The following is a 56,204-nucleotide window of genomic DNA, read 5'->3' as shown; positions in this document are numbered from 1 at the left end:
CATAGTCGTGCACGGCGGCGAGATCCGACATGTCGTTGACGCCGGTGATCCCGAGGCTATTGGCAAACTTCATCGTCTCAAGCAGCGCTGCGCGCCGTTCCGTGTCGGTCGCCACCGGGCGATGCTTCTCGACGAGATCGCCGGCCTTTTCGAGCAGGATGCCACTCGGCTCGCCCTTCTCGTTCAAGAGCACCTGCCCGCCCTCTTCGACTTCCGACTTCGCGGTAACGCCGCCCACTTCCAACGCCTTGGAATTGACCCAGACGGAATGGAAATCGATATCGCGCAGGACCACCACCCGGTCCGGCACCACGGCGTCGAGGTCTTCCTTCGTCGGCAGCTTGCCCTCGCCGAGCGTGTAGTCCCAGCCGCCGCCCATCAGCCAGACGCCCTTCGGCAAGCGCTGATCGGCTTCCTTGATCTTTTCGAGCCAGGTCTTCTTGTCCGGGATGTAGGAGAGGTCGACGCCGGTCACCATGTCCATGCCGGACGTAAGATGTGTATGGCCGTCGATGAAGCCCGGGGTCACGGTCTTGCCGCCGGCGTCGATCATCTTGGTCTCGGCGTCGGCCAGCGCCTTGATCTCGTCGTTGCTGCCGATTGCGGTGAACTTGCCGTTCTCGATCGCGAAGGCCTGTGCCTTCGGCTTGCCCTGGTCGACCGTGCGCACGTCGCCGTTGAGCACGATCAGATCGGGTGCGGCCCAAACCGGCTGCGCCGTGCCGACCAGGATCGCCAGAGCGGACGTTGCACCCAAGGCGCGGGTTACTGCTGCCAATGTCATGAAATCCTCCTCCCGCGGCTGCATCCCTCCACCCCCGGCGAGCCGCGCGGCACCGGCGTTGAAGGGATGATGCTGCAAGTGGGGAGGATAACGATATACTCCCTCGGGCTAGGTTCGAGCGATGCCGCGCTACAACGGCGCGGGTCTGAGGTGAAAACGCGCGCCGATACAGCCAGGCGGACAACGTTCACGATCCGGCAGCGCACAGTACCATTTCCCGGCGCGAAGGCGAGGCCCGCGCCGCTCATAAAAAACAAGAGGTTAGGGAAGCTTCCGGCTGGCGCCCTGGCTTCCCCGGAGACTGGCCGATCGGCGCAGCCTCAGCTGAAGAGCGCCTTCAGGCGCGGCCAGAGGCCGATGGCCGCGCGAACTCGCCGGGCGGCATAGGCGGCCCGAACGGAGCTGCCGAAATTGCAGTCGCAGACGATGTCGTGCAGTTGGTGGTCCGATATTTCGAAGAAGCGTTTTGCTTCACCGTAGCTGTCGTCTGCGAGCCCCGCGAGGCGCAATTGCGTATCCTCGAAGGCGACGGTCATGGGCGAACCGTTGACCTGCATGGCCTGGCGCGCGGCAGCGGTCGCGCGTTCAGTACCGGAAAGCGTGCCCAGCCGGCGATCGGGATTGCTTTCCAAGAGTTCGGCCCAACGCTGAAGCCGTTCCGTTCTTGTCATCGCGGGATCGGAACGAATTTCGGCGAGCGCTTGCAACTGTTCGATGGTTTGATGCTTCATCGTCGTCTCTCCTAGTGCGAAGATGCGACCGCGATACGCGCCCCTCCATACCGGGGTCGCCGTTCCTCAAACTCGCCGGAGGGAACCCCGGTTCCCTGTCGTGAGAAAAAAAGAGGACCTGCGATTACCGCCGCGCGAACGGCGCCAGGAGACCCAACTTCCGCTGGCGGAAATGCGCAAAATGCGGCCTCGAACATCTGCCTTCACCGCTCCAGTCACACCCTATTTCGGTTGCCGCTCACGCGGCGTATGCTTTCTCGGGAACGTTGTTGCCCGATCCGCATCAAACGGTGGTTTGGAGGTGGATGATGAGCGATGCCCTGCTGACAAGACGCACCACGGCGCAAGCGGACCATTTGACGGACGAGGCGCTCGTCGAGCGCGCGCTTGCCAGAGACCCGGAAGCCTTCCGGATCATCATGACGAGGCACAACCAGCGGCTTTTTCGCATCGCCCGCGCCGTCGTGCGCAACGACAGCATCGCCGAGGATGTGGTGCAGGAAGCCTATCTGCGCGCCTTCGAACACCTCGAGACGTTTCGCGGCGACGCCAGCCTCGCCACCTGGCTGCATCGCGTCGTGCTGAACGAGGCGCTCGGACGCCTCCGCCGGTCGGCGACGCGACGGGAGGTTCCGCTTGCGACGGACAGTGCAGGCGCCGAGATCGTACCCTTTCCCAATGCTGCGAACGCCGACGATCCGGAACGCAGCCTTGCGCAGAGGCAGATCCTGCGGCTGGTGGAAGAGGCGGCCGACGCGCTGCCGGAACCCTTCCGCCTGGTGTTCACCGCCCGGGTGATCGAGGCGATGAGCGTCGAAGAGACCGCAGCCCTGCTCGACATCAACCCGAAGACGGTCAGGAGCCGCCTGCACCGGGCCCGCCAGCTTCTGCGCCAGCAGATCCATCGCCAGGTCGGCCCCGTACTCTTGAATGCCTTCCCCTTTGCCGGACGCCGCTGCGCCCGGTTGACGGAGGCGGTCATGAACCGGCTCGGACTTTCAGGCTGACATTTCCGGGAACCTTTGAAGGCGGCGCGCATCCAATGGGCGTGATCCATCAAGACCGGCGGCGATCGCCGCCGGAGAGGAGTTCCCGATGTATGCCCGCCTCACCTCAGCCCTCGCCGTCGCCTGCCTCATCAGTGGCGCGACCCTTGCAGCCGGGACGAAGGTCACCGACCCCCAGATCGCCCATATCGCCTATACCGCAGGCGTCATCGATATCGAGGCCGCCAAGCAGGCCCTGAAAATCTCCAAGGACAAGGAAGTCATCAGCTTCGCCAACGACATGCTGCGCGACCATGAGGCCGTCAACAAGCAGGCCCTCGATCTCGTCAAGAAACTCAAGCTGACGCCCGAGGACAACGATACCAGCCGCGTTCTGACGAAAGCGGCGACGCAAGAGCGCGAAAAGCTGGCGAAGCTGAGCGGCGCCGACTTCGACAAGGCCTATGTCACCAACGAGGTGGGCTACCACAAGCAGGTCAATGGCGCGCTTGAAACCCTGCTCATTCCCTCCGCGAAGAATGCCGAGCTCAAGGAGCTACTGGAAACCGGCCTCAAGCTGTTCCAGGGTCATCAGCAACATGCCGAGCATGTCGCCGAGATGATGAAGTAGGCAGCGCCATGATCCGAAAGCGAAGCCTTGGCGCGCTGTGCGGCCTGACCCTGATGCTGACTGCGCCATCGGCGTGGGCGGAGACCATCCGGGTGACGATCGAAAAGCTCGTCTTTTCACCCGCCGAAATCAGCGCCGCCGTTGGCGACGTGATCGAGTGGGACAACAGGGACGTCATGGCGCACACGGCAACGGCCAAGGGTGATTTCGACATCGTGATACCATCGAAAAAGACCGCGACGCTCACCGTCACCAAGGCCGGAACCTTCGATTACATCTGCCGCTTTCACCCGAACATGAAAGCGCGCCTCAAGGTGCAATGAACGACTTGAGGACGGCAGCGCGTGGCCATCCTCCCGCGCTGCCGTTCACGGCGAAGTCACCGGACGCCGTCTGTATCCGGAACCCGAATTGTGCCATGGAAGCGGCTGGTTCCATCGAGGAGGCGGCACGGCCATGAAGAAGATCGGTTTTCTTTCCTTCGGACACTGGACGCCCTCGCCCCAGTCGCAGACGCGATCGGCCGGCGACGCCCTGCTGCAGTCGATCGATCTCGCCGTTGCGGCCGAAGAACTCGGCGCAGACGGCGCCTATTTCCGCGTCCATCACTTCGCCCGCCAGCTCGCCTCGCCGTTTCCGCTTCTGGCGGCGGTCGGCGCAAAGACCAGCCGGATCGAGATCGGCACGGCCGTCATCGACATGCGCTACGAGAACCCGCTCTATATGGCCGAGGATGCGGGTGCCGCCGATCTCATCGCCGGCGGACGGCTGCAGCTCGGCATCAGCCGCGGCTCGCCGGAGCAAGTGATCGATGGTTGGCGCCACTTCGGCTACCAGCCGGGCGAAAGCGAGACTGAGAGCGACATGGCAAGACGGCACGCGGAAGTGCTGCTCGACGTCCTGCGCGGAGAAGGTTTCGCCGAACCCAATCCGCGACCGATGTTTCCCAACCCTCCCGGCCTGCTGCGCCTCGAGCCGCATTCGGATGGCTTGAGAGAGCGCATCTGGTGGGGCGCAAGCTCCAACGCCACGGCCGTCTGGGCCGCAAAGCTCGGCATGAACCTGCAAAGCTCGACGCTGAAGGACGACGAAACAGGCCTGCCATTCCACGTCCAGCAGGCCGACCAGATCCGCGCCTACCGGGAAGCCTGGAAGGCGGCGGGCCACACGCGCGCGCCGCGCGTCTCGGTCAGCCGCAGCATCTTTGCGTTGGTGGACGATCGCGATCGGATGTATTTCGGCGGCGGAAACAAGCAGGAAGACCAGATCGGCTTCATCGACGACAAGACACGGGCGATCTTCGGGCGCAGTTACGCTGCAGCACCCGACGTTCTGGTCAAGCAGCTGGCGAAGGACGAGGCGATTGCCGAGGCCGACACGCTGCTGCTTACGGTCCCGAACCAGCTTGGCGTCGAATACAACGCCCATGTGATCGAGGCGATCCTCAAGCATGTCGCGCCGGCGCTCGGTTGGCGCTAACGCCAGCCGACGCGTCTCAAACGCCGGGCATCTGAAATCGGGCAGCCGGCCGGAGGTAGGTAGCGCGGCTCTAGAGCCGCGCCCTTTCACTCAGTCGCCGGTTCAGGGAACCTGCGGCGGATGCGCGACGCCGAGGTAATAGTCGCCCTGTCCGCCGCTCTGATACTCACCCGTGTAGCGCTGGCGCGCATCACCTAATGTGCGGGCCGGCGGGCGATAGACATAACCCGGCGCCGGGTCGACATACGGATCGACATAGATGCTGCCGGTCGGCATCGGATCGACATAGACCTGAGGCTGCACAGGCTCGACATAGACCGGGCCGGGCGCGGGCTCGACATAATAGGGTTGCCCGTAGAGAACCCTGTTCTGGGTGCCCGGCGGATTGTGCGGATCGATGCCGGTATAGAAACCGTTGGCCATCGCCGGTGCTGCCGCGCCAAGGGCGAAGACGATTGCGGCGAATGACATTCCCTTCGAAAGCTTCATGGCGTTGCTCCTGTCTCGGCTTGGCATCCGGCATATACCGGGCAGCGTCGCCCCCGGTGAATGCCGCTTCCCCAAGATAACGCCCAGCCGCTGCAACCGTTCCGCAAGCGACCTCAATGCAGTCCGAAGATGCCGAGCAGTTCCTCGCGCTGGCGCACGAAGGCGCTGGCGCTGCGGTCGCGCGGCCGCGGCAGGTCGATCTCGATCAACCGGGGTTCGCCGCCCTTTTCGCGCGGCAGGATGAGGATGCGGTCGGCGAGGTAGATCGCCTCCTCGAGATCGTGCGTGACGAGCACGGTCGTCACGTCCTCGTCGCGCCAGATGCGCGCCAGCTCCTGCTGCATGCTGATCTTGGTCATGGCGTCGAGCGCGCCCAGCGGCTCGTCGAGCAGCAGGATTTCCGGCTGGACGGCGAGCGCCCGGGCAATGCCGACGCGCTGCGACATGCCGCCCGACAATTGCCGCGGATAGGCGCCTTCGAACTGTTGCAGACCGACCAGCTGGACGTAGCGCCGCGCCCGCTCCCGCGCCTGTCCCCGGGAAAGCCCACGCGTCTCCAGCCCGAAGCCGACATTGTCGAGCACGGTCAGCCACGGCAAAAGCCGCGGCTCCTGGAAGATCACCGCACGGTCGGTGCCGACGCCCCTGGTCAGCTTGCCGTCGATCAGCACCTCGCCGGCATCCGGATCCTCGAGACCCGCCAGCACCCGAAGCAGGGTCGTCTTGCCCGAACCGCTGGCGCCGACGATGGCGAGCGTCTCGCCGGAGCGGATATGAAGGTTGATATCCCGAAGCACGGGCAGTGGCGCGCCGTTCAGGCGGTAGGTCTTGGAGAGGTGACGGATCGTCACCTCTCCCCGGCGAAGGTTCTGGGCAACACTCATGGAACGTCCTCAGTTGCTGGCCGTGGCGCCGTCGATGGCAAAGAGCACGTCCTTTGGCGCCAGCTGGCCCTGCTTGAGCTTGCCTTCGCGCACCAGCACGTCGATCCAGAATTGCAGGTCACGCTCGACCGGCAGGCCACCGGCCCGCACCCCATAGCCGCGGAAGTACTGGGCGATCTCAGGATTTTCCCCGCGGGCCTTCAGGACCTTCCCCAGGATCTCCTTCGTTTCCTGCGGATGTTCGCGGGCATAGTCGAGCGCGCGAGCCGACTGCACGACGAAGGTCTTTGCGGCCTCCGGGTGCTCCTTCACGAAATCACGGCGCAGCACGACGAAACCGCCGGCGATCTCGCCGAGCACGTCGGTGTCGTCGAAGATGGCGCGCAGGCCGCCGTTCTTGCGGGCTGCACCCTCGAAGGTCGTCTGCCAATAGCCGAAGGCGGAGATATCCACCTGGCCGGAGCGCAGGACCTGTTCCAGTTGCGGACCGGGAACGACGACCTGGTTGGCGGCATCTGCCGGCAGACCGACGGAGTGCAAGGCCTCGCGGATCGTATAGTCGAGGTGAGCGCCGAGCGTGTTGACGGCGATGCTCTTGCCGGCAATGTCCTTGATGCTTTTGATCGGGCTGTCTTCCAGCACGTAGAAGATCGACTGTACCTCGTCATTGATGCCGTTGGACGGATAGGCGGCGACGAAATCGTTGCCGCTGATGATCGAATTCAGCACGGCCGAGGTCGCTGCGCTGCCGATCTCGACATCGCCGGATGCAAGCGCGATCAGCGAAGCCGGCCCGCCCGTGGCAAAGCCGACACTCTCGACCGTGATGCCGGTGCCGTCGAAATAGCCGAGTTCCTGCGCGAGTTCATGGGCCGACAGGCCGCCCTGGCTGGCGAGATAACGCAGCGTGACGGCGTCGGCGGCGGCTGCCGGCGCCGCAAGGCCAAACGTGACGGCTGCCGAGAGAAGGAGATTGCGGGGGTGGAAAGTCATCTCGATATCCTTTCGAGTAAGAGCTGGTAGAGGCGGTCAGGCGTTCGGCTGAGACCAGCGGCAGAGATTGCGCTGGATGAGAACAAGCAGCGCGTTGGCGGCGAGACCGAGCAGGGCAAGCAGCAGGATCGACGCAAACATCAGCGGGATCTGGAAGTTGTATTGCGCGTTCATCACCTGGAAGCCGATGCCCTTGTTCGCTCCGATCATTTCGGCAGCGATCAGAAGCAGCAGCGCGGTCGTCGCCGAGAGCCTGAGGCCGACGAAGATCGCAGGCACCGAGGCCGGCAGAACCACGCGACGGAAGACCGCGAGCGAGCCGGCGCCGTAGGTGCGGGCCATCTCGATCAGCTTCCTGTCGACTTCCTTGACCCCGCCGATCGTCGACAACAGGATCGGAAACAGCGTCGCCCAGAAGATCACGAACACCTTGGAGGTCTCGCCGAGGCCGAGCAGCAGGATGAAGACCGGGTAGAGCGCCAGGGCCGAGGTCTGGCGGAAAAGCTGCAGGACGGGGTCAAGCGCCTGCTCCACGAGCCTGACCTGGCCCATGAACAGCCCGAGCGGAATGCCGACAGCCACGGCAGCGGCAAAGGCAATGCCCGACCGCTGCAGGCTGATGGCGATATCGTCGAGCAGCGCGCCGCCGGCGATGCCGTCCCAAAGGGCAGCCAGGATCACGTCGAGCGGCGGAAAGACCGCCGCGTTGACCCAGCCGACGGTGCTTGCAACCTGCCAGAAGGCCAGAAACGCAAGCACGAGGCCGTAGCGGGCGACGATCGCGCCGAGCAGGCGGCGCCAGCGCGGCACGCTGTTCGGCCGGGACTGCACGGGCGGCGTGGAACTCTTGGCAGGGGCCTCACGACGCGCCGTTGCAAAGCCTGCTGCAAGCGAGGGGTTGATGGTTTCATAGGACATGGCAACACCTCACTCTGCTGCCTGAACGGCCGACCGGGCGGCAGTCCAGCGGTTGACGGGAACGGGCAGGCCGAGGTTTTCGCGCAGCGTCTTGCCCTCATAGGCGGTGCGGAACAGACCACGGCGCTGCAATTTCGGGATCACCAGTTCGACGAAGTCGTCGAGCGCCGTCGGGAACCATGGCGGCAGGATGTTGAAGCCATCGGCGGCTTCGTTCTCGAACCATTCCTGCAGGGTATCGGCGATTTGTCCCGCCGTTCCAACGATCGTGTAGTGGCCGCGCGCCGATGCGATCCACTGATAGAGCTGGCGAATGGTGAAGTTGTTTTCGTCGGCGATCTGGCGGATCAGCGCCTGGCGGCTCTTCATGCCCTCGGTCGGCGGCGCCGGCGGCAACGGCCCATCGAGGTCGTAGCCACGAAGGTCGAGCGTTCCGCCCGTCAGGCCGTTGAGCAGGCCGATGCCGTCCTCCTCGACGATGAGCGAGGTCAGCCGTTCGTATTTCTCCCGCGCCTCGGCCTCCGTCCGGCCGACGAAGGGCGAGACGCCGGGCATGACCAGGATATGGTCCGGGTTGCGGCCAAAGCCGCGGGCGCGCGCCTTGATGTCGCGATAGAATTCCTGCGCCGTTTCGATGTGCTGGTGCGCCGTGAAGATCACCTCCGCGGTGGCGGCGGCAAGGCCACGGCCATCCTCGGACTGGCCGGCCTGGACGATGACGGGATGTCCCTGCGGCGAGCGCGAGATGTTGAGCGGGCCGCGGACCTTGAAATGGTCGCCGCGGTGATCCGTGTCGTGCAGCTTCGCCGGATCGAAGAAGACGCCCGATTGCTTGTCGCGGATGAAGGTATCGTCCTCGAAACTGTCCCAGAGCTTCCTGACGACATCGACATGCTCGGCCGCGCGCCGGTAGCGCTCGGCATGCGGAAGCTGAGTGTCACGGTTGAAATTCTGCGCCGTCGGATCGCCCGTCGTCGTCACCACGTTCCAGCCGGCACGCCCGCCGGAAATCAGGTCGAGCGAGGCGAACTTGCGCGCCGTGGTATAGGGCTCCTCATAGGTCGTCGACGACGTCGCGATGAAGCCGAGATGGGTGGTGAGCGGCGCCAGCGCCGAAAACAGGGTCACCGGCTCGAAACCGGCAACACGGGCATTGCCGCCCTCTCGCGCGCCACCGAAGCCGATCGCCAGACCGTCGGCAAGAAAGTAGGCGTCGAACAGACCGCGTTCGGCGGTCAGCGCCAGCTGCTTGTGAAACTCGAAACTGGTCGCCCCGTCGGCAGGCTGGTCGGGGTGGCGCCAGGCCGCGATATGCTGCCCGCCGCCGGGAAGAAAGGCTCCAAGCCGGATCTTGCGTGTCATCTCAATCCTCCTGTTCTCGCTTTAAACTCGAGGAGATCGCCCTGCCGAGGGCGAAGCGCACAAGGCGCTCCGCAACACGCGGCGAACTCCGGCCACGACAGACAGGTTACATTATACACTATTTTTATAGAGAAAGGAGATTTCAACGAGGCGCGGCGGGATTGAAATGTTTTTCGTCAGTTCGCCCGGTTTGGAGATCGATGACCGCTTCGCCGTCCCTGGAGGCAAACCGGCCGGAGCGAGCGTGCGCGGTTGATCGGGGAAAATATTCCACTTGGAATAGTTTTCGAGCCAAAGGGTTTCTTATCTCGACCAGAATACTCGACTATTTTTCGGGCACTTGCGGCGGCCATTGCCTAAAAATGTGGCCGCCGCCACACAATGAGAGTGAAAGACGTGTCCCAAGCAACCACCCAATCCTCACCAAAGCCGATCTATGCCTCCTTCGGCTTCCAGGTCCTGGCGGCCATGGTCATCGGCCTGCTGCTCGGCCTCATCGCCCGCAACATGGGCGTCGATGCCAGCGGCAATGCCAACTGGCTGACGGTCACCCTGCAGACGATCGGCTCGATCTTCGTCCAGCTTCTGCGCGCGCTCGTACCGCCGCTCGTCTTCACCGCTATCGTCGCGTCGATCGCCAATCTGGCGACGCTGCAGAATGCCGCCAAGCTCGTATGGCAGACGCTGCTCTGGTTCGCGATCACTTCGCTCATCGCCGTGGTCATCGCGATTGCTCTCGGCCTGATCATTCAGCCGGGCGTGGGTTCAGCCGTTTCGCAGGAAGCTGCCAAGGCGCCCTCCTATTCCGGCTCGTGGCTCGATTTCCTCAAGGGCCTCGTGCCCGCCAACATGCTCGGGCTCGAAGCCAGCACCAAGGTCACCGACACGGGTGCCACCACCTCGCTCAATTTCAACGTGCTGCAGATCCTCGTCGTTTCGATTGCCGTCGGTGCCGCTGCACTGAAGGTGGGCGATGCTGCCAAGCCGTTCCTCGCCTTCAACCAGTCGCTGCTGGCGATCGTGCGCAAGGTCCTCTGGTGGGTCATTCGGCTGACGCCGATCGGCACGATCGGCCTGCTCGGCCGCGCCGTCGCCCAGTACGGCTGGGAAACGCTGGCGCAGCTCGGCTGGTACACCGCTGCCGTCTACATCGGCCTTGCAATCGTGCTCTTCGTCGTCTACCCGGCGCTGCTCGTCGGCCACGGCCTGAAGCCCTCGCGCTTCTTTGCCGGCGCCTGGCCGGCGATCCAGCTCGCCTTCGTTTCGCGCTCCTCGGTCGGCACCCTGCCCGTCACCGAAACGGTGACCGAAAAGAGCCTCGGCGTGCCGCGCGAATATGCCGCCTTCGCCGTGCCGCTCGGCGCCACCACCAAGATGGACGGCTGCGCCGCGATCTATCCGGCAATCTCGGCGATCTTCATCGCGCAGTTCTTCGGCCTGCCGCTCGGCATCCAGGAATATGTGCTGATCGTCTTCGTCTCGGTGCTTGGCTCCGCCGCCACCGCCGGCCTCACCGGCGCGACCGTCATGCTGACGCTGACGCTTTCGACGCTCGGCCTGCCGCTCGAAGGCGTCGGCCTGCTGCTCGCCATCGACCCGATCCTCGACATGGGCCGCACAGCGGTCAACGTCGCCGGCCAGGCGCTGGTGCCGACGATCGTCGCCAAGCGCGAAGGCATTCTCGACGAGACCGTCTACAACGGCGACAAGGTGCTCGACGACCTGGAACCGCTTGGCGTCGCTGCACGCGCGGCCTGACGGCATGAAACGACGCATGCGGGCCGCAAGGCCCGCATGCCGTGTTATGCTTCAGGCGTTCCGCCTGTTGAGGGATCGGCGATGTCGTCGACCAATTTTCACCTCGTCACCGAATGGACGATCGCCTTCCCGCTCAAAGACGTGTGGCGTGAACTGAGCACGCCGGAGCGCTGGCCCGATTGGTGGCCGTCGGTGAAACAGGTGACGTTGCTGCAACCGGGTGACGAGCGCGGTGTCGGCGCCGTCAGGCGCATGCGCTGGTCGACGGCGCTGCCCTACGAACTGGTCTTCGACATGGAAACCACCAAGGTCGAACCGCCCCTCTTGATCGAAGGCCGGGCCTTGGGCGAACTCGACGGCATCGGCCGCTGGACGCTGCAAGGCGAAGGCAGCGCTTGCCGCGTTCGCTATGACTGGAACGTGACGGTCACGAAGCCCTGGATGGTCCGTCTTTCCTTTATCCTCAGGCCCGTTTTTCGCTGGAACCACGGGGTGGTGATGGAGCGTGGACGCCGAGGTCTCTTAGACAGGCTGGCCTAAAGCAACGGCGGGCACATTCCGGAAAGGCGCGGAGGCGGACGGCTATTGCCCCAAGGCGCGCGCCTCTTGGCGGATGATTTCGCCCAGGCGCTTGGCGCCCGGTCCCGCCGCATCCGGATCCGGGTAGACCAGATACAAGGCGCCCCAGCGCTCCGAGCCATCCTTCAGCGGCAGCGGCTTCAACTGGCCGGCAGCAAGCTCTTCGCGGATCCAGTCTTCCGGATACCACGCAAAACCCATGCCCATGCAGGCGGCGCGAATGGAGGTTGCCTTGTGGCTGACGGTCAGCCGCCTTTCGGTCACGTTCCAGACGCTCGGGCGCTGCCGCTGCAGCCCGCTGTCGCGGATCACCAGATGGCGATGGCCCTTCAAATCCTCGACGCCGATTTCCCGGCCCAGTTGATGCAGCGGGTGGAAGGGGGCGGCGGCGGCAATCGCCCGGTAGCGCAGGAGCACTTCGCCCGTATGGCCTGCCGGCAGGTTGTCGGCGCAGATCGCCAGGTCGACAGCACCCGACAGCAGCAACTCGTCGGTTCCGCCCATGACGCTTTCATGCAGTTCGATGCGGGTTTCCGGCGCCTCCTCACCGAAGCGTTCGATGCAGCTCAGCAGCAGCCAGGTCGGAAACAGCCCCTCCACCGCCAGGCTCAGCATCTGCTCCTGACCCTTGGCGAGGTTCTCCGCCGCCCGCTCCAGCCGCGTCGCTTCGTCGACCAGTGACCTGCCGCGCCGGTAGAGAATGCGCCCCTCCGTGGTCAGCAGCGCCTTGCGACCCTCGATCTCGAAGACGGCGACGCCAAGCCTCTCTTCGATCTGGCGCACCGCGTAGCTGACGGTCGATTGCGACTTGTTCAGCGCCTGTGCCGCCTGGGCGAAGCCGCCGGCGTCGACCACCGCGATGAAGGTCCGCCACTGATCCAGGGATATGCGTAGCATTGATCGAACCACTCGATAAATAGACGCCAATATTCGAACTTTTTTATCGTCCTGACAGATGTTTGTATAGGTCCAACGAACACAGACAAACGAGGCCGACATGAACATTCTTCTCGTCACAGCCGATCCGGGAGGCCCGTCCTTCGCCAAGTCCCTAGCCGACCGCTATGTCGCCGGCATCCGCGAAACGAAGGCCGCAACCATCGAACTGGCCGATCTTGCCGCCGAAGGTTTCGACCCGCGCATGACCCACAAGGACCTGGCTTTTTATCGCGAACGCGGACCGCTGCCGGAGGACGTCAGGCGCGAACAGCAACGCATCGAACGCGCCGACCTCCTGCTCCTGGCCTTTCCGATCTATTGGTGGTCGCTGCCGGCCGTAACGAAAGGCTGGATCGATCGCGTCTTCACCAAAGGCTGGGCCTTCGGCAGCGACGATCGTTTCGCCGGTCCGCTTTCGGCAAAGCACGTTCGCCTGATCGCCACCGGCGCCGGCAGCCACCGGCTTTACCAGAAGCACGGCTATGAAAGTGCGATGGCCGCCCAGATCGCACATGGCATCTTCAACTTCAGCGGCGTCACCAACGTCGAGACGCATCTTTTCCTGGACGTGGAGAGCGGCGACCGCGCGGCGCGCCTGCGCAATCTGGCCACTGCCCGCGACCTTGGTCGCGCCTATGCCGAGGGCCAACGGCAGCCTTCCCCCGGGCAACCCCGCCTGCTGCGGGCGACTGCCTGAAGCCGACGGGTCGGCGCCCCCCCGACTTCTCATCTTCGATCGATCACCAGCGAACCGAGCGCCACCACATGCGGTGCGCGAACGAACCCACGCGCCCCTCTCAACCGAACTCAACACGACAAAGGAAAAAGCCATGTCTACCGTCACGCGCGAAATCCACCTGAAGACCCGCCCGACCGGACTTCCGGGCCCAGAAAATTTCGAGATCGCCAGCCGGCGCCTCAACGAGCCGAAGCCGGGCCAACTGCTGGTCCGCAACACCTGGATATCAGTCGATCCCTATATGCGGGGCCGCATGGACGAGCGGAAAAGCTATATTCCGCCGTTCCAGCTTGACGCCGCCATGGATGGCGCGGCCGTCGGCGTGGTCGAACACTCCACCGACCCGGCCTTCTCCGTCGGCGACGCCGTCGTGCATTTCGCCGGCTGGAGGGACTATGCGGTCATCGACGCGGCGATGGCCCGCAAGCTCGATCCCGATCTTCCCGCCCAGGCCTATCTCGGCGCGCTCGGCTTTCCCGGCCTCACCGCCTATGTGGGGCTGACGCGGATCGCCAATGCCAGGCCAGGCGAGACCATCTTCGTTTCGGCCGCCAGCGGTGCCGTCGGCAGCATCGTCGCCCAGATCGCCAAGCTCAGCGGCCTGCGGGTGATCGCCTCGGTCGGCTCGTCGGACAAGGCCGACTGGCTCAGAAACGAGATCGGTGTCGACGCGGTCATCAACTATCGCGAAACATCCGATCTGACCGAAGCGCTCGCGACCGCCGCACCCGGCGGCATCGACATCTACTTCGACAATGTCGGCGGAGACCATCTCGAAGCGGCGCTCGCACTTGCCAACGATCACGCCCGCTTCGTGCTTTGCGGCATGATCACCGGCTACAACGCCGGCGGCGCGGCCGGTCCGCGCAACATCTTCCAGGCAATCGAGAAACGCATCCGCCTTCAAGGGCTGATCGTTTCCGATCATGTCGATCTCATCCCGGAGTTCGATCGCAAGATGAGCGCCTGGATCAAGGAACGGAGGATCCAGCTGCGCGAGACCATCGTCGACGGCCTGGAAAATGCGCCTGACGCCTTCATCGGCCTCTTCAAGGGCGCCAACACCGGCAAGATGCTCGTGCGCCTCTAGCTGAAAACGGGCGCATCGGCGAACCGGATCACGCCGCCCCAGACCAACCCTATGCCCCGCCCTGTCGCGGGGCATAGGTGCGTCAAGTGCAGGAACGTAGCGACGCGTGTCTCGGATGTGCGGGCGCGTGGAGGTGACAGACGAAGGTACTGCCCGCCGTCGGACATCGCAGAACCATCGAAAATCGCGCCCTTGATCTATCCTATCCAGGGGGATAGGATATTGGCATGACCGAGCACAGACACGACACCCATCCTGATATCGTCAAGCGGCTGAAACGCGCCGAGGGACACCTGAAGAGCGTTATCGCCATGATCGAAGGCGGCCGCCCCTGCCTCGACATCGCCCAGCAGCTCCACGCGGTGGAAAAGGCGATCAGCCAGGCGAAGCGAACCCTGATCCAGGATCATCTGGACCATTGCCTCGAAGACACGATCGGCGCGCTCCCACGCGAGCAGCGCCACTCCATCGACGAGTTCAAGGCGATCACGAAGTATCTCTGAGCAGCAAGCCCGCTGCCGCAACCCGCCACCAAGCGAGGCCCCATCGTCATGCTGCAGATCCTCGCAAACCGCACCTATCGCCACCTGTTTCTGGCGCAAGTGATCGCGCTGATCGGAACCGGCCTCGCAACCGTCGCGCTCGGGCTTCTCGCCTATGATCTGGCCGGCGCCGAAGCGGGTGCGGTGCTCGGGACGGCGCTTGCGATCAAGATGATCGCCTATGTCGGCGTGGCGCCGATCGCCGCCGCCTTCGCCGAACGGCTTCCACGCCGTGCCATGCTCGTCAGCCTCGACCTGGTGCGCGCCGCGGTCGCGCTGTTCCTGCCGTTCGTGACCGAGATCTGGCAGGTCTATGTGCTGATCTTCGTGCTGCAGTCGGCCTCGGCCGCCTTTACCCCCACCTTCCAGGCGACCATTCCTGACGTGCTGCCGGATGAAAAGGAATACACCCGCGCCCTGTCGCTCTCGCGGCTTGCCTATGATCTCGAAAGCGTCGCAAGCCCGATGCTCGCTGCGGCACTTCTTACCGTCGTCAGTTTCCACGACCTGTTCGCCGGCACGGTGTTCGGCTTCCTCGCCTCGGCCGCCTTCGTCGTGTCGGTCGCGCTGCCAAGCCCGAAGGCGGCGGAACGGCGCGGCATCTACGACCGCACCACGCGGGGTCTGCGCATTTATCTCGCCACACCGCGGCTCAGGGGCCTGCTCGCGCTCAACCTCGCAGTCTCGGCGGCGGGGTCGATGGTCATCGTCAACACGGTGGTGCTGGTCCAGGCCGGCTTTGGTCTCACCCAGACCGACACGGCGATCGCGCTTGCCGCCTTTGGCTGCGGCTCGATGATTGCCGCGCTGATGCTGCCACGCCTGCTCGACCGGACACCCGACCGCTTCGCGATGTTTTCCGGGGCGACGATCCTCGTCGCCGGCCTGTTCATCGGCCCGCTCGTTCCAAGTTTCGCTGCGCTGCTGCCGCTTTGGCTCGCCATCGGCCTCGGTTACTCGCTGACCCAGACGCCGTCCGGCCGGCTGCTCCGCCGCTCCGCCCAGCCTGAAGACCGGCCGGCGCTCTTTGCCGCCCAGTTCGCCCTTTCGCATGCCTGCTGGCTGATCACCTATCCGCTGGCCGGTTGGCTCGGCGCTACCGCCGGTCTCGAAGAGACCTTCGTCGCGCTTGGCCTCATCGCCATCGGCGCCATCACTGCGGCCGCCCGGCTCTGGCCGGCGCCCGACCCGGACGAAATCGAGCACGTGCATCACGCGATGGCGGACGATCATCCCCATCTTGCCGGCGCGACGCGCGTCGGCAGCGGCCACCGCCACACTCATGTCTTCGTGATCGACAGCCATCACCCGGACTGGCCGGCCCAGCAGTAGGCAAACGACCGCTACCTGGAAGCGGTGCTATTCCCGGCAAAGGACAAGATCGCCGCATCGGCGATCTCGGCGAAACGGGCGCTCGGCCCTTCGGCGCCGCTGCTCTGCTGCGCGGCGCGCGCGCCATCGATCAGCAGCAGCAATGTGTCGCCGAGCAATTCCGCATTGGCGATGCCGGCGCGGCGGCAGAGTTCGACGACGCGGTCGCGCTGCGCATCCTTGAAGAGGCGGATCACCTCGCGTCCGGGATGCTCCTCATCGGTCAGTTGCACGGCGGCGCTCATCATCTCGCATTGGCACTTGTCCTCGCCGAGATGTTCGGCGATCCGCCGGACCCAGGCCCTGAGCTGACCGAGACCATCTCCCGGGTGCTCGTCTTCCAGTTCTCGCCAGAAGCCATCCATCTCCATGCCCGCATGGCGCAGGCATTCGACGATCAGATCGTCCTTCGAACTGAAGTGGCGGTAGAGCGTCATCTTGTTGCTGTCGGCAGCGTCGGCGATCGCATCGACGCCGGTGCCGCGAATGCCGCGGCGGCGGAAGAGATCGCGCGCAGCCTCGACGATGCGATCGCGCGGCGAACGACGGGATGGTTTGCACAAATCCGTTGTCATCGCAGTGGCCCGGCGTGAACGGCGCGGAAAATCTTGCCCCTTGACGCCCTGTCATTGGTCGATAACATGCGACGATGTTACCGACCAGTAACATTTTCGCCAGCGTGGCATATCGTGGCGCAGCCACTTGCCGCGAAAAGCTCTTCCGGAAACGGCGGCGGTAACTAGCAGAAAAATTTTTATGCGCAGTGTCGGTGGGCGCGGTCGTCAGGCGTCTTTTAGCCAGAGCGCACACCGCAGAGACTTTTAAAATTCGATAACGCTCGTGATTTGGTCGTCGTGATTAGGGCCGGAACGGCCCATCATGATCTCGTGCTGGAGCCTTACGATGCGCATGCTGGATGGGCTGAAGGCTGGGGAGACCGTCGCTGACCGCAAGGTCCGCGCGGCGCGCACATGCATGCCGAGTTTCTGCCCCGCTGCCTGCCGCGATGGTGGCGCTCCCAAAGGATCGGCCCCATGATCGACTTCTTCATCCACCGGCCAATCTTCGCATCGGCGATCGCCATCATCATGACGCTTGCCGGCGGCATCTGCTATTTCCTGCTGCCGATCTCGCAGTTTCCGGACGTCACGCCACCGCAGATCGTCGTTGCCGCAAACTATCCGGGCGCCAGCGCCCAGGTGGTCGCCGACACAGTAACGACGCCGCTCGAACAGCAGATCAACGGCGTGCCGGGCATGCTCTACATGACCTCGACCAGCTCGAACGACGGCTCGTCGCGCATCATCATTTCCTTCGAAGTGGGGTACCCGATCGACGTCGCCGCGCTCGACGTACAGAACCGTGTCTCGCAGGCTGCCTCCTCGCTTCCGGCCCTCGTCAACCAGACGGGCGTGACCATCGCCAAGCAGATTCCCAATTTCACCGTGCTCGTCAGCCTGGATTCGCCCGACAATTCGGTCGATTTCGCCGCGGTCAGCAACTACGCCTATCTGCAGATCCTTGATCCGCTGAAACGCCTGCCGGGCGTCGGCGACGTCCAGCTGTTCGGCGAGCGCCGCTATTCGATGCGCGTCTGGCTCGATCCGGATCGCATGGCCAATCTCGGCATCACCGCCGTCGACGTCCAGAACGTCATTGCCGAACAGAACATCCAGGTCGCCGGCGGCAAGATCGGGCAATCGCCGGCGCCGGCCGGCACGCCCTTCGAGATGCAGATCAACGCGCTTGGACGCTTGAGCGACCCGTCGCAGTTCGGCGACATCGTGCTTCGCGCCGACCAGACGACGGGGGCGACGACGCGGCTGCGCGACGTGGCGCGCATCGAACTCGGCGCGCTGCTCTATTCCTCGTCGGTCACTTTCAATGGCAAGGAAAGCGTCGTGCTTGCCGTCTTCCAGGCGCCAGGTTCCAACGCGCTCGACCTGCAGGCGCGCGTGCAGGCGAAGATGGACGAGCTGTCGCAGCGCTTCCCCGCGGGCATCGCCTACCACATGTTCTACGACACCACGCGCTTCGTCTCGGCGGCGATGAAGGACGTGGTGTTCACGCTGCTCGAGGCGCTTGCACTCGTCGTCTTCGTCGTCTTCATCTTCCTGCAGAACCTGCGCACGACGATCATCCCGACGATCGCCATTCCGGTTTCGCTGATCGCGACGCTGGTCGTGATGTATCTCTTCGGCTTCTCGCTCAACATGCTGAGCCTGCTCGGCATGGTGCTTGCCATCGGGCTTGTGGTCGACGACGCGATCGTCGTCGTCGAGAATGTCGAACGCCAATTGGAGGCCGGGCTGCCGCCGCTCGAGGCCACCAAAAAGGCGATGCAGGAGGTGACGGGCCCGATCATCGCGACGACCGCGGTGCTGCTTGCCGTCTTCATCCCTGTCGCCTTCATCCCTGGCGTCGCGGGCAGCCTCTACAACCAGTTCGCGCTGACGGTCGCGATCTCCGTCGCCTTCTCCGCCTTCAATTCTCTGACCCTCAGTCCGGCGCTGAGCGCCGCGTTCCTGCGCTATCGCGGCGAGCCGCGCTTTGCGCTCTTCCGCTGGTTCAACAGCGGTTTTCATGCGCTGTCACACAGTTATGCGCGCAGCGTCGCCGGGCTCGTGCGTTGGCGCTGGGCGCTGTTTGCCGTCTTCCTCGCCGCGATCGCCTCGACCTACGCGCTATGGCAGCGCATCCCCTCGACCTTCCTGCCGGTCGAGGACCAGGGCTATTTCTTCGTCGTCATCCAGCTGCCCGACGGCGCCTCGCTCGAACGCACCGAGGCGGTCGCCCGGCGATCGGAAGAGATCCTGCGCGGCACCGCCGGCGTCGATTTCGTCGGTTCGGTCGTCGGCTTCAACTTCCTGTCCTTCGCCGCCCAGTCGAACTCGGCCGTGCAGTTCGCCGTGCTGAAGCCATGGGACGAGCGGCCGCCGGAACAGGGCGCCTCGGCGCTGCGCGAAGCGGTGATGCCGCAATTGCTGCAGATACCGGACGCGCTGGTGCTTGCCTTCGATCCGCCATCGATCCAGGGGCTGGGCGCCACCGGCGGCTTCGAGTTCCAGGTGGAGGACCTTGCAGGCCGCAGCGCCGAGGCGCTGAACGACGCGACGCAGGCGTTGATCGCAGAGGCGCGCAAGCAGCCGGAAATCAATCCCTACCAGCTGTTCACCACCTTCAGCACCTCGAGCCCGCAGTTCGACTATGACCTCGACCGCGACAAGGCAAAGCTGCTGGGCCTGAGCCTGCCGGATATCTTCAGCACGCTGCAGATCTATTTCGGCTCGCTCTATGTCAACGACTTCAACATCTTCGGCCGCACCTTCCGCGTGACGCTGCAGGCAGACCAGGGTGCGCGGGCCTCGGCGACGGACCTGTCGCGCCTGTATGTCCGCAACACGGAAGGCGAAATGGTGCCGCTCAATACGCTCGGGACGTTCAAGCCGACGGTCGGCCCAGAGACCATCACCCACTACAACAACTACCCTTCGGCGCTGATCAACGGCGCGGCAGCGCCCGGCTTCAGCTCGAGCCAGGCTGTGGCGGCGATGGAGCGGGTGGCAAAAACGACGCTGCCCAGGGACTACACATTCGAATGGACCGGCATTACCTATCAGGAGATCCGGGCAGGCTCGATCGCCGCGCTCGTCTTTGCGCTCGCCCTCGTCTTCTGCTTCCTGATCCTGGCCGCCCAGTATGAAAGCTGGTCGATGCCTTTCATGGTGCTGCTTTCGGTGCCGCTCGCGCTTCTGGGCGCGCTCTCGGCGCTGTGGCTGCGCGGTATGCAGATCGACGTCTATTCGCAGATCGGTTTCGTGATGCTGGTCGGACTTGCCGCCAAGAACGCCATCCTGATCGTCGAGTTCGCAAGACGGCGGCGCGAGGAAGGGCTCGACGTGGTCGCGGCCGCCGCGGAAGCGGCACGGCTGCGACTGCGGCCGATCCTGATGACGGCCTTTGCGTTCATCCTCGGCGTGCTGCCGCTGATGTATGCCAGAGGCGCCGGCGCTGCCAGCCGCCAGTCGATCGGCACCACCGTGTTCGGCGGTATGCTGGCGGCAACGATCCTCACACTCATTTTCGTCCCGGTCTTCTACGCGGTCATCGAAAAATGGCGCGAGGGCACGTCCTCGCAACCGATCGGCCAGCGTCAAGAGCCGGAGGCGGCGGAATAGGTATTGGAGCCTGACATGCGTGGTTCGAGACTGGTCCTTGCCGCAGTGGTCGTGGTCGCTGCCCTTGCTGCGGCCTATCACTACAAGAACGGCGGCTTCGAGCTGAAGGGCGGCGACGCCGGCGCGGCGGTGGGGCCGCCGCAGCAGGCTATGCCCGTTCCCGTCGCCTCGGTCGTCAAGAAAACCATTCCCATCTATCTCGATTATTCGGCGCGCACCGAAGCGATCCGCAACGTGACACTGCGCGCCAAGATCACGGGCTATATCGAAGCGCAGGCGGCACCCGACGGCTCGGACGTGAAGGAAGGCGATCTGCTCTACCGGATCGACGCGCGCGACTATGGCGCAGCGCTCGATCAGGCGAAGGCCCAGGTCGAGCGGGACGAGGCATCGCTCGCCTATTTGCGTTCCAACCTCAACCGCGGCAACGAACTCGCCACGACGGGCTATCTCGACAAGGACAGCTTCGACCAGCGCCAGAGCGCGGTGCATCAGGCCGAGGCAGCCCTTGCCATGTCGCGCGCGGCCGTGCGCACCGCCGAGATCAACTTCGACTACACCGAGATCCGCGCGCCTTTTGCCGGCCGTCTCGGCCGCGACCAGGCGCCGGAGGGAACGCTCGTCAGCAACACCGCGGGAACACCGCTCAACAACCTCGTACAGCTTTCGCCGATCTATGTCTCCTTCAACCCGAGCGAAACGGAACTCGCCGACATCCAGAAGGCACGGGCAAAGGGCAAGGTGGAGGCGGAAGTGCTTCTGCCCGGCGACAAGGAACCGCGGTATCGCGGCGAGCTCAGCTTCATCAACAACACCGTCGAGGGCAACACCGGAACGGTCGTCGCCCGTGTGACCATCGACAACACGGATCTCTCGCTGCTGCCCGGCCAATATGTTCGTGTCCGGCTGAAGATCCGCGACGAAACGAACGTGCTGATGGTGCCGGAAACGGCGCTCGGCTCGAGCCAGCTCGGCAAGTACATCTATGTCGTCGGCAAGGGGGAAACCGTCGAGCAGCGGCTCGTCACTCTCGGGCCGACGAGCGGCGATCTCATCGGCCTGACGTCAGGGGTTTCGGAGGGCGACCAGGTGATCGCCGGAAACCTGCAGAAGATTTTCCCGGGCGCACCGGTCAAACCGATGCCGGCCGAACAGGCGCAGAAGTAGGCCAAGTACCGACCCGGGCTACGTCCTTTTCAGGATCGGGAAAACCATTCCGAACGTTATGACAGCGATGGCGAGGACCTGAAGCAGCGTCGGGACTTCACCGAGAACGACGACGCCCGCCACGGTCGTCGTCACCGGGACGCACGGCATGAACAGCGACGCAGGCTGCGGGCCCAATTGACGAATGACATAGGTGTAGAGAACGCTCGCTAGCGCGCCGGCGAGAAAGCCCTGGATGACGAACTGCGTGGCGATTTCGGCGAACGGGGCGGTGGCAAATCCGCTCGGCGCCAGGATGTGCAGCAAGGGCAATGGCAGGCAGGAGCAAAAGACGACAGCGATCGTCACCGTGACCGCATCGACGGACCATAGCCGCACCAGAACCGCATAGGCCGCGAACATGACCCCCGAAACGGCAAACAACAGATCGCCGCGCAACGTTTCCCCATCCCCAACGCCCGACTGGACGACGAACAGTAGAAGGCCGGCAATGACCGTGGCGATACCGGCCAGGCGCACGCCGGAGACCTTGTCCTTGAAGACGACGCGCGAGAACAGGAACGAGAAGAAGACGATTACGGCTGGAGAGAGCGCGGCCGCGTGGGCCGCCGGTGCCAGTGCCAGCCCCTGATTGATGATCAGCGGGTAAGGCAGCCCCGTCAACAGCGCCAACACAGCGGCCTTCCGCCAGCCGAGTTGGCTCAGCCTCGGTATGCCGATCCCCAGGAGCACCGGCAGGAACGCAAGGGCAGCGCCCGAGAACCGCAGGCTGACGATGTCGGCTGGCGTCAGATGCGCGCGCAGACTGAACCTTGCGGCGACAAACTGAACGGTGGTGATGGCGACGACCGCCAATCCTGCGAGGATAGCGAGCCGCCGGCGACTGGCACTGTCATCGAACGTCATATCATCAGCGCTTGCAGCCATGGCGATTACCCCTCATTCTCCGCCTGCGACATGCGCATGGTATTGCCGCATTCAGCGCGTCTGAATATGCTGATTGCAGATACTTTGCGTGATATTCACTCTACTGAGGATCGTTCAGCGTGAAGAATGAAATTCCGGGTCTCGACACCATCGACCGAACCCTGCTGAGGTTGCTTCAGGAAGACGGCCGTCGCACCACGCTTGAACTGGCAGGCCGGGTGGGCCTGTCGCCGACGGGCGCCAGCCAGCGCGTCAAGCGCCTCTTCCGCGAGGGTTATGTGAAGGCCGTGCGCGCGATCCTCGATCCGAAGAAGATCGGCCGGGGCACCGTCGTCTTCATCCAGGTGCGCCTTGACCATACCGCCCCCCATATCTTCGAGCGCTTCTCCGAGGCGGTCGCAAAGGCGCCGGAAGTTCTGGAATGCCACATGGTGATCGGCGGCTTCGACTATCTGGTGAAGGCGCGCATTGCAGACATGTCGCTATTCCAGGATTTTCTCGAACGGGTGATTTTGCCCCTGCCCGGCGTCAGGGAGACGCACACCTACGCCTCGGTCGGCGACGTCAAGCCGGACGCGCTGCTACCGATCTGATGCTCAGGCGGGCTCCGGCCACGGCCAGGTTCGCCCCAGCAAAGCGGCGCAACCTCAAATCGGACGTGAAGTAGCAGGCCGCGGCGAATCATTGGGGTGCCGGGCGTTATTATTCCTCGAGCGACTGGCGACCTAACGCGCGCGGGCCACCAATCCCTTCGTCACAGGGTGCAATCTTCGCCCGGCAACGCTGCCCGGAAACCCAGGAGCACGCCGAGCGTCGAGCGTTTTTCGACGAGATCCGCGAGCGTGTACTTGTCGAAGACCGCGACGAAGGCGGCCGTGGCTTCCGAAAGGACGGACGGCAGGCTGCAGGCCGGAGCAATGCGGCAACCTCGGCAATCGATCAGATCGGACAACTCCTCCGTGTGCCGGAGGAGAGCGCCGAGATTGATTTCGTTCGCAGCCCTAGCGAGCCTGATACCGCCGTTGCGGCCGCGCACGGCCTCCAGAAACCCCGCATTCGCGAGGTCTTGAACCACTTTCATCATATGGTTCTGCGAGACCGAGAAGGTATCGGATATTTCCCGGATGGAGCTGAGCCCAGTGGGCTGGGAGCCCAGATAGATCATCAGGCGCATCGCATAGTCGGTGTATTTCGTGAGCCTCATCGCGGGTCTGCGTCAAAAAGTCCGTTCAAAAAACATGCATTTGATTAGCATCTTTGATCGCGAGCGAATAGATGCATTTCATATACATCTTTAAGGGTCATTTGCGATGACCGCGCGAACGGCAGTCGGAACTGAGATCAGAATGATCGTCGAAGACTTCTACGGCGAAGCCCGCATCGACAGGATTTCGAGCGCGGGATGCGTTGCCGCGAGGGACTGGGACACAGCCCCCGATCACCGGCCCATCGAAATGCCGGATGCGATTCCAGGATCACCAACCTGCCCTCACTGATACGTCCCACCGAAAGGAAAGATCATGCCGAAACCACTCTCCCCCGAGACTGTCCAGATCGTGAAGGCCAGCGCTCCGGCGCTCGCGGCCCATGGAGCGGACATCACGAAAAGCATGTATGCCCGCCTCTTCCAAGACGATCACATCCGCGCGCTGTTCAACCACGCCAATCAGGGCGAAGGCGGTTCACAGGTGAACGCGCTTGCGGCCGCCATTCTCGCCTACGCGCAGAATATCGATAATCTCGGCGTGCTCGGCCCGGTGGTCGAACGGATCGCCCAAAAGCATATCGGCTACCATATCCTCCCCGAGCACTATCCCTTTGTTGCCAAGGCTCTTCTCGCCGCCGTCGAGGATGTGCTCGGAACTGCGGCGACCCCTGAGCTCCTGAACGCATGGGGCGAAGCCTATTGGTTCCTCGCCGACATTCTCAAGGAGCGCGAAGCCACCATCCGCGACGAGCTGATGGCGCGCTCGGGCGGCTGGAACGGCTGGAGAGATTTCGTCATCGCCTCGAAAGTTCGCGAAAGCGACGTCGTCACCTCGTTTATCCTGAAACCCAAGGACGGCGGTCGCGTTGTGCGCCACAGACCCGGGCAATACCTGACGTTTCGCTTCCAACTGGACAATGGCCTGGAGATCAAGCGCAACTACTCGATCTCCAGCGGCCCAAACGACAGCTTCTACCGCATCTCCGTGAAGCGCGAAGCACAGGGACAAGGCGGATCGCGATATCTCCACGATCAGGCAACCGTCGGCACCGTCTTGAGCGCGACCCCGCCGGCTGGCGACTTCTTCCTCCCCGAAGCGCCGGCGGCACCGGTCGTGTTGCTGTCGGGTGGCGTCGGCCTGACGCCCATGGTCAGCATTCTCGAGACGATCGCCGAGGAACATCCAAACCTCGAGGCGCACTTCGTCCACGGCGCGCTGAACAGCGGCACGCATGCCATGGATCGGCATGTTCGCGAACTCGCCGATGCGCATGGCAAGATCACGATCAGCAGCTTCTATAGCGCGCCGGCGAACGGGGATGCTGTGGGGCTGTCGCACGACTTCGATGGCTTCATCACGGCGGAATGGCTTCGCAACCACACGCCCATCGCTAATGCCGAATTCTATCTCTGTGGCCCCAAACCGTTCCTTCGGGCGCTTGTCCCGGCTCTTGCCCGGGAAGGCGTTTCCAGCGAGCGGGTCCACTACGAATTCTTCGGCCCAGCCGACGAACTCATTGCAGCCTGAAATGCGCTCTGTCTGCACTTCCACGGACCGTGGAAGTGCTTGATCTCCTCATTGCCGCGGCGCGACCTTCGCGCCGCGGCAATGCCGATCTTCGCCGAGGATCTGGCAGTCCCGGCTGTGCGTGAGCGCCATCCGAAAGATCGTCCTTGCTTTCGGACCGGCCATGCTGCATTGCAAAAAGAGCCGACACGGCAGGTCAAGCTTGGTCAGAATGCGGTCGTGGCATGCAGCACAGCAGACTAAACGTCCTGGTTATCGACGAGAACCGCATCCGCGCCGCCATCATCGAGGACGGGCTGCGCGACGCGGGCTATGACCAGGTCACCGTCATCGACAACATGCATAGTCTTGCGCGACGCATCGCCGATCTCAATCCCGACGTCATCGTCATCGATCTCGAAAACCCGAACCGCGACATGCTGGAGAGCATGTTCCAGCTTTCGCGCGCGGTCAGGCGCCCTATCGCCATGTTCGTCGACAAGTCCGACGAGGCCTCCATCGAGGCGGCGGTGGAAGCCGGGGTCTCTGCCTACATCGTCGACGGCCTGAAGCAGGAACGGGTGCGCCCCATCCTGAAGATGGCGATCAGCCGCTTCAACGCCTTCTCCCGCCTCAACCGCGAACTCGAGGAGACACGCGGCGAACTGGAAAACCGCAAGGTGATCGATCGCGCCAAGGGGCTGCTGATGCGCTCGCGCGGGCTTTCCGAAGAAGAGGCCTATGCACTGCTGCGGCGGACGGCGATGAACCAGAACCGCAAGATCGTTGAGATCGCCCAAAGCCTCGTCACGGCGGCGAGCCTGCTCGATCCGGGAGGAAAGGAATGACGACGCGCCACGCCATCACCGCCGGTTTCGTGCCGCTGCTCGACAGTGCGCTGCTCGTCGTCGCCCGCGAGATGGGCTTTGCCGAGGAACAGGGGATCGACCTGACCCTTTTGCGCGAACGTTCCTGGGCAAGCATCCGCGACCGGCTTGCGGTTCGCCATGTCGATGTCGCGCATATTCTCGGGCCGATGCCGATCGCCGGCAATCTCGGTCTCAATGTGCCGGCGCCTGAAATGATCGTGCCGATGGCGCTGGGTCTCGGCGGCAATGCGGTGACTGTGTCTCCGGCGCTCTGGCAAAGGATGGCGGAAAACGGCGCGACCACGGATCTCGATGCGCGCGCGAACGGCGCAGCCCTGCGCAAGACGATCGATGCGCAGATGGGCGCGCCGTTGCGCTTTGCAGTCGTGCACCCCTATTCCGGGCACAATTACGAACTGCGCTACTGGCTGGCGGCGAGCGGCATCGATCCGGACCGTGATATCGAGATCGTCGTGCTGCCGCCGCCCGATATGGGCGATGCGCTCGCCGAAGGCGTGATCGACGGCTATTGCGCCGGCGAGCCCTGGAACACCTTCGGCGTGCTTCGCCGCGGCGCGCATCTCGCCACCGTCAAGGCAGCGATCTGGCGGTCCAGCCCGGAAAAGGTCCTTGGCGTCAACGCCCGGTGGGGGCAAGCCAACCCGGAGGCCATGGCCGCCTTGCTCGTGGCGCTTCATCTGGCCTCGCTCTGGTGCGCCCGCCCGGAAAACCACGAGACGCTCGCGACCCTTCTGGCAAGGCCCGCTTATGTGGGGCGCGACGCCGAACTGCTTCTTCCCGCCCTCAAGGGCACCCTGCCGGTCGGCGGTGGCGAGGTCCGGGCCGTCAGCGACTTCTTCGTTCCGAACGCCAAGGCAGCGACCTTCCCCTGGAAGAGCCATGCCCTCTGGTTCTACACCCAGATGGTGCGCTGGCGGCAGATCGAGCATACGGCCGAGCGCCAGCGCATCGCCGCGGAAACCTATCGCCCGGACATCTACCGCGCCGCCCTGAAACACCTTGGCATCGCCATGCCGTCGGCAAGCGCCAAGGTGGAAGGCGCCTTGACCGTGGAAACCCCGGTTGGCTCGTCGGGCGCCCTGACGCTTGGGCCCGATGGCTTCTTCGACGGCGGACGCTTCGATCCCGACGACCTCGATGCCTATATCGCGGCCCAGTCTGCGGGCTGAATGCGCGACGCCTAATTTATGCGCATTGCACAAAAAATGGCTTCGCACTGCACCAAGGAATGTCACCAACCGGGATGACGTCAGGCCGCCAATTCCACTTTTTCTTTTAGATCAATAGCTTGCCAAAACTGGCACGCTGATTGCTTTTCTTATTGCAGGCCCTCAGGCCAAGAGATCGGCGTCCAACGACGGGCGCCCCACCAGCAAAGCCGCTGATCAGGACTGCGCACACGGGGCAAACCGTGTCGGGCATACCTGGCCAGCGGCTTTTTGTTTTTCACCCCCAAGATGGAGCGGCACGACCTCGTCGGGCCTCGGAGAAGCCATGTCTGAGAACAAGCAGCCATTATCCGCCAGCGAACCCGCCACGGCTTTGTGGATGTCCACTTTTGCCTTCACCATCTGTTTCGCCGTCTGGACGATCTTCGCCATCATCGGCATCCGCATCAAGCAGGACCTCGCGCTGACCGAAGCGCAGTTCGGCCTCTTGGTCGGCACACCCATCCTCACCGGCTCGCTGGTGCGCATCCTGCTCGGCGTCTGGACGGGGCGCTATGGCGGGCGCCTCGTCTACACGCTCACTATGCTGGCCGCAGCCCTTGCGACCTTTCTGCTCACCTACGCCACAACCTATCCGCAGATGCTGCTCGCCGGCCTCGGCATCGGTCTTGCCGGCGGCTCGTTCGCGGTCGGCGTCGCCTATGTCTCGCCGTTCTTTCCGCCGGAAAAGCAGGGCACGGCGCTTGGCATCTTCGGCGCCGGCAATGTCGGCGCGGCGGTGACGAAATTCGTCGCGCCCTTCGTCCTCATTGCCTGGGGCTGGCAGACGGTTGCCGAGATCTGGGCGGCCGCACTCGTCGTCACGGCGCTCGTTTTCTGGTTCACGACCAGCGACGATCCGGCCTTCCGCAGCCGCCGCGAGCGCCAGCTGCCAAAGCGCAGCCTGCTCCAGGAGTTTGCGCCGCTGAAGAACGCCCAGGTCTGGCGTTTCTCGCTCTACTATTTCTTCGCCTTCGGCGGTTTCGTTGCCCTCTCGCTCTGGCTGCCGCGTTATCTCGTCGGCGTCTACGGCTTCGATATCGCCGTGGCGGGCATGGTCGCAGCCGCCTACTCCATCCCCGGCAGCGTCTTCCGTGCCTTCGGCGGCGTGCTTTCCGACCGCAAGGGCGCGCGTAGCGTCATGTACTGGATGCTCGGCATCTCGGCGGTGGCAACACTGATCCTGTCGCTGCCGGCCGCCGGCGAGGGCCACGGCTTCGGCATTACGCCTGCCGTCTTCATCGTCACGGTCTTCGTGCTCGGCTTCGTCATGAGCCTCGGCAAGGCCGCCGTCTACAAGCACATCCCGGCCTATTACCCGGAAAACGTCGGGGCGGTCGGCGGCATCGTCGGCATGGTCGGCGGGCTCGGGGGCTTCGTGCTGCCGATCGCCTTCGGCCTGCTCAAGGATGCGACCGGCCTGTGGTCGAGCTGCTTCCTGCTTCTCTTTGCCGTCGTCGTCGCATCGCTCCTGTGGATGCATCTTTCGATCCGCCAGATGGAACGCCGCGCGCTCACCCTGCCGACGGCTGCTGCCGCGTAAACAGACAAGGACAGACCATGACAGAGAAACTCGTCATCATCGGCAATGGTATGGCGCCGGGGCGCATGCTGGAGCACCTGCTGGAAAAGGCGCCCGGGCGCTACGACGTGACCATTTTCAACGCCGAACCACGCGTCAACTACGACCGCATCATGCTGTCGCCGGTGCTGTCGGGCGAAAAGGAATACGAAGAGATCATCATCCACGGCGACGGCTGGTACATCAAACACGGCATCACGCTTTACAAGGGTCATCGCATCGTCGCGATCGACCGCGATGCCCAAACCGTGACCTCCGACCATGGCGTGACCGAAAGCTATGACAAGCTGGTGATCGCGACCGGTTCGGTGCCCTTCATCCTGCCGGTGCCCGGCAAGGACCTGCCCGGCGTCATCACCTATCGCGACCTGGACGACGTGCAGGCCATGCTGCTCGCCGCCCAGTCGCGCGAAAAGGCCGTCGTCATCGGCGGCGGCCTGCTCGGCCTTGAAGCGGCCGCCGGCCTTGCCGGTCGCGGCATGGACGTCACCGTTCTTCACGTGATGCCGACGCTGATGGACCGCCAGCTCGATCCGGCCGCCGGCTATCTCCTTGAGAAGGAGCTGGAAGGCCGCGGCATCAAGATCATCTGCAAGGCCAACACCAAGGCGATCGTCGGCAACGGCAGGGTCGAAGGCATCGAGCTCGACGATGGCCGCATCATTCCGGCGACGCTCGTCGTCATGGCCGTCGGTATCCGGCCGAGTGTCGGCCTTGCGAAGGAGGCCGGCCTTGCGATCAACCGCGGCATCGTCGTCGACCAGGGCATGCAGACGTCCGATGGCCGCATCTGGGCGCTTGGCGAATGTGCGGAAGTGGGCGGCATGGTCTATGGCCTCGTCGCGCCGCTCTACGAGATGGCCCGTGTCGCGGCCTCCCATCTGGCCGGCGACCGCTCCGCTGCCTTTGTCCATTCAGATACACCGACCAAGCTCAAGGTCACCGGCATCGAACTTTTCTCGCTCGGCGACTTTGCCGACGGCGACGACCGCGAGGAGATCGTGCTGCGCGACGCCACGGCCGGTGTCTACAAGCGGGTGGTGCTGAAGGGAAACCGCATCATCGGCACGGTGCTCTATGGCGAAACCTCCGACGGTGCCTGGTTCAACGACTTGAAGAAGAAGGAGACCGATGTCTCCGAGATGCGCCAGACCCTGATCTTTGGCCAGGCCTACCAGGGGGGCGCTCCGCTGGACCCTATGGCGGCCGTTGCAGCCTTGCCGGATGATGCGGAAATCTGCGGCTGCAACGGCGTGTGCAAGGGCAAGATCGTTTCCACGATTGCCGACAAGGGCCTGACGTCGCTCGACGAGGTGCGCGCCCATACCAAGGCATCGGCCTCCTGCGGCTCCTGTACCGGCCTTGTCGAACAGCTGATGACGCTGACGCTCGGCGAGAGCTACAGTCCGGCCGCCGTCCAGCCGATGTGCGGCTGCACCGATCTCGGCCACGACGACGTACGTCGCCTGATCAAGGCCAAGGGCCTGAAGACCATTCCCGCGGTCATGCAAGAGCTGGAATGGAAGACCTCCTGCGGCTGCGCCAAGTGCCGCCCGGCGCTCAACTACTACCTCGTCTGCGATTTCCCGGACGAATATGCCGACGACTACCAGTCGCGCTTCATCAACGAGCGTGTTCACGCCAACATCCAGAAAGACGGTACTTATTCCGTCGTGCCGCGCATGTGGGGCGGGGTCACCAATTCCGGCGAACTGCGGGCGATTGCCGACGTGGTCGACAAGTTCGACATTCCGCTGGTGAAGGTGACCGGCGGCCAGCGCATCGACCTGCTCGGCATCGAAAAGGAGGACCTGCCCGCCGTCTGGGCCGATCTCGGCAAGGCCGGTTTCATCTCGGGCCAGGCCTATGCCAAGGGTCTGCGCACAGTGAAAACCTGCGTCGGTTCGGACTGGTGCCGCTTCGGCACGCAGGATTCCACCGGCCTCGGCATCCGCATCGAAAAGTTCATGTGGGGTTCCTGGACGCCCGCCAAGTTGAAGATGGCGGTCTCCGGCTGTCCGCGAAACTGCGCGGAAGCCACCTGCAAGGATATCGGCGTCATCTGCGTCGATAGCGGCTTCGAGATCCATTTCGCCGGTGCTGCCGGGCTCGACATCAAGGGCACCGAAGTACTTGGCCTGGTGAAGACCGAGGATGAGGCGCTGGAGCATATCGTGGCGCTGACGCAGATGTACCGCGAGCAGGCGCGTTATCTCGAGCGCATCTACAAGTGGGCGAAACGCGTCGGCCTCGACGAGATCCGCCGCCAGATCATGGACGATACGGACAAGCGCAAGGCCTACTACGATCGCTTCGTCTTCAGCCAGAAATTTGCCCAGGTCGACCCCTGGTCGGAGCGCGTCTCCGGCAAGGACAAACACGAGTTCCGGCCGATGGCGACGGTCGGCTTCCCTCAAGCTGCGGAGTGAGATGATGGACATGACCTGGCACCCGATCGGCGACATCTCGGATATTCCGCTCAGAGGCGCGCGCTGCGTGAAGACGCCTCAGGGCAAGATCGCCGTGTTCCGCACCGCCGAAAACGAGGTCTTCGCCATCGAGGACCATTGCCCGCACAAGGGTGGGCCGCTGTCGCAGGGCATCGTCCACGCGAAGGCGGTGACCTGCCCCTTGCACAATTGGGCGATCTCGCTCGAAACCGGCAAGGCCCTCGGGGCCGACGAAGGCGCGGTGCGCACCATTCCGGTGCGCATTGACGGCGGCGCGCTGTTCATTGCGCTCGAAAGCCTGCTGATTGCGGCGGAATGACCATGGAAAAGGAGGTCAAGACCACCTGTCCCTATTGCGGCGTCGGCTGCGGGGTCATCGCGACGGTCGATCACAACGGCGCCGTCGCAGTGCGCGGCGATACCGACCATCCCGCCAATTTCGGCAGGCTGTGTTCCAAGGGATCCGCGCTCGCCGAGACCCTCGACCTCGATGGTCGGCTGCGGCATCCGGAGATCGGCGGATGCCAGGCTGGCTGGGACGAAGCCCTCGACCTTGTCGCTACGCGCTTTGCGGAAACGATTGCCGAACACGGGCCGGATTCGGTCGCCTTCTACGTCTCCGGCCAGTTGCTCACCGAGGACTATTACGTCGCCAACAAGCTGATGAAGGGTTTTGTCGGCTCGGCCAACATCGATACCAATTCACGTCTCTGCATGTCCTCGTCGGTTGCCGGCCATCGCCGTGCCTTCGGCTCGGATACGGTGCCGGGAACCTACGAGGATCTGGAGCTGGCCGATCTGGTCGTGCTCACCGGATCTAACCTCGCCTGGTGTCACCCCGTCCTCTACCAGCGCCTTGCCGCCGCCAAGGCGAAACGGCCGGGCCTCAAAATCGTTCTCATCGATCCGCGCCGCACCATGACAGCCGATATCGCAGACCTGCATCTCGCGATCCGGCCCGACGCCGATGTGGCGCTCTTCGTCGGGCTGTTCTCACATCTGGTTTCCAGCAATGCCGTCGACCAGAACTATGTCGCGGCGCATACGGCCGGCTTCGGTGATACCTTGCTCGCAGCCGGCGGTGTTTCGTTCGACGACGTGCTCGAGCGGACCGGCCTTCCGGCGATGCAGCTGCGCGAGTTCTACCGGCTGTTTGCGACAACCGAAAAGGTTGTGACCTGCTACAGCCAGGGCGTCAATCAGTCCTCCTCGGGCACCGACAAGGTCAACGCGATCCTCAACTGTCATCTCGCGACCGGCCGCATCGGCCGGCCGGGCATGGGCCCGTTCTCGCTGACGGGCCAGCCGAACGCGATGGGCGGCCGCGAGGTCGGCGGGCTTGCCAATATGCTCGCCGCACACATGGCGATCGAAGATGCCGGTGACCGCGATCGCGTCCAGCGCTTCTGGCGTTCGCCAAAGATTGCCGAAAAGCCGGGGCTCAAGGCCGTCGATCTCTTCAAGGCGGTGGCAGACGGTCGCATCAAGGCGCTGTGGATCATGGCCACGAACCCCGTCGTCTCGATGCCGGATGCCGATGCCGTCGAGGCGGCGATCAGGGCCTGTCCTTTTGTCGTGGTCTCCGACATCCTGAAAGAGACCGATACCACCCGCCACGCGCATGTGCTGCTGCCGTCGCTTGGTTGGGGGGAAAAGAGCGGCACGGTCACCAATTCCGAGCGCCGCATCTCGCGCCAGCGGGCGTTCCTCGCCGCACCGGGAGAAGCGCGAGCAGACTGGTGGCAACTGGCCGAAGTCGGCCGCCGCCTGGGCCATGCCGCTGCCTTCGCCTACGAAGCGCCCGCCGCGATCTTCCGCGAACATGCCGCGCTCTCCGCCTTCGAAAACGCCGGCAGCCGCGATTTCGACATCGGCGCCCATGCCGACCTTGCGCTCGAAGACTACGACGGGCTGAAGCCTTTCCAATGGCCTCAGCCGGAGGGGCAGAAGCGCGCTGAAAGCCGTTTCTTTGCGGCGGGCAACTTCTATCACGCTGACGGCAGGGGCCGGTTCGTGGCGGTTCGACCGGCAGAGACCGACCGCACCAATGCCGATTACCCGTTCACGCTCAACACCGGCCGCATCCGCGACCAGTGGCACACGATGACCCGCACAGGCAAAAGCGCGCGCCTCTCTGCCCATATCGCCGAACCGTTCGCGGAACTGCACCCGCGCGATGCGATGGAAATCGGCGTCGGCAACGCCGGCCTCGTCGAGATCGAAAGCCCGCAGGGCAAAGTGGTCGTGCGCGCACTCATCACCGAGCGCCAGGCGCGCGGCAGCATTTTCGCGCCGATGCACTGGAACGACCAGTTTGCGGCCAAGGCACGCATCGATGTGCTCGTGCCGCCGATCACCGACCGTCTGTCCGGTCAGCCGGCATCGAAGAACGTTGCCGTCGCCGCGCGTAAGTTCAAGGCGACGCACTACGGCTTTGCCGTCTCACTGGCAAAGCCGGTCGATCCGGATGCCGCCTACTGGGCGCTGGCGAAGGCGGCAGGCGGGTGGCGGTTGGAACTGGCTTTTACAGAGCCGGTGGACGACTGGGCCTCTTGGTGCCGCCGCGTTCTTGTCATACCGCAAGGGATGGAGCCGCTCGGCTATGCGGATGCACAGACCGGCGACATCAGGCTCGCCTTCTTCGACGGCGCACGGCTTCTCGCAGCCTTCTTCCTGGCGCGTGAACCGGTCGCCGTCGCACGCAACTGGGCGATCGCCCAGCTGGCCGCTGAGCATGCCAATCTGCGCAAGCGCTTCGCGCTCGTCGCCGGTCGGCCGGGAGCGGACAAGCCGGATCCCGGCGCCACCGTCTGCTCCTGCTTCGGCGTCGGCGTCAACCAGATCGTCGCCGCCGTACGCGGCGGTTGCCACAGCGTCGAGGCCGTTGGCGTCACGCTCAATGCCGGAACCAATTGCGGCTCCTGCCGCGCCGAAATCAGGGGGATCATCGATGGATGTCTTGCAGCAGCCGCAGAGTGACGGACCTGCCCGGATGGAAGCGCTCGCCAAGCTGCCCGTCTTCTGGGCGCTGGAGGGCCGGCGCGTCGTGGTGGCCGGCGCAACGGACGGAGCGCTGTGGAAGGCCGAGCTTCTGGCCGCCTGCGGCGCCCGCGTCGATCTCTACGCCGAAGGGGACGACGAGGCGCTCGCGACATTTGCCGGCCACACCCCGCAACACCCGGCAGGCCGTTTCGCGCTTCACCGTCGGCGCTGGGCGCCCGCCGATCTTGACGGCTCCGCGCTTGCCATCGCCGATTGCGAGGACGAGGCGGAGGCGCGTGCCTTCTTCACGGCCGCCCGCGCGGCCGCCGTTCCGGTCAACGTCATCGACAAACCGGAATTTTGCGAATTCCAGTTCGGCTCGATCGTCAACCGCTCGCCCGTCATCGTTGCAATCTCGACCGATGGCGCCGCCCCGATCCTCGCCCAGACGATCCGCCGCAAGATCGAGACGCTTCTGCCGAAAAGCTTGAAGGCCTGGGCAGCGCTGGCCCAGGCTCTTCGCGGGGCGGTGAACCGCCGGATCGAGCCCGGTCCCGGGCGCCGCCTCTTCTGGGAGCGTTTTGCCGATCGCGTCTTTTCGACCATGGATACGCCGGAGGAGGGCGTAGGCGGGGTGCTTCTTGCTGATGCCGAAAGGCTCGCGGGAGCCCCCGCCATCGGTCACGTGACTTTGGTCGGCGCGGGACCGGGCGATGCCGAACTCCTGACGCTGAAGGCCGTGCGCGCGCTGCAGTCGGCCGATGTCATCCTTTTCGACGACCTCGTTTCTTCGGACGTGCTCGAACTCGCCCGGCGGGAGGCAAAGCGCATGCTCGTCGGAAAGCGCGGCGGCCGCGAAAGCTGCCGGCAGGAAGACATTAATGCCATGATGGTCAAGCTCGCCAAGGCTGGGAAACGCGTGGTGCGGCTGAAATCCGGCGACCCCATGGTTTTCGGCAGGGCAGGCGAGGAAATCGCTCATCTCGACCGCGAAAACATTCCCGTCGACGTTATCCCCGGCATCACTGCCGCAAGCGCCATGGCCTCCCGTCTCGGTCTGTCGCTGACCCATCGCGACTATGCCCAGTCGCTTCGGCTGGTGACCGGTCATTCCCGCCACGGCGGCCTGCCCGATGATGTCGACTGGGCAGGCATTGCCGATCCGCGCAGCACGGCAGTCTTTTACATGGGTGGCCGAACGGCGGGGCTGATTGCCGAAAAGCTTATCGGCGAAGGCCGTCCGCCTGAAACACCGGCCGTGATCATGAGCGATGTCAGCCGGCCGACGGAACGCAGCTGGCGCGGCACGCTCGCCACAATCCCGGAGGGTATAGTGGAGATCGGCTACGACAACCCTGTCCTCATCGCTGTCGGCGACGTGTTTTCAGCCCGGGACAAGCAGGCCCGATCGATCAAGCACACTCTCGCCGGAGCATGCTGATGGGCATCTCCCTGGTGTTCCTCGTTCTCGCCATCGGCCTCAGCTGGCCGCGTTTCAGGCTCATCTTCCTGGCTCAATCGAACGCTGTGTTGGCCGCAGCGCCCCTCACCATGGTTGCGAGTGCCGTGAACCTCTGCGCCATCGGCCTCGCCGTTGCGGAACACGGTCTGCTTCTCGGCGGATTGCTCATCGCCGGCGGCATCTTCCTGGCGAAAATAATGCAAGCCGTGCCATCGACGCCGCGCATCTTGGCCTCGGCCCTATGTCTTGCCGGCTACATCGAAATGACGATTACGGTCGTGGCGTGACAGGCTCAATGCTGCCCGCACGAGCAATTACCGGCGTCCGCTGTCGCACCAAGGGATATTCGAAGGCGTCGCCTCGTATCGACGTCCCGAATATCCCAAGGTCGCCACCGTAGGCTGGTTCTAAGCGCGCAGGCGGGTCACGGCCATACCCCAATTGAGGAATGACCGTCCGACGTCGGCCACCGAGGTCAGTGGACGGCCGTTTCCGATCTATCGCCGCTTTCGTCGAATACGACCGTCTCGCCGAGCGGGGTCGCTGCAATTGACCTGATCTCTTGGGCGAGCGACGCCAGCTTGCGGGCAATCTCCTGGAGTTCGGCGGTCGAGCCGGTGTCCTCGCAGGTCTCTTCAACGCTCCGTTCGTCCATGTGCTCTTCCTCTTTCGAGTGGACGCAGGAGCAAAGCATATTTCTAATTCACCATATAAGGCCACAAGCCGTCGCGCGTTCTTCGTGCGGCGCACAGCCATAGGTATAGATCGGTCGATGAGGTCGATTACACCTACTGTCGCAAACAACCCCATCTGCGGTCTCACAGGTCATCAAAACCTTGGAAGAGTGACATTCCGACGCTGCAAGAAGGGAAACTCGGCGACGTCAGGGTTTTCATCTGGATGCTAAATTGCTAGTTCTTTCTTTGTTCCTGCCTGTCTCTTGGATGCAAATCGATGCGGGCTGTGACGGAGTGCGACGAAAACGAACGGGAACGCATGAGCGCCGCCTATCTCGAAAAACTCAATGACCGCCAGCGCGAAGCGGTCGAGCACGGTATCGGCTTGCCGGAAGGACAGGTCGGCGGCCCGCTTCTCATCATCGCCGGTGCCGGCTCCGGCAAGACGAATACACTCGCCCACCGGGTCGCGCATCTCATCGTCAACGGTGCCGATCCGCGTCGCGTTCTCTTGATGACCTTTTCTCGACGCGCAGCGGCCGAGATGACCCGCCGGGTCGCGCGCATCTGCCGCCAGGTTCTTGGCGACAATGCCGCAGTCATGACGGACGCCCTCTCCTGGGCCGGCACTTTCCATGGCATCGGCGCCCGGATCCTGCGCATCTACGCCGAACAAATCGGTCTCGGCCCGGATTTTACGATCCACGACCGGGAAGACAGCGCCGATCTGATGAACCTCGTGCGCCACGAGCTCGGCTTCTCGAAGACGGAAAGCCGGTTTCCCACGAAAGGAACCTGCCTTTCGATCTATTCGCGCGTCGTGAACTCCGAAAGCTCGATTGGCGACGTGCTGAAGACGGCCTATCCCTGGGTCACCGGTTGGGACGAACAGCTCAAGGCGTTGTTTGCGGCCTACGTCGATGCCAAACAGGCGCAGAATGTGCTCGATTACGACGATCTCCTGCTCTACTGGGCGCAGATGGTTTCCGATCCGGAGCTTGCCGAAGATGTCGGCGGACGCTTCGATCATGTTCTTGTTGACGAGTATCAGGACACCAACAGGCTGCAGGCCTCGATCCTGATGGCGCTCAGACCCGGCGGCCACGGGTTGACGGTCGTTGGCGACGACGCCCAGTCGATCTATTCCTTCCGGGCCGCAACGGTTCGCAACATTCTCGATTTCCCGAACGCCTTTTCGCCTGAGCCCGCCGACGTCATCACCCTCGACCGGAATTACCGCTCGACGCAGCCGATCCTCGCCGCTGCAAACGGCGTGATCGGCCTGGCGCGGGAGCGGTTTACCAAGAACCTCTGGACGGACAGGCAATCGGAGCAACGACCGTTGCTCGTCGCCGTCAAGGACGAAGCGGATCAGGCGGCCTATATCGTGGAGCAGGTTCTCGCTGGCCGTGAGATCGGCATCGCCTTGAAGCAGCAGGCGGTTCTATTCCGCTCGTCCAACCACAGCGGAACGCTCGAAGTCGAACTCACTCGGCGCAACATTCCGTTCGTGAAGTTCGGCGGCCTGAAATTCCTCGACAGCGCCCATGTGAAGGACCTGCTCGCGGTCCTGCGCTTCGCGCAGAACCCGCGTGACCGCGTCGCCGGTTTCCGGTTGCTACAGATGCTACCCGGTATTGGCCCGCAGACCGCCGGAAAGATCCTCGATGCGATCGCCGCCGATCCGGAACCGCTCGCAGCCCTTGCGGAGATCCCACCTCCCGCCAAGACCGGCGAGAACTGGACCGGCTTCGTCGATCTGGTGTCCGGCCTACGACGGGCCGAGCCTGGATGGCCGCAGGAGATTGGCGCTGCGCGCGCCTGGTATGAGCCCCATCTCGACCGGATCCATGAAGACGCCGATACCCGCAAGGCCGACCTGCTGCAGCTCGAGCAGATTGCCGGCGGCTACCAGAACCGCGAACGTTTCCTGACCGAGCTGACCCTGGACCCACCCGATGCCACCAGCGACCAGGCGGGCGTGCCGCTGCTCGACGAGGACTACCTGATCCTGTCGACCATCCATTCGGCGAAGGGTCAGGAATGGCGCTCGGTCTTCATGCTCAACGTCGTCGACGGCTGCATTCCGTCCGATCTCGGGGTGGGCACGACCGCCGAACTCGAAGAGGAACGGCGGCTGCTCTACGTCGGCATGACACGGGCACGCGATCATCTGTCCCTGGTGACGCCGCAGCGCTTCTTCACCCACGGTCAGAACGCCCAGGGCGACCGGCATGTCTACGCCTCGCGAACCCGCTTCATTCCGGCGACATTGCTGCAATTCTTCGAGACGACCAGCTGGCCGAAGATTTCGGCAAGCGCCAGCGAGCGAAGCGCCAAGCAGATCCGCATCGACGTCGGCGCCCGCATGCGCTCCATGTGGAAGTGAGCGAAGGCCGTCATGGACCGCACGTTCGTGCGATCACCCGCAGACGGCGCGAAGATTTGTTAGCCCGGCATGCTCGGCGGCGCGATAAACTGATAGTACGACCACACTGCAACCAGGACCGCGATCACTGCCAGCCAAATCAACGCCTTCCGCGGCACAGGCCTGGCCGGCTTCGCCTCCTTTTTCGGCTTTGGTCGTTCAAACTTGATGATGTTGTTGTCGTCCATCCGCTCCCACCCGGGTAAATTCGTATATGTTTCGGCGCGTTCAGCCGGCGCACCACTCGTGACGCGCCCCGCCTAACGTCCTGATTCGGCGTCAATAAGATGTAAAAGCAAGTTCGCGCCAATCCCGTTGAATCCACATGGCATTCCAACGCCGTCGTCAAGCCTTCAGGGCCAGGCGTTTTAATCAAGAGACGTCGTCATCAAGCCGCACCGTCGCGGCCGAGCCAGGGATCGGGGCCTGGATCGCGCCCGGAGGCCACCTGGCCCAAGCGCTCCAGATAATGCGCCCAGCCTTCCGCATGGCCGGCACATTGTTCGGCGCTGGGCAGGCCCGTTTGCGTGAGGCGCAGCAATGTTCCGGGCGGCTGCTCGATCAGGTCGATCTCGATCAGGCTCGAGCCGGGCGGCACGATGTCGCTGCCTTCCCAGCCGAAGCTGTAGGCAAGCCGATGCACCGGCACGACCTCGCGGAAAGCCCCGCGGGCAAAACGCGCGCCGGTCACGTTCACGAGGTAGAGGCCACCGGGCTCCGCCTTGGTGTCGGCCTCCGTTCCCATCCAGCGCAGGATTTTTTCCGGGTCGGTCAAGAGAGCGAACACTGCGGCGGGGGGCGCCGGGATCTGTGTTTCGCGGCGGACGACGAGGGCTTCTGGCATCGGTCTTCCCTTTGCTGATTGGCCTGCCCGCGGCTTGCTAGCCTTCTGCGGGCTGCCGCAATCATAGGCCACCATTGCGGATGGCGCCACCGCTCGCCCCTGTTTTGCGCTCAGCGCGGCGGCGGCACGGGGCTTGTCGGCAAGGGCGGCGGCCCTATCCTCTTCGACATGGATTTGTCCGTCCCCCTTGCCTGGCTCGTGGACGAGGCGAGCGCCTCGCCGGAGCCGGACCGCTTCCTGTCCGACCTCGGCCGCCGGCTCGTCGCCGACGGTTTGCCGCTCGCGGCCGGCGCGCTTACGCTCGCGGTGCCACACCCGATCATCGCCCGCCGCACCTGGCTGTGGCGGGCCGAGAGCGGCGTGGTGATCGAGAGCCTGGGCTTTGCCGGCGCCGTCTCCGACCGGGCGGGTGAAGAGTGGCTGGCCGGGTTCGGACCAATGCTGCGACCATCGACCAAACTGGGAACGGAACACGCGCCCCTCAGTTGGGCCGGGACCCGCCCGTTCGACCGGGAAGAGACGGCGCGGCTTCATGAGGTCGAACGCTTTGCCGTCGCGCCCCTGGCGGTTCTTGCCGAGCGGGCAGCGCTGACCGCCCTGCTCGACGCCTATCTCGGCCGCCGCAGTGCCGCCCGCGTCCGCGCCGGGGCGCTCACCCGCGGCACCGGCGAAACCATTCGGGCGGCCCTGCTCTATGCCGATCTGCGCAACTTCACGGCGCTGTCCGAGACATCGGAACCGGCCGTGGTGATCGCTGCCCTCGACGCCTGGTTCGATCGCCTCGCCGGCGCGATCCATGCCTTTGGTGGCGAGGTGCTGAAATTCATTGGCGACGGCATCCTGGCGATCTTTCCGGTGAGCGGTTCGCCAGGCGAAGCCTGCGATGCGGCGCTGCGCGCGGTCACCGCCGCACGCGCCGGCATGGCGCATCTCGACGAGACACGGCAGGCGGAGGGGCTGCCGCCGCTCTCCTTCGGCGTGGCCCTGCACCTCGGCGACATTCTCTGGGGCAATATCGGCGCCGCCGACAGGCTCGACTTCACCGCGATCGGCCCGGCGGTCAATCTCGTCAGCCGGCTGGAGGGCCTGTGCCGGCCGCTCGGCCGCTCCGTGCTGATTTCGGGTGCCGTCGCTGAAACCACGTCGATGCCGCTGCTGCCGCTCGGCGAGCATTCCTTGCGCGGCATCGCAGCGCCGTGCGCCGTCTTCACCTTGCCGGACGCGTAACGCCGCCCTTGGCGGTCACGCGCCCAGTCGCTCCGCCACCCAGTCGGCGACAAGCGGACGATAGAGCCAGGGGATGTTGTTGCAGACGTGGTTGCCATCCTCGAAGACGTGCAGTTCGGCGCCGCGCGCGCAGATATCCGCACATTTTACCGCCTCGGAGGGTGGAAAGATCTTGTCGCGTCCGCCGTGAAGGATGAGGGCCGGCATGGTCGGCGGCGGGCAGCGGACCAAGGTGAAGCGGTCGGCCCGTTCGCGAACGTCCGCGCCCCCGAGCGAGAAGCGCATGTTGTCGCGATAGACCTGCGGCAGCGCATCCCAGAAACCGCCGAGATCGAAGAAGCCGTTGATGGAGACGACACCGGCAAGCTTCTGCACGGACGCGGCGGCGCGTAGCGCGAGAAAGCCGCCGAAGGCCATGCCGACGAGCGCGACCTTGCCCGACAGGCGCGGATGCGCCGCCACCGACCGGAGGGCCGCCTCGACGGCCGGGCCTATATCCGGACGCAGGGCGCCCATCGAACGGCCCTCGCCCTGACCGGGGCCGTCGAGCGACAGGGTCGCAACGCCGCGGGCATGAAAATGCCGCTCGAAGGCCGGAAATTCCTCCTTGGTCGAATCCGAGCCCGGGATGACCAGCGCCAGCGGGTGCCTGCCGTCTCCGCTCGGCACGCGAAGAACGGCCCGGAGTTCTCCGTCTTCGAAGGGGATGGCGACCATCTCGCCGGGAGGATCGAGCAGTGGCGCTGCGACACGGTAGAGTTCCACCTTTCGCGCGGCCGCCCTCGCCTTTGCCTCAAGGTCCTCGAAAGCCATGAACTGTCCGAAATGATAGAAGAGGCTGGCGCGGGCATAGGCCTCGCCGGCGGTCACGTTGCGGCCGGCAGCAAGAGCCGCAGCGCCGAGTTCCGCGTGACGCTCGCCTTCCTCGCTCCAGGTGGCAAGCCAGTTCTGCCAGACGCCGGCGCGCTCGATGACGGCGCGTGCCGTTGCCGACGGGATCCCGGCCACCTCCATGCGCGGGAGCCAGTGCTCGACGACACTGACAAGTCGGTTCTCATTCTGCGTCATGCATATCCTCCCGCATGATGTCATTGCCTTCGTCTGCGTCAGGCGTTGCTTGTCCGACGGATACCGGTTGAAGGTCCCTAGAGTAGCTCTGCGCCGTCGCGCGATATCGCGCCGCCCCGGTCGAAAGGCCCTCGGCCACTTTCGCGTCGAGCGTGCGGACGATCTGGGCGGGCACCCCGAGGACCAGCGAGTCATCCGGGATCACCATGTTTTCCCGCACCAAGGCGCCGGCGCCGATCAGGCATCTCTTTCCGATCTGCGCGCCGTTCAGGATCGTTGCACCCATGCCGACGAGACTGCCCTTGCCGATCCGGCATCCGTGGATGGTGGCGTTGTGCCCGACGGTGACATCCTCGCCGATTTCCACCGGATAACCCGGATCGGTATGAACGACGCATCCGTCCTGCACGTTACAGCCGCGCCGAAGACTGATCGGCTCGTTGTCGCCGCGCAAGACGGCGTTGAACCAGATGCTGACATCCTCGTCGAGCCGCACGTCGCCGATCACCACGGCACCGGGCGCGACGTAAAATCTCCCGCTGGCGGGAACGCGTGGCACACGCGCGCCCAGCCGGTAAAGACCCGTTGAAACCATCCAAGATTCTCCGTTCTGCGGCGCTCAGGTCGGCATGGCGAGCAGGATGGACGCCGGCGCATTGGTGCGGTTGACCAGCGCGCGCGCCTCGCCGGGCGCCAGCCGGCAACTGTCGAGAAAGCCAAGCGTGACGCTCTCGCTGCCAGTTTCGACCGTCACTTCGCCGGCAACGACGATGTAGATTTTCTCGACCGCGGCGTCCTTCAGCGACGTATGACCGCCGGGCAGGAGGTGCGACAGGCCGATCCAGATCGTATCGGTAACCGTCGCCTCCTTTCCCTGCAACCGCAGGCAGTGCATGCCGTAGTGCTCCGGCGCCTCGTAGGATCTGGCCTCGCCGTAGCGCGTCACCTGCATCGTCGCCTCCTCCTCAGGGCACCAGCAGCACGCGCTCGGGGGTGCCGCGCAGCACCGAGGCATAGGCCTTGGCGGCGTCGGCAAAGCCATAGACGGTCGCCGGATTGATCGGGAACGGCTTCAGCTTGCCCTCTTCGAACTTCGGCTTCAGCTTGTCGAAGATGCGCGCGCCCTCGACCGAGGACAGCGCCAGCGTGTCGATGCCGATATATTTGTGGCGGCCGCGGAAGAAGTTGAAGATATCGAAGGGCACGGCGCGGTCGAAGGTGGAAATGAACACCTGTCGCGCCTGCTTTGCCATCGCGTTGTTGGCGATCTCGAAATAGGGACTGCCGACCGTATTGAAGACGATGTCGGCCCCATGGCCGCCGGTCTTTTCGCGCACGATCGCGGCAACGTCATCCTTGGCGCTGTTCAGCATCTCGACCGGCGCGTTGGTGTGCGCCAGCAGCGGCTGCTCGTTGTATTCGACCGCAAAGACCTTGGCGCCCGCCATGGTCGCGAGCTGGATCACCGCCTGCCCGACCTTGCCGTTGCCGCCGCAGACGAGCACGACATCCGTCGGCTGCACGCCGCCGGCCTCGCGCAGGCCCTCAAAGGCGGTGATGAACGGCACGCCGATCGAGCCCGCTTCCTGCATGGTGAAATTCGCGGGCTTGGCCCGCACCGCCTTCTGGTCGAGCACCATCCACTTGGCGTGGCTGCCGTCCTGGGTGATGCCGAGTTCGCCGCCGCCGCCCCAGATCTCCATGCCGACCATCGACGACGGTCCTTCGCGCACGATGCCGCCGAAATCGCGACCCGGCGTGCGCGGCCAGACGGCGTGCGGCATGTGCCCGAGGGACGCCTTCACGTCGCTGGGATTGACCCCTGCCGCGACGATCTCCACCAGCACCTGCCCAGGACCCGGCCGTGGCACCGCGACATCGACGACGTCGATCTTGAGATTGTCGAGATCGGGAGATTTTTCCGTCACCCTCAGCGCCCGGGCGATCTTGGCGTCCACCTGAATGTTCATTCTATGCCTCCTTGCAGATATCGATGCTTATGCACGCAGTCCGAGGATTTCACGGGCCTGGGAGGGCTCGGCGATCCTTCCGCCGAGCTTCTCGATCAGGTCCCTCGCCCGTTCGACCAGTTCGCCATTGCCTTTGGCGAGCACGCCCTTGGCAATGTAGGAATTGTCCTCCAGCCCCACCCGGACGTGACCGCCGAGCAGATAGGCCTGAACCGCCATCGGGAACGACATTCGCCCGACGCCGAAGCCGGTCCAGACGGCGTCGCCGGGCAGCATGCGGGCCGCGGTCGCCATCACGTCGGTGGTCGAAGGGAAGCCGTATTTGACGCCGGTGACGATCGTGAACATCGCCGGCGACTTCAAAACGCCGGCCTTCAAGAGATCCTGCGCCAGCTGGATGTGCCCGGTGTCGAACACTTCGAGCTCCGGCTTGGAACCTGCCTCGTTGATGATGTCGGCCATGATCTTGACGTTCGCCGGCGTGTTGATGACCACCTCCGATCCGAATGTCATGGTGTTGAGGTCGAGGGTGGCGATATCCGGTTTCAGCGCGACGATGTGCTCGACCCGCTTTTCCGGCCGCATCAGCGTCGTGCGCGGTCCGGCGACCGCCGGGTTCTCGTCGCTCGGGTGGTAGCGGCCACCGGGGCCGGTCGTGACGTTGAGGATCAGCGCCGTGTTCTTGGCCCGGATGCGCTGGACGACCTCGCGGTAATATTTAAGCTCCATGGAAGGCTTCGCCGTGACCGGATCACGCACATGGATATGAGCGATCGCCGCACCGGCATCGGCCGCTTCCAGGCAGGAATTGGCGATTTCCTCCGGCGTGACGGGGAGGCCGGGGTGGTTCTCCCGCGTCGTGAGGTTGCCGGTGACGGCGCAGGTGATGATGACGTTCTGCTGCATCACATGCCTCCCACGCCAGGGCGCGGCCCGTTCGATCTCTCAGCCATGATGCGCCACCTTCTTGCCGGAGATGGGCGGCAGCGGCAGGACCGATTGGCCCTCCACCAGCTTGAAATGGTAGTTGCAGCTGTAGAAGGGCGCCTCGGCGCCCGGAAATTCCGGGTCCGGGCTGTCGTGGCGGAAGAACTTGCCGACGATCTGCTGCTTCGCGCCGAAGACCACGTCGTTGACCAGGGCTTCGTGACTGTCGGAAAAGATCTGGGTGACGAGCGTCTTGTAGCCCGGCGCCGAAACGATGAAGTGGATGTGGGCCGGGCGCATCGGCGTCCGCTTCTGCGCCCGCAGCAGGTCGCCGACCGGTCCGTCGGTCGGAACCGGGTAGCCTGCCGGCTTTACCGACACAAAGTGAAAGTTGCCGTCGCCATCCGTGGTGAACCGGCCGCGCAGGTTGAAGTCGTCCTGCGTTTCGTCCTGGTTCTCATAGAGCCCGACCGGGGACGCCTGCCAGACATCAAGGGTCGCCCCTTCGACGGGCCGGCCCGCGGGATCGGTAACCCGCCCCGTGAAGTAGAGCTGCGATCCCGGCGTGTCCGAACGGGCGATGCAGTCGCCGTTCAAGCATTTCGGCGCGCCGCCGCGATAAAACGGCCCCAGAAGTGCCGACAGCGTCTCGCCCTGCATGCCGTCATTGTTGATCAGGTCGATCAGTGTCGAGGCGCCGAGCACGTCGGCGGCAAGCACGGTTTCGTTGTGCGCTTCGTTGGTCGCCTGGCCGACGGCCGTGATCCAGCGCAGGGCGTATTCGAATTCCGCCTCGGTCGGGCGTGCTTCCAGCAAGAAGGCATGCAAGTGTCTGACCATGGCGTCCATGATCTGCTTGAGCCGCGGATCGTCGCCGTGCGACATGGCGGCAAGCACCGTCGGCGTGACGTCGGCTTCCTTGGAAATCAGTTTGGCCTCGGGGCTGATATGGCTGTTCATCCCAGTTCTCCTTTCCGCGTCACAGGCCTGAGCCAGCGACCCGAAGCTCCGGCTTGGCCGTCTTCAGGTGCGGATATTTTTCGGTCAGCAACGACCCGTAATAGTAAGTTTCAGTGAAGGCGCCGGTTGCGCGGATGGCATCGAGCCAGCCCTGGATCGCGGGCGTCTCCGTCCACATCGAGGACAGCCCGATATCGTCCATCCGCACGATCACCGGCATGATCGCGATGTCCGCCAGCGTCATCTGCTCGCCCATGAGCCAGGGCCCTCCATTGTCGGAAAGCCAGGTCGCCATGCGCTGAACGCCGCGCTCGAGGCGACCGAGCGCCTCGTTCATCTCCTGCTCGGGAAAGCCGGAGCGCCCCATTTTCATCAGGAACTCGCGGCGAAGCGGTTTTGCATCGCAGACCGCCTGGAACTCCTCGGCCGTCATCGCCTGATAGTGCGGCAGGAAGGCGAGGTTATAGGACGGCACCCGGATCGCCGGTGTCGGCACTTCGTCGATGAAGCGCATCATCGCCCGCATCTTCGCCGCGCCGAAGGCGTCCCTTGGCCGAAGCCCACCAGGAAGAATGTCCTCCAGGTACTCCATGATGACGGCGGAATCGGTCACCGCGCGGCCCCGGTGCACGAGCGAGGGCACGACGCCGTTCGGGTTGATCGCCAGATACTCCGGCTTGAGCTGGTCGCCGGTGAAGAGATCGAGCTTGTGCTCCTCGAAGGCGAGGCCCTTGGCGTTGAGAACGTATCGAACCCTTTGGCTGCACGTCGATTGAGGGGCGTTGTAGAGGATGAAGTCCGGCATCGTCTCCCCCTCAATCCCAGTTGAGGACGCGGGGCAGCTTGCCCTTGCGGGCGAGCGTTCCGATCACGCCGTTCGGGAAGAACATCAGCCCGAGAACCATCACGAAACCGGTCGCCAGAATGTTGATCTCGGATGCGCCGAGGGTCGCGACGAAGATCTCGTTGAAGGCGACGATCAGGATTGCGCCGACGACCGGCCCGGCAATCGTGCCCTTGCCGCCGAGAATGCACATCAGCACCAGGTTTGCCGAAACGAGGATGATCAGGAAGATGTTCGGCCGGAGATAGGTGAGATACTCGCCCCAGACCGCACCGGCCATGCCGACGAAGAAGGCGGACAATGCGAAGGCGAGCACCTTGTAGAAGCGGGTGTTGATCCCTGCACTTTCCGCCTTGACCTCGTCCTTGGAGAGCGCGCGCAGACCAAGCCCGAACTTGGAATGCTTGATGCGGTAGGTGGCCCATACGGTGAAGGCAGCCATCAGCACGAAGGCGTAATAATAGGGCAGCTTGGCGGTCTCGACCGGTAGGTCGGTGACCGGCAACGACATGCCGTTGGCGCCGCCGATGAACTCCCAGTGGTCGAACAGGATGCGGGCGATCATCAGGAGCGCGATCGACGAGATGATGAAGCTCGGGCCACGAACCTTCAGCGTGATCAGGCCGACGAGATAGCCGCAGATGGCGGCCGCCAACCCGGCGAGCGGCGCCGTCAAGAGCGTCGAGATGCCGTATCGCGCCAGGAGCACGCCGGAGAAGTAACCGCCGATCGCGAAGAAGACCGCGTGGCCGAGCGAGATGTAGCCGGCGAAGCCGCCGATGATGTTCCAGCCGCTCGCCATGACCGCATAGGAGGCGGTGAACAGCACGAGGTGCAGCAGGTAATTGTAGTTGCCGGTCAGTTGCAGCAGCGGCAGGGCGAGCAGGACACCGAGAACGGCCAGCGGAAACCACGTGGCACGGGTCTGGTCATGCTGGCGCGCGAGCTTCTGGTTGTGAATGCGACGGGCCTCTAGCACCGATCCCGCGTCGGCTTGTTGTAGGTTTACGGCCATTATACCAGCTCCGGTTTTTCGCCGAACAGGCCCTGGGGACGGATCAGCAGGATGACGAAGAGTGCGAGAAAGAAGGTCATGGTCGACCAGGTCGCACCCACCCAGGTGCCGACGAAGGCGGCGCTGACCGACAGCAGAAGCGCGGCGACGACGGTGCCGAGCACGCTGCCCATGCCGCCGAGCACGACGACCGACATCAGCATTGCGATCCATTCCCACTGCTTTGCGGGGAAGAAGCTGAAGACGAAGCTCACCAGCGAACCGGCGGCACCCGCAAGGCCGATGCCGATCGCAAAGGCGATCATGCTGATGAGGTTGACGTTGACGCCGAGCAGTTCGGCGGCCTCGCGGTTCTGCGTGGTGGCGCGGATGGCGTAGCCGAGCCGCGAGTAGTTGAGGAACAGCGTCAGCGCGCCGATGATCGCCAGCGAGACGCAGCCGGCATAGAGCTGGCCTTTGGGAATGAACAGGCTGCCGATGAAGAAGGCATCCGTCGCATAATCCGGCGAGGTCACGCGCTGGGTGTTGGTGAAGGCGGCACCGAGGAAGCCCTCGACGATCATCGCCAGCGCGAAGGTCAAAAGCACCGTCATTTCCGAGTAGCGCGCGCTTTTGGCCTGGCTTTCGAACATCAGGCGATAGAGCAGCACGCCGATCGCCGCCATGATCAGCGCTGCGATCGGCAGCGTGGCGATCGGGTCGAGGCCCCAGAGCTTGAAGGCCCAGTAGCTGACATAGGCGCCGCAGATGATCAGCGACGGATGCGCCAGGTTGACGATGCGCATGACGCCGAAGACCAGCGAAAGTCCGGAGCCCATCAGCGCGATTACGCCGCCGAGCGCGAGGCCGAGTATCAGTATCTGAAGAATGTCTGTCATTGTGTCCTCCGCTACGCGACCTTGCGGCCGCCGAGGTAAAGTTCCTGGATGCGCGGGTCCGCCAGAACCGCCTCGGCCGGCCCCTCGAAGAGGGTGCGGCCGAGGTCGAGCACAACGCCCCAGTCGGAATTCTTGAGGCCCATCATGGCGTTCTGCTCGACGAGCAGCACGGTGACGCCCTCCTGAGACATCATCTTCATGATGTCGAACATCTCCTGGACGATCTTCGGCGCGAGCCCGAGAGAGGGCTCGTCGAGCATGACGATGTCGGGCTTGACGATCAGCGTGCGCGCCATCGCTAGCGTCTGCTGCTGGCCACCCGACATGGTGCCGGCGTGCTGGTCGGCGCGCTCGCGCAGCACCGGAAAGCGCTCGAGGATTTCCTCGATGCGACGGTCGCGAAGCTTCGCATCGTCGAGCACGTATCCGCCCATGCGCAGGTTTTCGCGCACCGTCATCTTCGGAAACAGCGCCCGTTCCTGCGGTACGAAACAGATGCCCTTGCGCAGGATCTGGTCGGGGCGCAGGCCGTTCAGCCGCTCGCCCTTGAAAATGACGTCGCCCTTGCGGATCGTCAGCATGCCGCAGATCGCCTTCAGCAGCGTCGATTTGCCGGCGCCGTTCGGGCCGATGATGCAGTGAACCTTGCCGGGCTCGACCGTCAGCCGCGCGCCGTCGAGAATGGCCGGGCCGTCGCCGTAGCCGGCGGTGATATTGGTGACTTGCAGGAGATCGCTCATCAGGCCGCTTCCTCTTCCAGTACGCCGCCCAGATAGGCTTCGAGCACATGCGGATCGCGACGCACCACATCGGGCGTGCCGTCGCAGATCACCCGCCCGTGCGCCATGACGACGACGCGGTGCGAAAGCCGCATGATCAGGTCCATGTTGTGTTCGACAATCAGCACCGTCAGCCCCTTGGCGTTGAGCGCCCGGATGTGGCCGACGATCTCTTCGAGCAGCGTCGGGTTGACGCCGCCGGCCGGCTCGTCGAGCAGGATGATCTTCGGATCGGCCATCAGCAGCGCGGCCAGATCCATGAGCTTCTTCTGGCCGTAGGACAGGTTGTGCCCATCCTCGTAGGCGATGCGGGTGATCCCGAGAAAATCGAGGATCGACATCGCCTTGTCCCGCTCTTCCGCTGTGACCGCCGGCCGGAACAGGTCGGCAAAGCCGTGGCAACGCGCCTGCACGATTACGTTTTCCAGCACCGTCATGTCGCCGAGGTTGCGCGAGATCTGGAAGGTCCGGCTGAGGCCCTTGGCCGTGATCTTGTGCGGGCGCAGATTGTCGATCCGCTCCCCGTCCAGCCAGACTTCGCCCGAGGTCGGGACGACGGTGCGGCTGATGCAATTGAAGGCCGTGGTCTTGCCGGCGCCGTTCGGGCCGATGAGTGCGGTGATCGAGCCTTTCTCGACCTTGAAGCTTGCGCCGTCCACGGCGCGAATTCCGCCGTAGTGCTTGCACAGGTTCTTAACCTCGAGCATCCGCGCGATCTCCTTGTACTAGAAATTGGGTAGTCGATGCCTGTGGATCGGGAGGGCGCCTCGCGGACGAAACACCCTCCCCTGCCTTGCAAAGGGTCAGAAACCGGACTTGGGATAGCGGAAGGGCACGATGCCCTCGAACTGGCCGGTCGGGTAGACGAAGGTCAGCTTGCCGTCCTGCCACTGGGTCATGATGTGCGACTTGTCGACGGGCAGGCCGAGATCGTCCCAGCTGAAATCGCCGAGCACGGTCTGGACAGGCTGTTCCTTGGTGCGGGCGTGCAGCCACTCACCCATCTTGGCATTGTCCGTGCTGCCGGCGCCGACCATCGCCTGCTCGATGCCCTGGCAGACGGCGAAGGGGATGGCGCTGTCCTCATCCGGCTCGACGCCATATTCGGCTTCGAACGCCTTGACGAAATCGGCGTTGTCGAAGGGCTTTCCGGCAAGCGTGCTCTTGAACGGAACATCCTTGTGCCAGGTGGTGTGGATGACGACGCCATCGGCCGCGTCGTTGCCGACACCCTCGATGAACTCCGTCTGCGCGCCCTGGCTGAGATAGACGAGCTTTGCCGATGCGCCGACGGTCTTGAGTGCGCGCATAAGCTGGACCGCCTCTTCGGCCGAGGCCGTCAGGCCGACGATCATTTCAGCGCCGGAGCGCTTGATCGAATTGGCAAGGTTCAGCCAGTCGTTGAAGCCTTCCTCGGGCCACTTCTCCTCCATCACCACCTCGATGCCGGCTTCCTTGAAGTAACCGGGCGCGAGGTCGGCGATTTCCTTGTCGTTCGCCGGATCGATGACCTTCTGGCCGAGAAGGCCGGTGGCGATCGCATTGGCGAAGAAGTCGTCGGCATGGACGACGGCGACGGTCTTCGGCGCATCCGCCGGATCCTTGATCTCCTTCAGGAGACCGATCACGTCCTTGCCGGTGTACTCGGCGGCATTGACCTGGAAATAGAAGAGATTCTTGTAGCCCTGGGCATAGATCCGCAGCGCCCCGCCCGAGGGAACCGGGTGAACCATGTTGTACTTGGACAGAACGTTGCCGACCGGAAAGGTCAGGCGGCTCGAGAAGGTGCCGTAGACGGCGTCGACCTTGTCGACATTGATGAAGCGTTCGTACTGGTTGATGGCCGTCGCGGGGTCGGAGCGGTTGTCGCTGACGATCAGCTCCACCTGCTTGCCGAGAATGCCGCCCGCTTCGTTGATGAGCTTGTTGCAGAGCTCGTAGCCCCGCTTATGTTTCTCGCCGCTGACCGAAAGGCCACCGGTGATCGGCAGCGATGCGCCGATCCTTATTGTTTCCGCAGCGCTCGCAACGGTGCTTGCCGAAAGCACACTGATGGTTGCTGCCGCGATCAGCCGATTGATTCCCATTTTGTCTCCTCCCAGACATTTGTGCGCAATCGTTTGCATTGAAGCGAAAAACAAATCGCCCGGCCACGCCGGACGTCACTTGCGCGCTGTTCGATCGACAGCAGGCCAGCTCCTCAACCGCCCTGCCGCAAACTGAATGTGCAAACGATTGCACATTGGCGATTATGCGCAGCGTTTGCGCTTTGTCAAGCATCTATGCGAACGATTGCAAAACCTCTTGCAAGATTTTAAATGGAGGCGAGAGGTGACACATGCAGAAGAAACGAACCACGCTGAAGGACATTGCGCGCGCGACCGGCGTCCATGTGTCGACCGTATCGCGCGCCCTTGACCCGACCGAGCGGAAGAGCATCACGCCAGAGGTCGTGGCGAAGATCCAGGCGGCTGCCGAACGCCTGGACTATCGTCCCAACCGCATCGCCTTCGGACTTCGCACGAACCGCACGATGACGGTCGGCGTCGTCATTCCGGATATCACCAATCCGATTTTTCCACCGATCCTCAGAGGAATCGAAAGCGTTCTCGAACCGCTCGGCTATGCGTCGATCATCGTCAACACCGACAGCGAGCGCGAGCGCGAGGTTCGCCTTCTCGAAGTGTTGCGCGATCGCGGTGTCGACGGTCTCATCCATGCGGCGGTGCTCAGAAGCGACCCCTCGATCGCCAAGGCCGCCCAGGACGGCCTGTCGGTGGTAACGCTGAACCGGCGCGTCGAGAATTCCAACATCCCCTATGTCATCAATGACGAGGACATGGGCATCTGCGAAATGCTGCGTCACTTGACGAAGCTCGGCCATCGGCAGATCGCGCATCTCGCCGGGCCGCAGGATCTGTCGACCGGGCAATTGCGCCTGGCCGCCTTCCGCAACGCAGCCGAGAGAATGTCGATCGACATAGACCCGCAGCTCATCGTCACCGCCATGCGCTTTGACGAGGACGAAGGCGCCCGCTGCACGCGCGAGCTGCTGGCATCCGGACACAATTTCACCGCCGTGCTCTGCGCAAACGACCGCCTTGCGCTTGGCTGCATCGACGTCTTGCGGGAAAACGGCCTCGACTGTCCGTCGGACATTTCCGTCAGCGGCTTCAACGACATGCCGTTCCTGCAACTGGCGCGTCCAAGGCTCACGACCGTCCGCATTCAGCAATATGATGCGGGCATCACCGCTGCGTCGATCCTGCTGCGGCTGATGCACGCCGGCGCGGACGACGACATCCCGCTCGAAACCGTGCTGCCGGTGAAACTGCTGGAGCGCGAAAGCACCGGCCCGGTGGCAGCGCCGAAGCGCTGACAGTCCCCCAGCCGAAAATTCATCAGGGTTCGGCGGCTTCGGCCGCCTCTCGGATCGCTTTCCCCTGCGAACCTCCCCGCGCGGGCGCTCGTCGCGAACGCGCATGCAATCGATTGCTTGTTGTTTTGTGCAATCGATTGCCCTAAGGTCGCATCGATCAATCGTCAAATTGCCGGGCGGACGCTTCCGCCGGTCGAAAGACATCACGTCAAGAGGAGGAACTTATGGCGTATCCGCGGTCCTTGGTTGGAAAGACAGTTCTCGTCATCGGCGGAAACGGCGCAATCGGCGCCGCGACAGGGCGGCTGTTTGCAGACGCCGGAGCGACCGTGCTCGTCACCCACATGCCGGGCGAACAGGGGGCCGCAAGCGCGGACGCGGTAATTTCTTCGCTTGCGAACGCAGAACGTCATGCCCGATATGCCGTCGACATCACGAATTCCAACGCCCTTGGCGACCTTGCCCGCACCATCGAACAGAAATTCGGCAAGCTCGATGTGCTGGTCAATGCCGCAGGCTTCACCAAGCCCATCGCCCACCGGGATCTCGATGCCCTAACGGATGAGCTGATCGACGAAATCTTCAAGGTAAATTGGCGAAGCCAGTTCGCCGCAATCCGCGCCTTCGCTCCGCTTCTGAAGAAGTCCGGCGACGGGCTCGTCGTCTCCATCTCGTCGATCGCCGCCTTCACCGGCGTCGGCTCGAACATCGCCTATTGCGCCGCCAAGGCCGGCATCGACGTGATGACCAAGGCGCTCGCCCGCGTTCTCGCCCCGGAGATCCGGGTGCTTGCGATTTCTCCTGGTGTCGTCGACACGCAATTCGTTCCCGGGCGCGGCTCGGACTTCAACGAGAAGGTCGCGGCCTCGACCCCGCTCGGCCGCATCGGCGAAGTCGACGACATCGCCGCCGCCATCCTGGCGAGCGCAACGCTGCTCGGTTTCTCAACCGGCCACATCATCCAGGTAGATGGCGGCCGGGCGCTCTGAGACCGTAGAACTGCGCATTCGCGCGACAGAGTGGTCGCGCGGATGGATCGTTCCTCCTATAGTCCAGGGCACAGCCACGACATCAGATAACGGTTGCGGGAAGGTAGGCATCGAATTGGTCGAACAGGTCGTCGACAACACTCAGGCGTCTCGGTTTGAACTGCCGATCGGCGACGAGATCGCAGTCGCCTACTATCGGCTGGAGGACGGCCGGGTCGTTCTCACGCACACGGAAGTGCCGCAGGCCCTGTCGGGGCAAGGGATCGGCACCAGGCTTGCAACCGGCGTCTTCGACATTCTTCGCGCACGAAATGCGCGCGTCATTGCCAAGTGTCCCTTCATGGCCGCCTTTGCCGCCAAACACCCCGAATATGTGGCGCTGCTCGACGGCTGAGCACCCAGGACCTCAGGCTCGATCCGGCGCCCGGTCCAGCGCGTCGAGCAAGGCGCGACGGGTGGCGGAAAGCTCTGGCGGCAATCGTTGGCCGAAGGACTGCAGCAAGGCGTCGTGGCTCTGCAGCTCCTTGGCGACTTCGGCCGGATCGATCTTCATCAGCGCGTCGAAGGTTTGGCGGTCGCAGTCGAGGCCATCCCAGTCGAGGTCGTCGTAGCCCGGCACAAGGCCGATCGACGCGGCGTCTCCGCCGCCGGTGTTCTCCGTCCTCTCAACGATCCATTTGAGCACGCGCATGTTTTGCCGGAAGCCCGGCCAGAGAAAAGCGCCGTCCGCGTCGCGCCGGAACCAGTTGACGCGGAAGATCGCCGGCGTGTTCACAAGCCGGTCGCCGAGAGACAGCCAATGGGCAAAGTAGTCGGCCATGTTGTAGCCGCAGAAGGGCAGCATCGCGAAGGGATCGCGCCGGGTGGCGGCCTGGTTTTCGGCCGCCGCCGTCGCTTCGGACCCGAGCGTTGCCGCCCAGTAGACGCCCTCGCGCCAGTCCCTTGCCTCAAAAACGAGCGGAAAGGTGTGGGAGAGCCGCCCGCCAAAGATGAAGGCCGAGATCGGCACGCCGGCGGGGTCCGCGGCCGATGGATCCATGCTCGGGCAGCGGTCGCGCGAAACGGTGAAGCGGGCGTTCGGATGCGCGGCCGGGCGACCGGCCTCAGGCGTCCAGTCGAGCCCGCGCCAATCCACCAGCGCCGGCGGCGCCTCCTCCGTCAACCCCTCCCACCAGACATCCCCATCGGGCGTGAGCGCGCAATTGGTGAAGATGGTATCGCGCGCAATCGCCGCCATCATGTTGGGATTGGTCTTCTCGTTGGTGCCCGGAGCAACCCCGAAAAAGCCGGTCTCCGGATTGATGGCGCGCAAGGTGCCGTCCGCATCCGGCCGGATCCAGGCGATGTCGTCGCCGATGGTCTTGACCTTCCAGCCCGCAAAACCCTCGGGCGGCAGAAGCATGGCGAAATTGGTCTTGCCGCAGGCCGACGGAAAAGCGGCGGCGACGTAGGTGCTTCTGCCTGCGGGATCCTCCACGCCCATGATCAGCATGTGCTCGGCAAGCCACCCCTCCTGTCGCCCCTTCAGCGAGGCGGTCCGCAACGCCAGGCACTTCTTACCGAGAAGCGCATTGCCGCCATAGCCGGAACCGAAGGATGCGATCGAGCCGTCGTCCTGGAAGCTGACAATGTATTTGTGCTCCGCGTTGCAGGGCCACGGCACATCGCGATCGCCAGGTGCAAGCGGCGCCCCGACCGAGTGCAGGCAGCGCACGAATTCGCCCGCGCCAAGCGCGCGAAGGACAGGCAGACCGATATGCGCCATCAGCTTCATGCTGACCGCCACATAGGCGGAATCGGTGATCTGGACCCCGATCATCGCCAGCTTCGAGCCGGGCTCCCCCATGGAGAACGGGATCACATACATGGTCCGCCCGCGCATCGATCCTTTGAACAGCTGCGAAAGATCGGCGCGCATGCTGGCCGGATCGGCCCAATTGTTGGTCGGGCCCGCGTCGTCCCGGTCGGCCGTACACACGAAAGTGCGATGTTCGAGCCGGGCGACATCGCCAGGATCGGAGCGGCAAAGGAACGAGTTCGGGCGCTTCGCTTCGTTCAACGGGATAAAGGTGCCAGCGGCGACAAGGGTCTTGCAGAGACGTCGATACTCCGCATCGCTGCCGTCGCAGACATGGACCTGATCCGGTTCGCACAGGGATCGAACCTCGTCGATCCACTGGTTGAGTGCGGGGTTGGTTACGGCAGTCGGCTCTTGCATGGATACGTCTCTCACTTGGCACCAATGAAGGCTGCGCCTACGGCCAGCCTGCTGTCTGGGGGGAAGCACCCTCACATGTTCGGGTAGACCGGGCCTTCGCCGCCTTGGGGCGGTACCCAGTTGATGTTCTGGTTCGGGTCCTTGATGTCGCAGGTCTTGCAGTGCA

General features: G+C 64.1%; 55 protein-coding genes (1 of these 55 running past the window's edge). 27 read left to right on the top strand and 28 right to left on the bottom strand.

Translation table 11 applies throughout. The annotated features are described in order from the left end of the window. Window positions 1-784, bottom strand: partial view of an amidohydrolase gene (locus M2267_RS24330; RefSeq protein ID WP_429117903.1) — the start only. Its footprint begins 920 nt before the window's first position; only the first 784 of its 1,704 coding nucleotides appear in the window; the start codon lies at window positions 782-784; its stop codon lies beyond the left edge, outside the window. A gap of 320 nt (window positions 785-1,104) precedes the next feature. Next, on the bottom strand, window positions 1,105-1,515 hold the full coding sequence (locus M2267_RS24325; RefSeq protein ID WP_043611094.1) for a hypothetical protein: 411 nt from the start codon (window positions 1,513-1,515) through the stop codon (window positions 1,105-1,107). A 308-nt stretch (window positions 1,516-1,823) separates the two neighbouring features. Between M2267_RS24325 and M2267_RS24320 the strand changes: the two genes are divergently transcribed. The 4 genes from M2267_RS24320 to M2267_RS24305 all read left to right on the top strand — a co-directional run bounded on the left by M2267_RS24320 (window position 1,824) and on the right by M2267_RS24305 (window position 4,611). Then, complete coding sequence (locus M2267_RS24320; RefSeq protein WP_429117901.1) at window positions 1,824-2,522, top strand: RNA polymerase sigma factor; 699 nt, start codon at window positions 1,824-1,826, stop codon at window positions 2,520-2,522. Between the two features lie 88 nt (window positions 2,523-2,610). Beyond that, window positions 2,611-3,132: a DUF4142 domain-containing protein gene (locus M2267_RS24315; protein ID WP_429117899.1), complete on the top strand. Its 522-nt coding sequence runs from the start codon at window positions 2,611-2,613 to the stop codon at window positions 3,130-3,132. 8 nt (window positions 3,133-3,140) lie between these two features. Then, window positions 3,141-3,455: a cupredoxin domain-containing protein gene (locus M2267_RS24310; RefSeq protein ID WP_429117897.1), complete on the top strand. Its 315-nt coding sequence runs from the start codon at window positions 3,141-3,143 to the stop codon at window positions 3,453-3,455. A gap of 133 nt (window positions 3,456-3,588) precedes the next feature. Further along, window positions 3,589-4,611, top strand: coding sequence for an LLM class flavin-dependent oxidoreductase (locus M2267_RS24305; RefSeq protein WP_429117894.1), 1,023 nt, complete (start codon window positions 3,589-3,591; stop codon window positions 4,609-4,611). A 102-nt stretch (window positions 4,612-4,713) separates the two neighbouring features. Here M2267_RS24305 and M2267_RS24300 read toward each other — a convergent pair whose 3' ends face one another. The 5 genes from M2267_RS24300 to M2267_RS24280 form a co-directional block, all read right to left on the bottom strand. Next, a complete protein-coding gene (locus M2267_RS24300) occupies window positions 4,714-5,100 on the bottom strand; it encodes a hypothetical protein (protein WP_429117891.1) in 387 nt (128 codons plus the stop codon). A gap of 113 nt (window positions 5,101-5,213) precedes the next feature. After that, the gene (locus M2267_RS24295) at window positions 5,214-5,984 is read right to left on the bottom strand and encodes an ABC transporter ATP-binding protein (protein ID WP_429117889.1); all 771 of its coding nucleotides are present in this window, start codon (window positions 5,982-5,984) and stop codon (window positions 5,214-5,216) included. Between the two features lie 9 nt (window positions 5,985-5,993). Further along, a complete protein-coding gene (locus tag M2267_RS24290) occupies window positions 5,994-6,977 on the bottom strand; it encodes an ABC transporter substrate-binding protein (protein WP_429117887.1) in 984 nt (327 codons plus the stop codon). A 36-nt stretch (window positions 6,978-7,013) separates the two neighbouring features. After that, a complete protein-coding gene (locus M2267_RS24285; protein WP_429117885.1) occupies window positions 7,014-7,895 on the bottom strand; it encodes an ABC transporter permease in 882 nt (293 codons plus the stop codon). A gap of 9 nt (window positions 7,896-7,904) precedes the next feature. Next, window positions 7,905-9,257, bottom strand: coding sequence for an LLM class flavin-dependent oxidoreductase (locus M2267_RS24280; protein ID WP_429117883.1), 1,353 nt, complete (start codon window positions 9,255-9,257; stop codon window positions 7,905-7,907). 396 nt (window positions 9,258-9,653) lie between these two features. Here M2267_RS24280 and M2267_RS24275 point away from each other — a divergent pair, with 396 nt between their 5' ends. Both M2267_RS24275 and M2267_RS24270 read left to right on the top strand, forming a co-directional pair. Next, on the top strand, window positions 9,654-11,015 hold the full coding sequence (locus M2267_RS24275; protein WP_402321134.1) for a dicarboxylate/amino acid:cation symporter: 1,362 nt from the start codon (window positions 9,654-9,656) through the stop codon (window positions 11,013-11,015). An 81-nt stretch (window positions 11,016-11,096) separates the two neighbouring features. Next, window positions 11,097-11,555, top strand: a complete 459-nt coding sequence (locus M2267_RS24270) for an SRPBCC family protein (RefSeq protein ID WP_429117880.1) — start codon at window positions 11,097-11,099, stop codon at window positions 11,553-11,555. A 42-nt stretch (window positions 11,556-11,597) separates the two neighbouring features. On the opposite strand, the gene M2267_RS24265 is transcribed toward M2267_RS24270, so the two are convergent. Next, complete coding sequence (locus M2267_RS24265) at window positions 11,598-12,491, bottom strand: LysR family transcriptional regulator (RefSeq protein WP_429117877.1); 894 nt, start codon at window positions 12,489-12,491, stop codon at window positions 11,598-11,600. 100 nt (window positions 12,492-12,591) lie between these two features. Here M2267_RS24265 and M2267_RS24260 point away from each other — a divergent pair, with 100 nt between their 5' ends. The 4 genes from M2267_RS24260 to M2267_RS24245 all read left to right on the top strand — a co-directional run bounded on the left by M2267_RS24260 (window position 12,592) and on the right by M2267_RS24245 (window position 16,236). Beyond that, a complete protein-coding gene (locus M2267_RS24260) occupies window positions 12,592-13,230 on the top strand; it encodes an NAD(P)H-dependent oxidoreductase (RefSeq protein WP_429117874.1) in 639 nt (212 codons plus the stop codon). Between the two features lie 133 nt (window positions 13,231-13,363). After that, complete coding sequence (locus tag M2267_RS24255; RefSeq protein WP_429117871.1) at window positions 13,364-14,362, top strand: NADP-dependent oxidoreductase; 999 nt, start codon at window positions 13,364-13,366, stop codon at window positions 14,360-14,362. Window positions 14,363-14,589: 227 nt separating this feature from the next. Further along, complete coding sequence (locus M2267_RS24250; protein ID WP_192449350.1) at window positions 14,590-14,865, top strand: metal-sensing transcriptional repressor; 276 nt, start codon at window positions 14,590-14,592, stop codon at window positions 14,863-14,865. A gap of 48 nt (window positions 14,866-14,913) precedes the next feature. After that, entirely contained in the window at window positions 14,914-16,236 is a 1,323-nt protein-coding gene (locus tag M2267_RS24245) for an MFS transporter (protein ID WP_429117868.1), read from the top strand. An 11-nt stretch (window positions 16,237-16,247) separates the two neighbouring features. Here the strand turns inward: M2267_RS24245 and M2267_RS24240 are convergent, their stop codons facing one another. Continuing rightward, window positions 16,248-16,850 carry a TetR/AcrR family transcriptional regulator gene (locus tag M2267_RS24240; RefSeq protein WP_429117865.1) on the bottom strand — a complete coding sequence of 201 codons (603 nt, stop codon included), beginning with the start codon at window positions 16,848-16,850 and terminating at the stop codon, window positions 16,248-16,250. A 459-nt stretch (window positions 16,851-17,309) separates the two neighbouring features. On the opposite strand from M2267_RS24240, the gene M2267_RS24235 reads away from it, so the two are divergent. Together M2267_RS24235 and M2267_RS24230 are read left to right on the top strand one after the other, a co-directional pair. Next, window positions 17,310-20,453, top strand: a complete 3,144-nt coding sequence (locus tag M2267_RS24235) for an efflux RND transporter permease subunit (RefSeq protein ID WP_429117862.1) — start codon at window positions 17,310-17,312, stop codon at window positions 20,451-20,453. Window positions 20,454-20,468: 15 nt separating this feature from the next. Then, window positions 20,469-21,620: an efflux RND transporter periplasmic adaptor subunit gene (locus M2267_RS24230; RefSeq protein WP_429117859.1), complete on the top strand. Its 1,152-nt coding sequence runs from the start codon at window positions 20,469-20,471 to the stop codon at window positions 21,618-21,620. Window positions 21,621-21,638: 18 nt separating this feature from the next. On the opposite strand, the gene M2267_RS24225 is transcribed toward M2267_RS24230, so the two are convergent. Further along, a complete protein-coding gene (locus M2267_RS24225) occupies window positions 21,639-22,547 on the bottom strand; it encodes a DMT family transporter (protein ID WP_429117856.1) in 909 nt (302 codons plus the stop codon). A 131-nt stretch (window positions 22,548-22,678) separates the two neighbouring features. Here M2267_RS24225 and M2267_RS24220 point away from each other — a divergent pair, with 131 nt between their 5' ends. Next, window positions 22,679-23,140 carry an Lrp/AsnC family transcriptional regulator gene (locus M2267_RS24220; RefSeq protein ID WP_052201531.1) on the top strand — a complete coding sequence of 154 codons (462 nt, stop codon included), beginning with the start codon at window positions 22,679-22,681 and terminating at the stop codon, window positions 23,138-23,140. Between the two features lie 161 nt (window positions 23,141-23,301). Here the strand turns inward: M2267_RS24220 and M2267_RS24215 are convergent, their stop codons facing one another. Next, complete coding sequence (locus M2267_RS24215) at window positions 23,302-23,751, bottom strand: Rrf2 family transcriptional regulator (protein ID WP_060519247.1); 450 nt, start codon at window positions 23,749-23,751, stop codon at window positions 23,302-23,304. Window positions 23,752-24,067: 316 nt separating this feature from the next. Between M2267_RS24215 and hmpA the strand changes: the two genes are divergently transcribed. The 9 genes from hmpA (at window position 24,068) to M2267_RS24170 (ending at window position 36,122) form a co-directional block, all read left to right on the top strand. Further along, window positions 24,068-25,282: an NO-inducible flavohemoprotein gene (hmpA, locus tag M2267_RS24210; RefSeq protein WP_429117852.1), complete on the top strand. Its 1,215-nt coding sequence runs from the start codon at window positions 24,068-24,070 to the stop codon at window positions 25,280-25,282. Window positions 25,283-25,506: 224 nt separating this feature from the next. Then, window positions 25,507-26,109 (top strand): ANTAR domain-containing response regulator, encoded by a 603-nt coding sequence (locus M2267_RS24205; protein ID WP_429117850.1) that lies wholly within the window; start codon window positions 25,507-25,509, stop codon window positions 26,107-26,109. Further along, complete coding sequence (locus M2267_RS24200) at window positions 26,106-27,320, top strand: CmpA/NrtA family ABC transporter substrate-binding protein (RefSeq protein ID WP_429117848.1); 1,215 nt, start codon at window positions 26,106-26,108, stop codon at window positions 27,318-27,320. The genes M2267_RS24205 and M2267_RS24200 overlap by 4 nt, the downstream gene beginning before the upstream one ends. Before the next feature lie 325 nt (window positions 27,321-27,645). Continuing rightward, entirely contained in the window at window positions 27,646-28,902 is a 1,257-nt protein-coding gene (locus M2267_RS24195) for an MFS transporter (protein ID WP_429117845.1), read from the top strand. A 17-nt stretch (window positions 28,903-28,919) separates the two neighbouring features. Then, window positions 28,920-31,370: a nitrite reductase large subunit NirB gene (gene nirB, locus M2267_RS24190; protein WP_429117843.1), complete on the top strand. Its 2,451-nt coding sequence runs from the start codon at window positions 28,920-28,922 to the stop codon at window positions 31,368-31,370. Window positions 31,371-31,374: 4 nt separating this feature from the next. Beyond that, window positions 31,375-31,710, top strand: a complete 336-nt coding sequence (gene nirD / locus M2267_RS24185; RefSeq protein WP_371258812.1) for a nitrite reductase small subunit NirD — start codon at window positions 31,375-31,377, stop codon at window positions 31,708-31,710. A gap of 2 nt (window positions 31,711-31,712) precedes the next feature. Continuing rightward, window positions 31,713-34,370, top strand: coding sequence for a molybdopterin-dependent oxidoreductase (locus tag M2267_RS24180; RefSeq protein WP_429117840.1), 2,658 nt, complete (start codon window positions 31,713-31,715; stop codon window positions 34,368-34,370). Then, window positions 34,342-35,814 carry a siroheme synthase CysG gene (cysG, locus tag M2267_RS24175; protein ID WP_429117837.1) on the top strand — a complete coding sequence of 491 codons (1,473 nt, stop codon included), beginning with the start codon at window positions 34,342-34,344 and terminating at the stop codon, window positions 35,812-35,814. Before M2267_RS24180 ends, cysG begins: the two co-directional genes overlap by 29 nt. Further along, window positions 35,814-36,122 (top strand): hypothetical protein, encoded by a 309-nt coding sequence (locus tag M2267_RS24170; protein ID WP_245281553.1) that lies wholly within the window; start codon window positions 35,814-35,816, stop codon window positions 36,120-36,122. Before cysG ends, M2267_RS24170 begins: the two co-directional genes overlap by 1 nt. A 188-nt stretch (window positions 36,123-36,310) precedes the next feature. On the opposite strand, the gene M2267_RS24165 is transcribed toward M2267_RS24170, so the two are convergent. Next, window positions 36,311-36,490: a hypothetical protein gene (locus tag M2267_RS24165; protein ID WP_043611141.1), complete on the bottom strand. Its 180-nt coding sequence runs from the start codon at window positions 36,488-36,490 to the stop codon at window positions 36,311-36,313. Window positions 36,491-36,831: 341 nt separating this feature from the next. Between M2267_RS24165 and M2267_RS24160 the strand changes: the two genes are divergently transcribed. Next, entirely contained in the window at window positions 36,832-38,901 is a 2,070-nt protein-coding gene (locus M2267_RS24160) for an ATP-dependent helicase (protein ID WP_429118322.1), read from the top strand. 59 nt (window positions 38,902-38,960) lie between these two features. On the opposite strand, the gene M2267_RS24155 is transcribed toward M2267_RS24160, so the two are convergent. Together M2267_RS24155 and M2267_RS24150 are read right to left on the bottom strand one after the other, a co-directional pair. Continuing rightward, window positions 38,961-39,128 carry a hypothetical protein gene (locus tag M2267_RS24155; RefSeq protein WP_197067085.1) on the bottom strand — a complete coding sequence of 56 codons (168 nt, stop codon included), beginning with the start codon at window positions 39,126-39,128 and terminating at the stop codon, window positions 38,961-38,963. Between the two features lie 200 nt (window positions 39,129-39,328). Continuing rightward, window positions 39,329-39,784 (bottom strand): SRPBCC family protein, encoded by a 456-nt coding sequence (locus M2267_RS24150; RefSeq protein ID WP_043611143.1) that lies wholly within the window; start codon window positions 39,782-39,784, stop codon window positions 39,329-39,331. Between the two features lie 168 nt (window positions 39,785-39,952). Here M2267_RS24150 and M2267_RS24145 point away from each other — a divergent pair, with 168 nt between their 5' ends. Next, window positions 39,953-41,011 (top strand): adenylate/guanylate cyclase domain-containing protein, encoded by a 1,059-nt coding sequence (locus tag M2267_RS24145; protein ID WP_429117833.1) that lies wholly within the window; start codon window positions 39,953-39,955, stop codon window positions 41,009-41,011. Between the two features lie 15 nt (window positions 41,012-41,026). Here the strand turns inward: M2267_RS24145 and M2267_RS24140 are convergent, their stop codons facing one another. From M2267_RS24140 to M2267_RS24085, 12 genes are all read right to left on the bottom strand, one after another. Beyond that, complete coding sequence (locus tag M2267_RS24140) at window positions 41,027-42,079, bottom strand: alpha/beta hydrolase family protein (protein ID WP_429117831.1); 1,053 nt, start codon at window positions 42,077-42,079, stop codon at window positions 41,027-41,029. Continuing rightward, on the bottom strand, window positions 42,066-42,674 hold the full coding sequence (locus M2267_RS24135; RefSeq protein WP_429117828.1) for a gamma carbonic anhydrase family protein: 609 nt from the start codon (window positions 42,672-42,674) through the stop codon (window positions 42,066-42,068). The genes M2267_RS24140 and M2267_RS24135 overlap by 14 nt, the downstream gene beginning before the upstream one ends. Before the next feature lie 24 nt (window positions 42,675-42,698). Then, the gene (locus M2267_RS24130; RefSeq protein WP_043611321.1) at window positions 42,699-43,031 is read right to left on the bottom strand and encodes a cupin domain-containing protein; all 333 of its coding nucleotides are present in this window, start codon (window positions 43,029-43,031) and stop codon (window positions 42,699-42,701) included. Between the two features lie 13 nt (window positions 43,032-43,044). Then, a complete protein-coding gene (locus M2267_RS24125) occupies window positions 43,045-44,049 on the bottom strand; it encodes a quinone oxidoreductase family protein (protein WP_052201538.1) in 1,005 nt (334 codons plus the stop codon). Window positions 44,050-44,076: 27 nt separating this feature from the next. Continuing rightward, the gene (locus M2267_RS24120) at window positions 44,077-44,955 is read right to left on the bottom strand and encodes a 3-keto-5-aminohexanoate cleavage protein (RefSeq protein ID WP_429117824.1); all 879 of its coding nucleotides are present in this window, start codon (window positions 44,953-44,955) and stop codon (window positions 44,077-44,079) included. A gap of 39 nt (window positions 44,956-44,994) precedes the next feature. Continuing rightward, a complete protein-coding gene (locus M2267_RS24115; RefSeq protein WP_429117822.1) occupies window positions 44,995-45,936 on the bottom strand; it encodes a dioxygenase in 942 nt (313 codons plus the stop codon). A gap of 19 nt (window positions 45,937-45,955) precedes the next feature. Then, on the bottom strand, window positions 45,956-46,741 hold the full coding sequence (locus M2267_RS24110) for a glutathione S-transferase family protein (protein WP_429117820.1): 786 nt from the start codon (window positions 46,739-46,741) through the stop codon (window positions 45,956-45,958). A gap of 10 nt (window positions 46,742-46,751) precedes the next feature. Then, the gene (locus M2267_RS24105) at window positions 46,752-47,795 is read right to left on the bottom strand and encodes a branched-chain amino acid ABC transporter permease (protein WP_429117819.1); all 1,044 of its coding nucleotides are present in this window, start codon (window positions 47,793-47,795) and stop codon (window positions 46,752-46,754) included. Then, the gene (locus M2267_RS24100) at window positions 47,795-48,673 is read right to left on the bottom strand and encodes a branched-chain amino acid ABC transporter permease (RefSeq protein ID WP_429117817.1); all 879 of its coding nucleotides are present in this window, start codon (window positions 48,671-48,673) and stop codon (window positions 47,795-47,797) included. Before M2267_RS24100 ends, M2267_RS24105 begins: the two co-directional genes overlap by 1 nt. A gap of 11 nt (window positions 48,674-48,684) precedes the next feature. Beyond that, window positions 48,685-49,413 (bottom strand): ABC transporter ATP-binding protein, encoded by a 729-nt coding sequence (locus M2267_RS24095; protein ID WP_043611329.1) that lies wholly within the window; start codon window positions 49,411-49,413, stop codon window positions 48,685-48,687. Next, window positions 49,413-50,159, bottom strand: coding sequence for an ABC transporter ATP-binding protein (locus tag M2267_RS24090; RefSeq protein ID WP_043611331.1), 747 nt, complete (start codon window positions 50,157-50,159; stop codon window positions 49,413-49,415). Before M2267_RS24090 ends, M2267_RS24095 begins: the two co-directional genes overlap by 1 nt. A gap of 96 nt (window positions 50,160-50,255) precedes the next feature. Further along, window positions 50,256-51,539 carry an amino acid ABC transporter substrate-binding protein gene (locus M2267_RS24085; RefSeq protein WP_429117813.1) on the bottom strand — a complete coding sequence of 428 codons (1,284 nt, stop codon included), beginning with the start codon at window positions 51,537-51,539 and terminating at the stop codon, window positions 50,256-50,258. Window positions 51,540-51,790: 251 nt separating this feature from the next. Here M2267_RS24085 and M2267_RS24080 point away from each other — a divergent pair, with 251 nt between their 5' ends. From M2267_RS24080 to M2267_RS24070, 3 genes are all read left to right on the top strand, one after another. Further along, on the top strand, window positions 51,791-52,831 hold the full coding sequence (locus tag M2267_RS24080) for a LacI family DNA-binding transcriptional regulator (protein WP_429117810.1): 1,041 nt from the start codon (window positions 51,791-51,793) through the stop codon (window positions 52,829-52,831). Between the two features lie 224 nt (window positions 52,832-53,055). Continuing rightward, the gene (locus tag M2267_RS24075; protein WP_429117807.1) at window positions 53,056-53,820 is read left to right on the top strand and encodes an SDR family NAD(P)-dependent oxidoreductase; all 765 of its coding nucleotides are present in this window, start codon (window positions 53,056-53,058) and stop codon (window positions 53,818-53,820) included. Window positions 53,821-53,935: 115 nt separating this feature from the next. Then, window positions 53,936-54,214: a GNAT family N-acetyltransferase gene (locus tag M2267_RS24070; protein ID WP_429117804.1), complete on the top strand. Its 279-nt coding sequence runs from the start codon at window positions 53,936-53,938 to the stop codon at window positions 54,212-54,214. Window positions 54,215-54,226: 12 nt separating this feature from the next. Here the strand turns inward: M2267_RS24070 and M2267_RS24065 are convergent, their stop codons facing one another. Together M2267_RS24065 and M2267_RS24060 are read right to left on the bottom strand one after the other, a co-directional pair. Then, on the bottom strand, window positions 54,227-56,038 hold the full coding sequence (locus M2267_RS24065; protein ID WP_429117801.1) for a phosphoenolpyruvate carboxykinase (GTP): 1,812 nt from the start codon (window positions 56,036-56,038) through the stop codon (window positions 54,227-54,229). Between the two features lie 71 nt (window positions 56,039-56,109). Continuing rightward, window positions 56,110-56,204 (bottom strand): 4Fe-4S dicluster domain-containing protein (locus tag M2267_RS24060; protein WP_183857558.1); only part of this gene is annotated, 95 nt, incomplete at its 5' end.

Origin of the sequence: Ensifer sp. KUDG1 (assembly GCF_050434285.1) — a bacterium.
In the GTDB taxonomy this organism is placed as follows: domain Bacteria; phylum Pseudomonadota; class Alphaproteobacteria; order Rhizobiales; family Rhizobiaceae; genus Ensifer.
The sequence above is the reverse complement of the archived record's forward strand: the minus strand, read 5'-3'. Positions and strand labels throughout refer to the sequence as shown.

Coding starts and splice junctions, on each gene's coding strand:
- M2267_RS24325 (WP_043611094.1), bottom strand. CDS start 1,515: ATGAAGCATCAAACCATCGAACAGTTGCAAGCGCTCGCCGAAATTCGT.
- M2267_RS24320 (WP_429117901.1), top strand. CDS start 1,824: ATGAGCGATGCCCTGCTGACAAGACGCACCACGGCGCAAGCGGACCAT.
- M2267_RS24315 (WP_429117899.1), top strand. CDS start 2,611: ATGTATGCCCGCCTCACCTCAGCCCTCGCCGTCGCCTGCCTCATCAGT.
- M2267_RS24310 (WP_429117897.1), top strand. CDS start 3,141: ATGATCCGAAAGCGAAGCCTTGGCGCGCTGTGCGGCCTGACCCTGATG.
- M2267_RS24305 (WP_429117894.1), top strand. CDS start 3,589: ATGAAGAAGATCGGTTTTCTTTCCTTCGGACACTGGACGCCCTCGCCC.
- M2267_RS24300 (WP_429117891.1), bottom strand. CDS start 5,100: ATGAAGCTTTCGAAGGGAATGTCATTCGCCGCAATCGTCTTCGCCCTT.
- M2267_RS24295 (WP_429117889.1), bottom strand. CDS start 5,984: ATGAGTGTTGCCCAGAACCTTCGCCGGGGAGAGGTGACGATCCGTCAC.
- M2267_RS24290 (WP_429117887.1), bottom strand. CDS start 6,977: ATGACTTTCCACCCCCGCAATCTCCTTCTCTCGGCAGCCGTCACGTTT.
- M2267_RS24285 (WP_429117885.1), bottom strand. CDS start 7,895: ATGTCCTATGAAACCATCAACCCCTCGCTTGCAGCAGGCTTTGCAACG.
- M2267_RS24280 (WP_429117883.1), bottom strand. CDS start 9,257: ATGACACGCAAGATCCGGCTTGGAGCCTTTCTTCCCGGCGGCGGGCAG.
- M2267_RS24270 (WP_429117880.1), top strand. CDS start 11,097: ATGTCGTCGACCAATTTTCACCTCGTCACCGAATGGACGATCGCCTTC.
- M2267_RS24265 (WP_429117877.1), bottom strand. CDS start 12,491: ATGCTACGCATATCCCTGGATCAGTGGCGGACCTTCATCGCGGTGGTC.
- M2267_RS24260 (WP_429117874.1), top strand. CDS start 12,592: ATGAACATTCTTCTCGTCACAGCCGATCCGGGAGGCCCGTCCTTCGCC.
- M2267_RS24255 (WP_429117871.1), top strand. CDS start 13,364: ATGTCTACCGTCACGCGCGAAATCCACCTGAAGACCCGCCCGACCGGA.
- M2267_RS24250 (WP_192449350.1), top strand. CDS start 14,590: ATGACCGAGCACAGACACGACACCCATCCTGATATCGTCAAGCGGCTG.
- M2267_RS24245 (WP_429117868.1), top strand. CDS start 14,914: ATGCTGCAGATCCTCGCAAACCGCACCTATCGCCACCTGTTTCTGGCG.
- M2267_RS24240 (WP_429117865.1), bottom strand. CDS start 16,850: ATGACAACGGATTTGTGCAAACCATCCCGTCGTTCGCCGCGCGATCGC.
- M2267_RS24235 (WP_429117862.1), top strand. CDS start 17,310: ATGATCGACTTCTTCATCCACCGGCCAATCTTCGCATCGGCGATCGCC.
- M2267_RS24230 (WP_429117859.1), top strand. CDS start 20,469: ATGCGTGGTTCGAGACTGGTCCTTGCCGCAGTGGTCGTGGTCGCTGCC.
- M2267_RS24225 (WP_429117856.1), bottom strand. CDS start 22,547: ATGGCTGCAAGCGCTGATGATATGACGTTCGATGACAGTGCCAGTCGC.
- M2267_RS24215 (WP_060519247.1), bottom strand. CDS start 23,751: ATGAGGCTCACGAAATACACCGACTATGCGATGCGCCTGATGATCTAT.
- hmpA (WP_429117852.1), top strand. CDS start 24,068: ATGCCGAAACCACTCTCCCCCGAGACTGTCCAGATCGTGAAGGCCAGC.
- M2267_RS24205 (WP_429117850.1), top strand. CDS start 25,507: ATGCAGCACAGCAGACTAAACGTCCTGGTTATCGACGAGAACCGCATC.
- M2267_RS24200 (WP_429117848.1), top strand. CDS start 26,106: ATGACGACGCGCCACGCCATCACCGCCGGTTTCGTGCCGCTGCTCGAC.
- M2267_RS24195 (WP_429117845.1), top strand. CDS start 27,646: ATGTCTGAGAACAAGCAGCCATTATCCGCCAGCGAACCCGCCACGGCT.
- nirB (WP_429117843.1), top strand. CDS start 28,920: ATGACAGAGAAACTCGTCATCATCGGCAATGGTATGGCGCCGGGGCGC.
- nirD (WP_371258812.1), top strand. CDS start 31,375: ATGGACATGACCTGGCACCCGATCGGCGACATCTCGGATATTCCGCTC.
- M2267_RS24180 (WP_429117840.1), top strand. CDS start 31,713: ATGGAAAAGGAGGTCAAGACCACCTGTCCCTATTGCGGCGTCGGCTGC.
- cysG (WP_429117837.1), top strand. CDS start 34,342: ATGGATGTCTTGCAGCAGCCGCAGAGTGACGGACCTGCCCGGATGGAA.
- M2267_RS24170 (WP_245281553.1), top strand. CDS start 35,814: ATGGGCATCTCCCTGGTGTTCCTCGTTCTCGCCATCGGCCTCAGCTGG.
- M2267_RS24165 (WP_043611141.1), bottom strand. CDS start 36,490: ATGGACGAACGGAGCGTTGAAGAGACCTGCGAGGACACCGGCTCGACC.
- M2267_RS24160 (WP_429118322.1), top strand. CDS start 36,832: ATGAGCGCCGCCTATCTCGAAAAACTCAATGACCGCCAGCGCGAAGCG.
- M2267_RS24155 (WP_197067085.1), bottom strand. CDS start 39,128: ATGGACGACAACAACATCATCAAGTTTGAACGACCAAAGCCGAAAAAG.
- M2267_RS24150 (WP_043611143.1), bottom strand. CDS start 39,784: ATGCCAGAAGCCCTCGTCGTCCGCCGCGAAACACAGATCCCGGCGCCC.
- M2267_RS24145 (WP_429117833.1), top strand. CDS start 39,953: ATGGATTTGTCCGTCCCCCTTGCCTGGCTCGTGGACGAGGCGAGCGCC.
- M2267_RS24140 (WP_429117831.1), bottom strand. CDS start 42,079: ATGACGCAGAATGAGAACCGACTTGTCAGTGTCGTCGAGCACTGGCTC.
- M2267_RS24135 (WP_429117828.1), bottom strand. CDS start 42,674: ATGGTTTCAACGGGTCTTTACCGGCTGGGCGCGCGTGTGCCACGCGTT.
- M2267_RS24130 (WP_043611321.1), bottom strand. CDS start 43,031: ATGCAGGTGACGCGCTACGGCGAGGCCAGATCCTACGAGGCGCCGGAG.
- M2267_RS24125 (WP_052201538.1), bottom strand. CDS start 44,049: ATGAACATTCAGGTGGACGCCAAGATCGCCCGGGCGCTGAGGGTGACG.
- M2267_RS24120 (WP_429117824.1), bottom strand. CDS start 44,955: ATGCAGCAGAACGTCATCATCACCTGCGCCGTCACCGGCAACCTCACG.
- M2267_RS24115 (WP_429117822.1), bottom strand. CDS start 45,936: ATGAACAGCCATATCAGCCCCGAGGCCAAACTGATTTCCAAGGAAGCC.
- M2267_RS24110 (WP_429117820.1), bottom strand. CDS start 46,741: ATGCCGGACTTCATCCTCTACAACGCCCCTCAATCGACGTGCAGCCAA.
- M2267_RS24105 (WP_429117819.1), bottom strand. CDS start 47,795: ATGGCCGTAAACCTACAACAAGCCGACGCGGGATCGGTGCTAGAGGCC.
- M2267_RS24100 (WP_429117817.1), bottom strand. CDS start 48,673: ATGACAGACATTCTTCAGATACTGATACTCGGCCTCGCGCTCGGCGGC.
- M2267_RS24095 (WP_043611329.1), bottom strand. CDS start 49,413: ATGAGCGATCTCCTGCAAGTCACCAATATCACCGCCGGCTACGGCGAC.
- M2267_RS24090 (WP_043611331.1), bottom strand. CDS start 50,159: ATGCTCGAGGTTAAGAACCTGTGCAAGCACTACGGCGGAATTCGCGCC.
- M2267_RS24085 (WP_429117813.1), bottom strand. CDS start 51,539: ATGGGAATCAATCGGCTGATCGCGGCAGCAACCATCAGTGTGCTTTCG.
- M2267_RS24080 (WP_429117810.1), top strand. CDS start 51,791: ATGCAGAAGAAACGAACCACGCTGAAGGACATTGCGCGCGCGACCGGC.
- M2267_RS24075 (WP_429117807.1), top strand. CDS start 53,056: ATGGCGTATCCGCGGTCCTTGGTTGGAAAGACAGTTCTCGTCATCGGC.
- M2267_RS24065 (WP_429117801.1), bottom strand. CDS start 56,038: ATGCAAGAGCCGACTGCCGTAACCAACCCCGCACTCAACCAGTGGATC.